Below are 57,671 nucleotides of genomic sequence, written 5' to 3'. Positions count from 1 at the left end.
GCGTCATAAAGCCAATCGCATCTGACACCAGCGCCAACATACCGGCAATGTACAAACTGCGAAAAGCTAAACGTGCAGCAGTGGTACGGTCATGCCCAAAAGAAGCTTCTAAAGCCATTGCATTAATCACTTGTACACCATGTGAAATCGCAATCGCAAACACTAAAAAAGGCACCAGCATAGAGTAGGGATCCAGACCATAACCTAGAAGGTTCAGTAGCCCCAATTGCCAAGTAACGGCAATTACCGAACAAAATAACGAAATTAGCGCACTTTTAACGCACCGTGAATAAAAGTACAAAAGTACAAAAGTAATGAGCAGAGCAATCAGAAAGAAAAACCCAACTTGCGTTGCGCCATCAATTAAATCACCAATTAATTTAGCAAAACCAATGATACGCACTTCAAACTGCTCATCACTAAACTGATCGCGCACTGTTTCTAAAGCTGCAGAAAAAGCTTGGTAATCCAGTGGTTTGCCATCGACTTTATCCAGCAGCGGTGCAACCACAAGGGTTGAGCGAAAATCGTTAGCAATCATAATGCCCACTTGACCCGATTTAAGCAGGTTTTCACGCAGCGCCTCTAAGCTTTCAGGGCTGCCATCGTAGGTATCAGGAATCACCGTGCCGCCTTCAAAACCTTCTTCAGTCACTTGCGTCCAGCGCACCGCAGGATCCCACAAAGACCGAACGGCAGATTGGTCAACGCCTTCTAAATAGCGGACTTCTTCATAAACATCTTGTAAGCGCTGCATATAGTCCGCACTAAAAATATCCGCACCTTGCTTGGCTACTACCACCAAACGCACTGCATTGCCTAAACCGCGCAAATCGTCTTGGCGCTCCATAAAGTTTTCAATGTAGGGGTGCGACAGCGGAATCAGTTTCTCAAAACTGGCTTCAGGCTTTACTTGAATGGCTTGATAACCTAAAAAAACCGTTAGCATTAAAAATAAAGCCAACCAAAATGGACGAAAATTAAAGAAAGCTTTTTCAATAGTCGGGGCTTCAATAACAGCAGTGTGTGGTTTATTAACAGCGATGTGTGGTGTGTTCATAGTGATATCCTTAGCGGTCTGCTGTTGTAGGTAATGGCAGGCTGTGTATACCGCCGCGTCCAACAGCTACCCACTCATTACCTTGGCGAGCGGCAGCTAATAAAGAATAGCGACCTGATAGCGTATGCAAATTAAGCGCTTGCGCTGCGCCAGTTAGGTATTCACCATTTTGACCTAGCAGTAATAACGAATTATTACCTAAGTTATCTAATACTAGACCCGTGTTTAACGTTTGTTCACCGGCGTGTTTAAGTGGCTGCCAAGAATTGCCGGTGTCTAAGCTCATAAATAAATTACCCCGTAAACCAGTGGCAACTAGTTGTCCGGCTGGGGTGCTAAAAACACCAAATAAAGAGCCGTCATAATCCAGTTGCAATGCTTGCCAAGAGTCACCTAAGTCGGTAGAGCGATAAACACTGCCGCGTTCGCCAACAATAAACAAATGCCCCGCTATATCTTGAGTAATGGCATTGTTGTGATAGCCTTCAGGGTTAGGTAGTTTATCGCTTAAATTTTGCCAAGTTTTGCCTGAGTCTTGTGTCTTTAGTAGCAAACCATAGCCGCCGACCGCAAAGCCTGTTTGCGCTGAAATAAAGAAAACATCTAATAACGGTGCTTCTTCTGTGTCATGCTGCACCAACTGCCAACTAACACCAGCATCGCTGCTACGTAAGATGGTTGCCTCGTGTCCTACTGCAAAGCCAAGGTCGGCTGTAGCAAAATCAACCCCGGTTAACTGGCTTATCACCGGTACTTTAGCTTGTTGCCAAATTTGCTTAGTACCCTTATTAAGCGCGTCGCGGTAAATAATATGCCCTCGCTCACCCACAGCAACAAGGCGATCACCTGCAGCGGTAATGTCTAGCAGTAAAGATTGGGTAATTAATTCAGACTTTAAGGCTTGTTTAAGCAGTGCAGAATCAGCAAAAAGGGTGGGCGTAAAAAAGCTTGCACTTAATAAAAGGCAAACAATTTTTAGTCGATAAGGCCAGCAACTAGAAACCATAATAATCTCCATTATTGTTATTTTCTTGGCAAAGTTAACTCTAGCATCAAACCAGTCTTTTAGACAAACGCTCGTTTTAATTCGATGGGCTGTTAAAAAATAAACGTTCTATTTCATCACACCAAATCAAGGTCGTGCTTTGTGTAAAAGGCGTTACAGGAATCACGTCAATTTCCAACATTTTTTACGCCATTTGGGGTTTAGCTTGACCAATGAATAAGATAACATAGGTAGTACTGCTCATCTAAAAGCACCTTTTAAATGCCTTATTTGTTAATTAAACGTATTTTTAATTTAAAAAAACAACCGCTATTGATTGGCGGCTGTTTAGTGTGTCTGTTATTAAGTAGCGGCTGCAGCAGCGTTAATTTTGAAAAGCTATTTATGCCTGTGAATGTAGATAAACTCTCCTTCTATGAAAAAAGTCGCCTAAATTGTTCAATGCAATCCGGTTTACAGTCAGAAACTGATTTTTCCATCATCGCGGCAGGTATTATTAATGTTGGTTTTAGGCTGCCTTCTTTAGCAGATCAAGACGCTAATTATGACCGGCGTTTAGATGACTACAATGACTGCTTACGTATCTCTGGACTTTAGTGTGCCCTACCTTGAATACCTTTTACCTGAACAACTGAGTTTATTAAATAGCTTATTGCTGATTATTTTTGCCGGTATTACGTCTGCCATGACCGCTAGTATTGGCGTGGGTGGTGGTGTTTTGCTGTTAGCAGTGATGGCGTTAATTTTACCCCCAGCCGCTATTATTCCTCTGCATGGCATGGTGCAGTTTGGCTCTAATTTTAACCGTGCTGTTATGACCTTTAAAGGCATTGATTGGAAGCGCCTTGCAGCTTTTACACCCGGTGCAATTTTAGGGGCAGGTTTAGCCAGTTTATTTTTAGTTGAATTACCGATGCAATTTTTACAGCTCACCATTGCTGGTTTTATCTTGTTTTTAACTTGGGGGCCTAAAGTTCCTGCCATAGGTTTAGGGCGCGTAGGCACTTTTTTTGCTGCACTGATAACCACCTTTGTTAGTATGTTTGCTGGCGCAACTGGCCCTTTAGTCGCGGCCTTTGTGAAGCAGCAACATCAGGGTGATCGTTTTCGTACCGTTGCTAACTTTGCGGCAACCATGAGTGTTCAGCATTTACCTAAAGCTGTTGTGTTTGGTGCAGCAGGTTTTGTGTTTGCGGATTGGTTGGGTTTAATGCTGCTGATGGTTTTAAGTGGCGCAGTGGGTACTTGGTTAGGTTTAAAGTTGCTTAATAAATTAAGCAACCAAAAATTTAGCCGGATGATTAATGTTGTTTTAACTTTATTGGCGTTGCGCCTTATTTGGTCGGCTTTGGTTAGCTAGGCTAACTGGCTTAGCGTGCGCGGGTCTTGCTTCCATAGCCATAAGCTAATCCCCAGCGTAACTACAAACACCAATAAAGAACCCAAAATAACCCCTTGCCACTGCATTGCTTGCCAAAATGGATCTAAGTAAAAACCACCAGTACTTGCGCCTACATAATAAAACACCAAATAAAGTGCGCTGGCACTGGCGCGTGCTGTTTGGGCTTGGCGGCTAACCCAGCTAGTAATATTGGAATGGCAAAAGAAAAAACCAAAGCTGTTAATTAATAACCCGCCAACAATTGCCCATACGCTGGGTATTAACATTACTAAACTACCCAACATTAAAAGGCCGACACCCATCGCCATGCCTAATGGTTGCGCTAGTACCAAAGCAATGCGCCCCGACATAGAAGCCGCCCAAGTTCCTGTTAAGTAAGTTAAAAACAACATACCTAAAAAGCTGCTGCTTAATAGCCAAGGATCAGCCGACAATAAATAAGTTACGTAGCTGTATTGATTAATGAAAATAAAAAAATTTAAGCCACCTAAAATATAAACAAACAGCAGCAAAGGGTTTTTAAGGTGGGCGAATAGATCGTTTAGCATTCGAGTTAGGCTGGGTTTTTGGGGTTGGAAGTTTTTAGACTTAGGTAACGCCCACCAAAAAAAACTTAAACAAACGATGGATATAACCGCTGCGCCAATAAAGCTTGCTCGCCAGTTAAATGCATCAGCCAAAAAACCAGAAAATAGCCGTCCGCTAATGCCACCTAACGAGTTGGCGCTAATATAAATACCCACCGCTAATGCCATTGCTTTTTTGCTAAATTCATCCCCCATGTAAGCAATCGCTACCGCAGGTAAACCGCCCAATAAAAAACCTTGTAGGGCGCGTAAAATAAGTAGGCTGGTGTAATTAGGTACCCAAGCCAAAGCAAGTGTAATAAGTAAAGTGCCGCTCATGGTGGCTAGCATAATGACGCGCCGCCCAATAGCATCAGATAAAGGCCCATAGATTAAAAGTGAAATACCCAGCATTAAAGTAGTAACAGCTAAAGAAGCGTTCGCTTCTAAGGTAGAAATATTAAAAGCTGTTTGGAATTCAGGCAGTAATGGCTGAGTCACATAAAGATTACTGAAAATCATGAAGGAACCGCAGCAAAGTGCTAAAGTAGCACGCCAGAAAGCGGGTGTTTTTGCTTCAATCATTGGTTTAGCCTGTAAATGAAAAAAACACACTTTACGCAGACTTGGTTAATAAGCAAAATTCATCTAATGAATCCTCAGAATAAGGTCATGTTATGGATATTCGACCCCTACGTTATTTAGTGACTGTTGCTGATTTAGGTAGCTTTACCCTTGCAGCAGAAAGATTGGGTGTTGCTCAGCCTGCCGTTAGTATGTCGATTCGCAATATGGAAAAGCAGATGGGCTTGTCGCTGCTGGATCGCGGTGAAAAGCGTGTAAAGCCTACCGCAGAAGGGGCTATTTTAATGGTTCATGCGCGGCGCATTTTAGATGAAGTGGAAGCGGCTGAATTGGCGCTTAACGAAGCCCGTGGTTTAACTAAAGGTGAAGTGCGGATTGGTATTCCTAGTATGCTGGGTTCTTACTATTTCCCACCCATTTTAATGGCTTTTAAACACCGCCATCAAAGCTTAAATTTAGCTGTTTTTGAAGACGGTACACGCAGCATTCAAAAGAAAATTCGTGAAGGTGAATTAGACGTTGGGGTTATTGTTGCTGACCGCGTACCCAAAGACCTAGAAGCCATGCCTTTTTTACAAGAAGAAATGGTGGTTTGTGTACCACACGATCACCGTTTTGCGGCGCTAAGCTCGGTGAGTTTTAAAGAGTTCTTTGAAGAAGAGTTGGTGTTGTTTAAAGAAGGCTATTTTCACCGTGAATTCATTGACCGTGTTTGTGAAAAATCAGGCTTAACGCCCAGGGTTGCTTTTGAATCTAACTTGATTCCACTAACCAAATCGATTGTTAGGCAAGGTTTTGGCATTACGGTCTTTTTGAAAATGGTGTTAAAAGACGAGCCAGACTTGGTTGCAATTCCTTTTGAAGAACCTGTTTTCTTAAATATGTCCATTGCATGGAAAAAAGGGGCTTACCAGTCAATTGCCGATCGTGCGTTTGTTGAGTTTTTATTAGAGCACGCTGAAGTCGCTGCAGATTAAATTAAGTATTTAACGTCCGGTTAGTCTTGACTCACATTCTGGCAGGTTCTAGGATTTGTCGCGCTTTGTCATTAAAGCATTGCGCTCCTTCCGACCTGCACTGGAAAAACCATGTCCATTTTAGACTACACCCTCATTGTTCTAGCCTTGCTAGCACTGCTTGGCGTTATCTTTGAAGAATTTACACACATTAATAAAGCAAAAGTAACGCTGTTTTTTGGCACGTTAAGCTGGATGCTGTTATTTGCTTTTAGTCGTAGTCCAGAGCAAACCACCTTGGTTTCTACTGGGTTAGCCGAAAGCATTGCAGAAATAGCCGGTTTATGGCTGTTTTTAGTCGCTGCTATGACGTTTGTCGCGTATTTAAACAAAAAAGGGTTAATTGAAAATTTAATATTTTTAATTATGCCTCGTAAAGTTTCTGAACGGGGATTATTGCTGCTAACGGGGCTGTTCTGTTTTGTTTTTTCTTCTTTAGCCGACAATATTACTGCTACTTTAGTGTCTTGCACGTTAATTTTATCGCTTAATCTTAACCTTAGAAAACGCATAAAATTCATTACGTTAGTGGTCTTTGCCGTTAACTCTGGCGGTGTGGCACTGATTACGGGTGATGTGACTACGTTAATGATTTTTTTGGCGGGAAAGGTTGCCATTTTAAGCTTGCTAATCCTAGCGATTCCCGCTTTGCTGACGGTATTAATATTGGCGGTCTTGTTAGGTAGAGGTTTATCAGGGCAAGTGGTTCTTGAATCTAAAAATACTGTTGTTAGACGTGTAGATATCGTGATAGGTATTTTGTTTTTAAGTACGATTTTTGTGACGATTAGTGGCAATGTGATTTTTAGTATTCCGCCTGTACTGACCTTTTTATTCGGCTTGTCCATTATGTTTTTAGTCTCTCGCTTTATGAGTAGCGATTCTGATTTAGACCCGATACTTGAGTATGTTCGAGCCATTGAGTTTGAAACACTGCTATTTTTCCTTGGTATTTTGTTAATTGTTGGAATGCTCAAAGAAATAGAAGCACTGAATTCAATGGTCGCCATTTATGAAGTGTTACCACCTGTTTTTGCCAATTATTTAATGGGCATTTTCTCAGCCATTATTGACAACGTGCCTTTAACGGCCGCCTTGCTTAAATCAGGCATTAGTATGAGTACGGGTGAGTGGTTGGGTTTAACTTACTCTGTTGGTGTGGGTGGTTCGCTATTAGTGATTGGTTCTGCAGCGGGTATTGTGGCGATGAGCAAAATTCCAGGCTTAACCTTCGTGACTTATTTGCGTTATTTTTTGCAATTATTTTTAGCTTACACACTTGGGTATGCCGGTGTGGTGCTAATGGGGCAGTGGTTTTATTAGTGGTTTTATTCATTAAGCGTAAGGGGGAATGAATGTTATTAGCAGGACTTGCCGTTTTAGCAGGACTCGCTGTGCTGGTGTGGAGCGCTGATCGTTTTGTGGATGGTGCTGCGGCTACCGCGAACTATTTTAGTGTACCGCCATTACTGATTGGTATGGTGGTGGTTGGTTTTGGAACTTCAGCACCAGAAATGGTGGTTTCAGCTATCTCGGCTTCACAAGGTAATCCAGGCTTGGCTTTGGGCAATGCTTATGGCTCGAACATTACTAATATTGCGCTTATTTTAGGTATTACCGCATTAATAAGCCCGGTTATTGTGCATTCAAGCATTATTCGTAAAGAGTTACCCATACTGCTAGGCATTACCTTGTTGGCCGCTTATCAAGTGTGGGATGGTGAAATAACCCGTTTAGATGCTGTTATATTGCTGGGTGTATTTTTTCTTGTGATGGGTTGGACAATTTGGAGTGGCCTAAAAAAAGGTGGCGATGGCCTTGGCGATGACATGGAACAAGAGCTTGCCAGTCAAGACTTAACTTTAAAGTTAGCCGTTATGTGGCTGGTGGTTGGTTTGCTGCTGCTGGTGGCTAGTTCGCGTTTGCTGGTGTGGGGTGCGGTAGAAATTGCTCAAGGATTTGGCATCAGCGATTTAATTATTGGTCTAACCATTGTGGCTATCGGTACTTCTTTACCCGAGTTGGCTTCATCCGTTGCAGCCGCACGTAAAGGTGAACATGACATGGCGCTGGGTAATATTTTAGGTTCAAACCTATTTAATACCTTGGCTGTAGTGGGTATTGCTGGCGCGATCCACCCGTTAAGTTTTGGATCAGAGGTTTTCTCGCGCGATGTTATGGCGATGGTATTTTTAACACTTGCTTTATTTGTGTTGGGTTATGGCTATAAAAAAGCACAAGGGCGTATTAATCGCTTTGAAGGTGCATTTTTAGTGGCTTGTTATGTTGGTTACACGACTTATTTGCTGATGACGGCTTTATAGGTGCTGTAAAGACACCTCGGTGCTATCGACGACTTTCCGCATCACAAAGCTGGAATGCACGCCGGTAACACCGGGGATTTGCGTTAAAGTATTCAGTAAAAACTCTTGGAATTTCTCCATGTCAGGCACGATTACCTTTAACGTGTAGTCCGCAGATTGCCCTGTCACTAGCGAGCATTCCACAACTTCTGGGCAATGATTGACGATACGGTCGAATGCTAAAAAACGGTCAGGTGTGTGGCGATCTAAAGCCACTTGAATATAAGCCGTTAATTTTAATCCTAATTTAGACTGATTAAGCCGTGCCACATAGCCACTAATATAACCTTCGTCTTCTAATTGCTTAACCCGTCGTGAACAAGGCGAGGGCGATAAACCCACCAACTCAGCCAAATCTTGATTGCTGATACTGCTGTTTTTTTGCAGCGCTGCCAAAATGCGTCGGTCAGTACGGTCAAGTTTTACATTGTTGGTTGTTTTCATGGTTTTATTCCACTAAGTATTTATATTCAGCAATAATAAACTTAAAAAACTTATTTTTTAGCAATATTTATGCAGAATATGTTTTTTTAGAAGCATCTTAGCAATTATCTAGCGCTAGCTATCGGTTAAACTACTTACCTTCTATACAAGACCCTTGATTTATTCATTTTTAACTCGCAGTGAGAAATTCGTATGTCAGCCTTTGACCACACTAAATACCGCCCTTTTCCACCGGTGCCATTAAAAGACCGCCAGTGGCCTGACCAAATGATTACTAACGCGCCTATTTGGTGCAGCGTAGATTTACGCGATGGCAACCAAGCACTGGTTGATCCTATGACGGTCGAACAAAAAAAGCGCTTATTTACGCTGCTGGTTAAACTTGGTTTTAAACAAATTGAAGTGGGTTTTCCTGCTGCATCGCAGCCTGATTTTGATTTTGTACGGGCGCTGATTGATGAAAAAATGATTCCTGACGATGTTACTGTGCAGGTATTAACCCAAGCCAGAGAACACTTAATTGACCGCACCATTGAAGCGCTGGCAGGTGCTAAACAAGCCATTGTTCATGTGTATAACTCGACTTCAAAAGTGCAGCGTGAACAAGTCTTTCGTATGAGTCGTCAAGCCATTGTAGACATTGCTGTATCGGGTGTACGCCTTGTAAAAGAACGTGTTGCCAAGCACCCAGAAACTCAGTGGCGTTTAGAGTATTCACCCGAAAGCTTTACCGGCACTGAATTGGATTTTGCCGTCGAGATTTGTGATGCCGTCGTTAAAGAATGGCAGCCAACCCAAGAAAATAAAATCATTCTAAACTTACCTGCCACGGTAGAAATGTCGACCCCCAACATTTTTGCTGACCAAATCGAATGGTTTTGTCGCACTATTCAGCAGCGTTCTTGCATTGAAGTTAGCTTGCACACTCACAATGATCGTGGTTGTGGCGTTGCAGCAGCAGAATTAGGCTTAATGGCTGGCGCTGACCGTGTGGAAGGCACGTTAATGGGTAACGGCGAACGCACGGGCAATATGGATGTGATTACGCTAGCCATGAATTTGTACAGTCAAGGCGTTGACCCAAAGCTTAACCTAGCGGATGTTGAAGAAATTATTGAAGTTGTGGAAGAATGCACCCAAATTGCAGTCAATCCACGCCATCCTTATGTGGGCGAACTGGTTTACACGGCTTTTTCGGGTAGCCATCAAGATGCGATTAAAAAATCGTTAACCTGCCAAACAGAAGAAGCCGGTTGGAATGTGGCTTATTTACCGATTGACCCAAAAGATTTAGGGCGCAGCTATGAAGCGGTGATTCGCATTAACAGCCAGTCAGGTAAAGGTGGCGTGGCTTATGTGCTAGAAAATGATTATGGCTTACAGCTACCGCGTTGGTTACAGGTAGAATTTGCTAAAAAAGTACAAGCGCGTACTGAAGCGGCGGCAAGAGAATTGCAGCGTAACGAAATTTGGGAAACCTTTGAGCAGGCATATTTAAACAATGCTAATTTAGCCGTGTTAGTTAGCTATAAATTAGAAAGAAATGGCAGCGATCAGCTAACCGCTGTCGTTCGCCAACAAGGTAACGAGTGGGCGCTAGAAGCATCGGGCAAGGGTTCTTTGCACGCGTTAAGTCAAGCCTTACAAACACGCCTAGGCAGCCCTGTTCACATTACTGAATACAGCGAACACGCCCTTTCAAGCGGCAGTGAAGCCAAAGCTGCGACTTATTTACAAGTGCAAGTAGGCGAGCAAACCTACGCAGGCGTTGCAATCAGTGAAGACACGGTGAGTGCTAATTTAAATGCTTTATTAGCTGCTGTTAGCCCAGCGCTTTTAGCTAATAATTCAGCAGTTACTTAATACGAATTAGTACTTGCTCTAAACTAAAAAATGCCCTTAGTTAATCGCTAAGGGCGTTTTTTTACTGCTGCTTTTTATTTTTATACGGGCTAAGAATAAAGCGCATTAGATTTTAAAGCGTTCCACCAAGTCACGTAAATGGCGTGATAACTGCTGTGCTGCTTCGCCCGCATTCAGCGTTTCTATGGCTGATTCAGCACTGGTATTGGCTAGTTGGTCAATGGCAACGAGGCGTTGGCTAATCTCTTCAGCAACCGACGATTGCTCTTCAGCTGCGTTGGCAATTTGAATACTCATTTCGTGAATTTGTTGCACCGCAAAGTTAATTTCATTTAAAGCAACGTCGGCAAGGCTGGCTTGCTCAATGGTTGCATCGGCTTTAATTTGGCTAGCTTCCATTGCTTTGACGGCTTTTAATGATTGGGTTAACCACTGGTCAATAATCGCCTGAATTTCTTGAGTACTGGTACGGGTACGTTCAGCTAAAGAGCGCACTTCATCGGCAACCACGGCAAAGCCACGCCCATGTTCACCTGCACGCGCGGCTTCAATGGCTGCATTTAAGGCTAATAAGTTAGTTTGTTCAGCCACCGAGTTAATGACTTCTAACACTTCAGAAACGTGCTGACTGTCATCGTTTAGTTTACGTACCGCTGCTGCACTGTGACCAATTTCTTCAGCCAGTTGATTGATGGTTTCAATCGTATTGGCAACTACTTGCTGACCTTCTTTGGCTGCTACGTCGGCACGATTACCCGCTTCGGCTGCTTCGTTGGCATGAGAAGCCACTTGATGCACTGATGCTGACATTTGGGTCATAGCCGTTGCTACTTGGTCGGTTTCAGCCCGCTGGTTACTAATTTCATTCGATGAGCGTGTTGATGTTTCAGAAACCAACCGCATCTGTTCGCGTACCTTATAACTAGTACTGGTTACATCGCTTATTAGCTGTTGTAAACGGGTCATAAAGGCATTAAATGTTTCGGCTAGTTGACCTACTTCATCGCTACTTTTTACCGGCAAACGGTAGTGTAAATCAGAGTTTTCACTGTCTAGATTTTTCATGGCTGCAACTGTGTTGCGTAAATTCATCACCATGCGCTGGCTAATAATTAGCAATAATAAACCACCAATAATAAGGCTGGTTAAGGCTAAAGCTAAAGCTAGGGTGATGTCGTTTTTACCCTGATCAATGATTTTATTACGCGTTTGAGTAAAACGATCACGCTGAATTTTTACTAAATCTTGTAGCTGGTTACGAATAGCAAACCAACCTGGGTGCTCTACCTTAACTAAATGCACTTCAGCGTCTTGTAATTTGTTTTGTTCAATTAAGGTTAAAACATCCAATTTAGCTTGCTGATTGGTTTGCCAGAGACCACTTAATTGAGTGAGCTGTTGTTGCCATGCAGCATCATCTAAATAAACGTTTTTTAATAAAATAATATTTTCGTTGACCCGCTTTATCGCACTTTCAGTGACGGTACGAGGCTGTTTTAAAGTTGGGTTAAGTAACTTATTACGAATGGATATACCGGCTAACAAACCATCCGCCAACATTGAGTTTAGCTGAGTCATGGCTGCTTCATCACGGTCAAGAAATTTAATAAAGCGTTGTTCAGCGCGGTGCATTTGCAGTAAGGTTAAACTTAAAACTAAAATCAGCAGGAAGGTCGAAACCGACGCTGTAGCAATAAGTTTATTGCGTAGGCTATTGCGAAGCAGCATAAGAGTTAATCTCCAAAATGGATTCAAAAGAGTTTAGATTAAAAAGCTGTTACTGATTTATTTTTCTCTATTAGCTCAAGTTCCATCCTAGATCGAGCAAGGTATTTAGTTTTTTATTTTAGGTCAGTGGCAATAATAAATATACTTTCATTAGCCTAGTAAACAGGGTATAAAAATATTCTTCTTTGATGCTGTATTCTACTAAAAATAATGGGGATCAAATGCATATAGACTTTTGGGGCGCTGCACAGGAAGTTACGGGCTCTTGCCATTTAATAAAAGTTGGCAGACAAACCATTTTGTTAGATTGCGGCATTATGCAAGGCGGTGGCAAGGTAAAAGAGGACGAAGCTAATCGCCAAGACTTTCCTTTTGATCCTAGCAACATTGATGCTGTGGTGCTTAGCCATTCTCACCTAGACCATTGCGGTCGAATTCCTTTACTGATTAAGCAAGGCTTTAAAGGCAAAATCTATACTCAGCGTGCCTGCCAAGAAATGTGCCGCGTTATGTTTATGGATGCTGCACACATTGCCCAGCGCGATGCTTATACGCTTAATCGTAAACGTGAACGCAAAGGTTTACCGGCCCTAGAGCCACTTTTTACAACGCAAGATGCTGAAAAAGCGTTAAAACATTTTCGTGGTATGGACTACGCTCAGTCATTAAAAATTGCTGATGGCATTACGGTTACTTTGTTTGATGCTGGGCATATTTTGGGTTCGTCCATTGTTCAACTGACTTTAGAAGAAAACGGCGCAACACGAAAAGTGGTTTTTTCTGGCGATTTAGGCCATGCCGGTGCGCCGATATTGCGTAACCCTGCTTGTGTCAGAGAAGCCGATGTGGTTCTTTTAGAAAGTACCTATGGTGGGCGTTGTCACCGTAGTTGGGAAGAAAGCTTTATAGAAATGGGTGAGGTGCTTGATAATGCCAGACTGTCGGGCGGCAATCTATTAATTCCTTCTTTTGCTGTGGGTCGTACGCAAGAGTTGCTTTATTTGTTTGCTAAGTATTATCAAGAGTGGAAAATGGGTGATTGGCAAATTTACCTTGATAGCCCTATGGCAATAGAGGCCACTGAAGTTTATTCGCATCATAGCCATTTATATGACGCTGAAAGCCGCGAAATGTGGGCTAAGCATCAACAAAAAGGCAGCTTGCCTAATTTGCACATTACCCGTTCACCTGAAGAATCCATTGCGATTAATGCTATAAAAAGTGGTGCCATTATTATTGCAGGCAGCGGTATGTGTGAAGGTGGACGTATTCGTCATCATCTAAAAAATCATGTCTGGCGTAAAGGCAATCACTTGGTTTTTGTTGGTTTTCAAGCGCGTAATACTTTGGGTCGAAGGATTGTTGATGGTGCTAAAACCATTAAACTTTGGGGTGAAGAAATTAACGTTGAGGCAAAAGTGCATACGATTAATGGTTTTTCTGCCCATGCTGACCAACAAGGTTTAATTGACTGGTACCGTTGCTTTAATGATTCGCCCAAGCTTTATTTGGTTCACGGTGAAACTGAAGCACAAGCGGCTTTAATTGAAGCGATAAAACCTTACACTCATGCCCAAGCGCCTAGTGTAGGACAGCGCTTAGATTTACTTGACCCAACGGGACAATTGCAGGATTTGGTTAAAGAGTAATGAGAATAAAAAAGCTTTTAAAATTACCTAAATGGTTGTTAGTGGTTGTTATGTTGGGCGGTGGTTTTACCTATTGGCAAGAAGTGCAGCAGCGTGAATACCATGCTTATGCAGGTTTACCCATTGCCCAAGATTGGAAAGACTGGCAGCGTTGGCACCATGTATTGCGTAACCCTGGGTTTATGGTGGGCTATTCTGATATTCGTATGAATCCTTTGTGGGTGACTTATCGCCTTGAAGCTAAAGAAGCGGGTGGTAGTGGCGCTCGTCCTTCGGGTTTTGATGAGGATTGGCGCAGCATTATGCGAGTTAAACACGGCGATTATACTGGCAGCGGTTATGACCGAGGCCATTTAGCGCCTAATTATGCGATTGCTAAAGTGCATGGCAGAGAAGCCCAATTAAAAACTTTTTTAATGACTAACATCAGTCCACAAACCCCCAATTTAAACCGTCGCGTGTGGCAAAGAATGGAGCAGTCAGCGATGGATCATTTTGCCGTGCTTAAAAAAGAAGTTTGGGTAATAACGGGGCCTATTTTTGATGATAATATTCAAAGAATACCGGGCAAGTTTATAGAAATACCGGATGCATTTTATAAAATATTTATCGCTCCACCTTCACACAATCGTCCATTAGAAGTGCTGGCTTTTGTTGTGCCGCAAGACGTAAAAGGCTATGAGCCATTGGCACAATTTGTAACTACTGTGCGCGAAGTAGAAACCGCAACAGGGTTAAACTTTTTGCACCGTTTACCGCAAGTAATACAAGATCAAATAGAAACCACTAAAACCCCAAATGCTTGGCAATTAGAAAAAGTAAGTACCACTAAAGGCAGGTTTTAATCAGCAATATGAGCGTATTTATTGTAGCGGGTGTGTTGGTTAGTTTGGTGGGTACACTGATTTTTACACGTTTAAAGCCCTTGTATGCCTTTGCTGGGGCGCTGCTTATTGTTTATTTCAGTGGTTTGCTTCCTAAAGAGCAATTGTTGCTTAACTTTGTTAACGAGTCGGTGATTAGTTTATTGCTGCTGTTACTGACTTCTTTAGCATTAGAAAAAACCCGTTTTGTACAGCAAATGGCTAATTGGTTATTAAAAGGCAAAGAGCGTTTTGTATTGTTTAAGTTAATGACCAGTGCGGGCTTACTTTCTTCGGTTACTAATAATACAGCGGTTGTTGCAACTTTAATGGTGCCTGTGCAAAGCAACCCTAGTATTGCGCCTAGCCGTTTACTGATTCCACTTTCTTATGCCGCAGTATTGGGGGGTGTCTTAACGCTAGTAGGAACGTCAACGAACCTGATTATTGATGGTTTAGCCAGAAAAGAAGGCTTGCCCGGCTTAGGTTTTTTTGATTTTACATTGGTTGGTTTACCTATCTTTTTTATAGGTGTACTGCTGTTGACGATTACCTATAAAACGCTACCTGATAACGGGATTACCAAACCTAAAGTAGCCGAACACTATTTTACTGAGCTTAATCTTTTACCTGATTCGCCGCTGGTAGGACAAACTCTTGAAGAGGCTGGTATTACAAAAGTAGAAGCGTTGTATTTGGTTGAGCTAGTTAGAGCTGGCAAAGTTATTACTCGTTTTAAGTCTTCTGAGCGATTAAAAGAAAATGATCATTTGGTTTTTTCGGGTGATATTAGTCAAGTACACCTGCTAGAAGCGATGCCTGGGTTAGTGCTAGATGAAAACCTCTCAGATTTAGGTGAACGTAATCTAGTTGAAGTTGTATTAAGTCCTACCTCAAGGCTGATTAATCAAAGTATAAAACACCGCAGTTTTCAAAGTCAGTTTGATGCCACTGTAGTGGCTATAAAGCGTGGTAATCAGCACCTTTCTGGTGGGTTAGAAGCCTTATCATTAAGACCTGGTGATGTATTGGTGTTAGCGGTTGGCCCAGAATTTCAAAATCGCCCTAACTTGGGACGAAATTTTGTGGTGGTTAATGGTTTGGTAACGCTCGATCAGTACACAGGCTTTAAAGCCATTTTAATTGCAGTCAGCTTTTTTTCTGCACTGATGAGCGCAGCAACAGGTGTATTGAATCTGCTAGACTCCCTACTGATATTACTCATGATTTATTTGGCAACGGGCGTTTTAACAGCCACTGAACTACGCCGGCGCGCACCTTTTGAATTAATTTTAATCATTGGTTGTGCGCTAGGCATCGCGCAAGTCATGCTTAGTTCTGGACTAGCGGCTACCCTTGCAACACAAATAGTTGCCGTATTTTCTTACTGGGGAATAGGGGGCGCATTAGTCGGTATTTATTTAATTACTTGGTTGATTACTGAACTTATTACTAATAACGCTTCGGCAGCTTTGTCCTTTCCTATCAGTTTAGCGATTGCTCAGTAATTTGGTGTTGACCCTAAACCACTGCTGATTACAACGGCTTTTGCCGCCAGTGCTTCTTTCTTATCGCCCTATGGTTATCAAACCAATTTAATGGTCTATAGCGCAGGTAAATACCGCTATGTCGATTATGTAAAAACGGGTTTACCTTTAGCCATTATTTATGGCGTAAGCGTTTGCGTGTTAGTGCCTTGGGTGTTTCCTTTTTAAGGGTGTATCAACATCATCATTAAAATCTTTGTTAATCATTAGGCAACTAGAATGCTAGACAAACTGAGTTTAACCCTGCTTCTTATTCTTGCCGCTGGATGCAGTAGCAAGCAATCAATGGACTATACGTCAGCTGCTGATAAAGCCTTAACAGCAACAACGCAATGGGATTATAGTCAGGCTAAGGGTGAACAACCCAGTTACCTTAACGACCTTATTCAAGAACCTAAGCTTGATGAATTAATCACGCTGGCTTTAAAAAACAACCCAGGGCTACAGCAAACATCCTTAGCATTAAAAATCGCCTACGCACAAGGCAACATCAGTTCAGCAGCCAGACTACCAACCCTTAACGCTGGGTTTAGTAGTAGTCGTGAACAAGATCAAGATACAGCGTATAAAGCGGATTTAACGGTCAGCTGGGAATTGGATATTTGGCAAAAACTAACCGATCAAGTTAAAGCCTCAGAAATGGAGTTAGCGCATTCAGAAAGTTTTTATACGAGCGCCCGTGCCGTGCTAGCCGCTAATGTAATGCGAAGCTGGTTAACCCTTATTCGTGACAAGCAACTCCTTGCTGTTGAATACCAACGCCTAGCTATTTTGGAAAATAGCGAGCATTTAATTACTCAGCGTTACCTTGCTGGCTTGGGCAGTATTAAAGAGTTAGATGATGCGCGTAGCACTAGCGCCAGCACGCGTGCCAATTTGGTTGAATACCAAGAAAACCTAAAAAGGTCAGAAAGAAGTTTGCGTCAACTTTTAGGGCTACAAGCTTCCCAGCAACCCTTGCCTTCAATTGAAGAATTTCCCGATGTTATGCAAGTGCTTGCTAGTCTTCCTGAACAAAATTTGTCACAAAGGCCAGATTTACAACAAGCCTATTACAACTTAAAAGCCAACCAATATAAAACCCAAATTGCTTATAAAGATATGCTGCCTTCGATTAGTTTATCTGCGGCATTAAGTGATTTTGGCAGCTCGCCCAGTGAAGCACTTTTTACCAGTCCAGTTTGGAGTTTATTAGGTCAATTAACCGCGCCTTTATTTCAAGGCGGCAAGCTACGTGCTCAGGCTGAAATTGCCGAACTAACCACCGAACAAGCTTACTTAGCGTTTCAAGACACGCTATTAACCGCCATTACTGAAGTCAATAATGCCCTTGGCAAAGAGCAATCCCTTGAACGCCAGCAACACCACTTACAAAACGCATTAATCAGCGCAGAACGTAGTGCCAGCCATTACCAAGCTAAATATCGGTTAGGGCTTTTAACTACGCTTGATTTAATTAGCGTGCAACAGAAAACCTTTGATCTGCAAACCCAACTAACGCAACTCACTTACAACCGTTTGGCCAATCGTATTGATCTTGGGCTAGCGCTAGGACTCGGTGTTAAATCATGAATAAAACGCTTAAAACACTCATTATTACCGCCCTTGTTTTGGCTATGATTCCTTTGGCTATTACTTACAATAAGTTTGCCTCAGCTAATCGCAACCTAGTACCTAAAAACACTAAGCCCGCTAAAGTTGTTTACCCTGAAGTAGGAGTTTGGTCTGTTGAGGCAGACAACTATCAAGCCAGTGTTACTGGGTTTGGTGAAGCACAATCTAAATTTCAGCTCACGCTGGTAGCTGAGGTTAGTGGCAAAATAATCCAATTATCCGATCAATTTGCTTCGGGTTTTTCGGTTGAGAATCAAGCCCTGTTAGCCAAAGTAGACGCAACCAATTACCAACAAGCCTTAGCAACCGCCAAGGTCAATTTAGCTGAAGCCAAGCTTGTCCTATTAGAAGAAGAAAATCAGGTTGCCCAAGCAAAACTAGAATGGGGACAATCCGGCTTTGAAGGCACACCCGACTCAGCACTTGTCTTGCGCGAACCTTACCTAATAGCAGCACAAACAAAAGTTGAACAGGCAATAAGCCAAGTGCAGGTTGCACAACAAGATTTAGAAAAAACACAAGTACGCGCACCCTTTGATGCAATCATCGTTAATCGCAATGTCCAGCTGGGTAGCTATGTGCAACAAGGTGCAGAAATTGCCACCCTCTACAGCAAAGACAAACTAGAAATTGCTATTCCTTTATCTGCCAATGAGTGGCGTTTATTACCCAACCTAGAATCACTGAACACTAAACCTTGGTTGGTGACACTTTCTAGCCAAGAAAACAACCAACAGTGGCAAGCAAGGGTAGAACGCACAACCAGCCATATTGATACCAGCAGCCGCCAGCGCTCAATTATTGTGGTGGTGGATAATCCACTTAACCAACCGCAGCCGCTTTACCCCGGTACTTTTGTTAAGGCAAAAATTGAAGGTAAAACACTCACTGGATTATGGAAAGTGCCCGCTTCAGCCATTTCACAAAACAACACCCTTTGGCTGGTTGATAACAAACAAGTATTAAAAGAAGTGCCTGCCAAGGTGCTTTTTAGTGCTAATCAATTTAGTTATGTGCAACCGCCTGAAGGTGAAACTTCTGCTGATGTCGTTATTCGCCCTTTAAATACTTACCTTGTAGGTATGCGAGTGACGGCAATTAAAGAAGGCGCGATTAAAGACGATGCTTCTGCGGAGACAGCGTTATGAGTAGCCAGAATAAACCAACAGAGCCGCTAACGGGCGGTGGAATTATTGGCTGGTTCGCTGCTAACTCAGTTGCTGCCAACCTGCTATTAATTACCGTTATTATTTTAGGTGTTCTATCCTTCAGTAAACTGCGGCAAGAAGGTTTTCCTAGCCTTGAACCTAACACCATTCGTATTTCGGTAATTTATGATGGCGGCACGCCCAGCATGGCAGAAGAAGGCATTGCTTTAAAAATTGAAGAAGCCCTAGAAGCTTTGCCCGGCATTCAGCGCATGACTTCAACGTCTAACAAAAATGGCAGCTCTGTTAGCGTTGAAAAAGAAAGTAATTACGATTTAGACGTGCTGTTTACCGATATTAAAACCGAAATTGATGCGATTAATAATTTCCCATCAGAAGCTGAAAAACCCGTTATTACCAAAGCCCGCCGTCAAGATCATGCCATTTGGGTGCAGCTGTATGGCGATGCTGAATCTGCAACGATGCAGGCATTGGCAGAACGAATTAAAGTCGATTTATTGGCTAAAGATGCTATTAGTGACCTAACCATTAGCGGAAAAGAAGACATTCTACTCAGTGTGGAAGTAGAAGAAGTCACGCTGCAAGCTTATGGCTTAACCATGACTGATATTGCCAACGCCATTAATGCAGAATCTTCATCGCCGCTCAGCACCAGCTTGCGTAACGATCAAAAAGTCATGCGATTATCGGTTGCTAATCAAGCCTATAGCGTGGCTGATTTTGCAAAAATTCCGCTACTGACTACTGCTGATGGTGCCGTGATTCGCTTGGGTCATCTTGCCAGCATTAAAAATACCTTTGATGACGATAGCGCTGTGTTAACGCGCTATAACCAACAAAACAGCCTAGGCATACAAGTGCTGATGGATGAATACGGCGATGTCAGCCGTATTGTTGAGCAAGCGCAACAAGTGGCCGATGAATGGCAAGCCAGTGGCTTATTGCCCGCCAATGTTCATTTAGAAACTTGGTATGACAAAAGCTTGCTTATTAAAGAACGTTTGTCGCTTTTAACATCCAATGCCATGAGCGGTATCGCAATGGTGTTTTTTATTCTGGCGCTCTTTTTAAATATACGGGTGGCTTTTTGGGTTGCGGCAGGCTTGCCATTTATATTTTTTGGCACCTTGTTTTTTATGACCGATAGCTTTACTGGGCTGACTTTAAACCAGATGACCACCTTTGGTTTTATTATGGCGCTAGGGATAGTAGTGGATGATGCCGTGGTGATTGGTGAAAGTGTTTATGAAACCCGCCGAAGGCATGGCGATACACTGGCAAATACCGTAAGAGGCACAACCAAGGTGGCAATTCCAACCCTGTTTGGCGTGTTAACCACCGTTGCAACCTTCACTGCCCTTTCCAACATTGAAGGGCGAATGGGGCAGATTTATGCTCAGTTTGGTACGGTTGTGACTATCTGCCTTTTGCTTTCAGTGGTGGAATCTAAACTCATTCTGCCCGCGCATTTAGCGCACCTTAATACACGCCGTAAAACAGGAACGGGGTGGCGCTTTATTTGGATAAATATTCAGGCAAAAGCCGATAACGCACTGCAAGGTTTTAATCAACATATCTACCGACCAGCGATTAAAAAAGCGCTGGCATTTCGTTATGCGGTGGTGCTGGGCTTTGTTGCCTTAATGATTTTGGTGATGGGTATGCCAATGACGGGTGCTGTGCGTATTTCCTTTTTCCCCAGTATTCCGGGCGATGTTGTATCCGCACGGATTAATATGCAAAAAGATGCCAGTTTTGGGCAAACACACCAAAACCTATTGCAGCTAGAAGCGATGGCATTACAGACAGACCGTGAATTAAGTCAGGGTGCAGATAGCAATATAAAAAGTTTATTACTCTCGTCATCCAATGATTTAAGTGGCAGCATTACTATTCAACTGCACACCGATGGCACTTACACCGCCCCAGAATTTGTTAGGCGTTGGAAAGTGCTAAGTGGGTCACCCGAAGGTGTACGCCAGCTAAGTATTCGCTCCAGCCGAGAAATGGTTGATAACCTAAATGTTGAGCTTAAAGCTTGGGATGATGATTCAGTGGTTGCTGCTGGCTTGGCATTTAAAGCAGCACTAAAGCAAATGCCAGGTGTCAGCGGTATTGATGACAACCTTAGCCCCGGCGAACCGCAATTACGCTTTGAACTAACCGAACAAGGCCGTGCTTTAGGTATGGATACTGCTGCGCTTTCCAAACAAATTTTTCAAGCCTTTGGCGGCAGCAGCGTGCAAAAATTTCAGCGTAATAAAGATGAAGTAACAGTTAAAGTTAGCTACCCAAAAGATCAGCGCCAAACACAAGCAGATATTTTGCAGGCTAAAATACGCACACCTCAAAATACCGTATTGCCAATGAGTGCAGTGGCAAAAATCATTCCAGAATATGCCCAAACAGACATCACCCGAATTGATGGGTTACGTGCTATTTATGTGACTGGAATAGTCGACAAAGAAGTGATTGCCGCTAATGAATTAGTCGACCATTTAAAAGCAACTGTGGTCTCCGATTTATTAAAAATCTACCCAGATTTAACGATTTATTTTGGTGGTGAAGCAGAACAGCAAGCCGAAACAACCAACTCGATGGCACAAATGTTTTTTGTTGCTATGCTTGCTATCTATGCACTACTGGCTATTCCACTGCGCTCTTATATTCAGCCCTTATTAATTATGACTGCTATTCCCTTTGGTATTGTGGGTGCAATTCTTGGACATTGGCTCAATGATTTAACCATTAGCGTGCTTTCACTATTTGGGGTTATCGCTTTAAGTGGTGTGGTTATTAACGACAGTTTATTATTGGTTTCAACCTACAATGATTTACGTAAAACAGGCATGGGCGTAACTGATGCCATTATTGAATCTTGTACTAGCCGATTACGTGCGGTTTTATTAACCTCCATAACCACTTTTGCAGGTTTAGCCCCTTTATTAAGTGAAACATCACGGCAAGCACAATTTTTGATTCCTGCTGCTGCTGCCTTGGGTTACGGTATTTTATTTGCCACCGTTATTACCTTACTACTGACTCCTTCACTTTTAATGATTCAAGAAGAAATTAGACGCTTGTTGATAGCACTGAAAACAAAACTATTCACTAAACAGGACTCAGTGGAAAGGTGTTAAACTCTTAACAAACATTTTTGTAACGACATAAATAGAAGGGTTAATTCCGATGAAAGCCACTTGGCCGCTAGATAAAGATCCCTATGCTGACCGCGAAGCCAGCACTTATGAACACCCTGTGCCTAGTCGTGAATACATTATTGATTGCTTAAAAGAAGCCGGTCGTCCTATGACGCATGAGCAGTTATGTAAAGCTTATGGCATGACTGATGAGACTTCCATTGAAGCATTAAGACGGCGATTAATCGCTATGGAACGATCAAGCCAGTTACTGATTAATCGTCGACGTGCTTATGCTTTGATCGACAAGCTAGATTTAATTAAAGGTCGTGTACAAGCGCACCGCGACGGTTATGGCTTTTTAATCCCTGAAGGTGGTGGTGATGATCTTTATCTACACAACCGCCAACTGGCTAAAGTTTGGGATGGTGACATAATTTTGGTGCGTGAAATGGGTACAGATCAACGTGGTCGCCGTGAAGGTGCCGTTGTTGAAGTGTTAGAGCGTGGCGTGACTCACTTGGTTGGGCGTTTAAAGTTTCAGCCAGGCGGTTTTGCTGTGGTCGTCCCAGAAAATACGTCGTTACACCATGAAGTTTTAATTCCGCCCGACGAGTTAGGCGGAGCGCGTGAAGGTGAGATTGTTCAAGTTGAAATTATTGAGCACCCAGGGCATCGCCGTATGGTCGTTGGTAAAATCACGGAAGTCTTAGGTGATTTTATGGCAGCAGGTATGGAAATTGAGGTGGCGCTGCGTAGTTATAATTTGCCTTTTGAATGGAGTGCAGCGGTACTCGAACAAGCCAATAAATTTGGCAGTCAAGTTAATGAAAAGGATAAGTTGCAGCGGGTCGATTTACGTCATTTACCACTGGTTACTATTGATGGTGAAGATGCTAAAGACTTTGACGATGCGGTCTATTGTGAGAAAACAGCATCGGGTAGTTGGAAGTTATGGGTCGCCATTGCGGATGTTTCACACTACGTTGGCGTGGATTCACCACTTGACCAAGAAGCCATGACGCGTGCAACGTCAGTATATTTCCCCGGTCGTACCATTCCTATGTTGCCAGAAGCCTTATCTAATGGCTTATGTTCACTTAACCCAAATGTTGATCGCTTGTGCATGGTTTGCGAAATGAGCATCAGTAAAGCGGGTGCGTTAACACGCTACAAGTTTTACGAAGGGGTTATGAATTCAAAAGCACGCCTAACCTATACGCAAGTAGGTGCGCTAATTAGCGAGCCAGACAGCATTACGGCAGAACTAATACGTGAACAGTACCCACAGCTAACCAGTCCGTTGCAGCATTTGCACGGTGTGTATCAGACCTTGCGCCAAGCGCGTGAAGCGCGGGGTGCGATTGATTTTGAAACCCGTGAGACACGCATTGTTTTTGGTAGCGATAAAAAGATTGAAAAAATTGTGCCGGTTACGCGCAATGATGCTCACAAAATTATTGAAGAATGTATGCTGTGTGCTAACGTCGCCACGGCACGTTTTCTGGACAAGTATAAGTTAGCTGGTTTGTACCGTGTGCATGAGCGCCCTAAAGCCGAGCGCTTAGAAACGCTGCGGGCATTTTTGTCAGAGCTAGGCATTGTGTTAGAAGGTGGCGATAAACCTACGCCTATGGATTACCAAGGTGTGTTTAGTAAAATCCGTAATCGTCCTGATGCTGAAATTATTCAAACCATGATGCTGCGTTCTATGCGTCAAGCAGTTTACACGCCAGTGAATGAAGGGCACTTCGGTTTGGCTTATACCGCCTATGCTCACTTTACTTCACCGATTCGTCGTTATCCTGACTTGTTAGTTCACCGCGCTATTCGGGGTTTAATTCGCAGCAGTACAGAAACCACCAATGTGCAAAGGGTTGAATACGCGCCGGTTGATAAAGTAGATAAGTGGTCGCCTTATTCACCGCAGCAAATGATCGAGCTTGGTGAGCATTGCTCTATGGCTGAACGCCGTGCCGATGAAGCAGTGCGTGATGTGACCGATTGGTTAAAATGTGAATTTATGCTGACTCATGTTGGCGAAGTTTTTATGGGGCGTATTAGTTCGGTTGTAGGCTTTGGTTTGTTTATTGAGCTGCACGATTATTTCGTGGAAGGCTTGGTGCATATTAGCGCGTTGCCCGGTGATTATTACCGTTTCGAACCAGAAAAGCAGCGCTTAATCGGTGAGCGTGGTGGCAAAAGTTACCGTTTAGGTGATGATGTAGAAATCATTGTTTCGCGCGTTAATTTAGAAGACCGTAAGATAGATTTTGATTTAAGCGATGCCATTGATAACCCAAGCAAACCTACTAAAAAAGCGCGTAAAAAGAAAAAAGTTGACGCATTAATTAGTAACCCTGCGAATCAACCGATTAACAAGGACGTTAAAAAAGACAAGGCTGCAAAAAAAGATAAAGCTAAGAAGAAGAAAAAGAAAAAAAGCGCCAGTCGTCCCGGTAAAAAAGAACGTGAAAAACTGAAGGCTAAAAAAATACTGTGAATAAAAAACCACGTAGACCCAAAATTGAAGTAACTCAAAGCCTTGCTGCTGTATTTGGCTTTCATGCTGTTGAAAGTTTAATTAAATACCGTGTACGTCATATTGCTTACCTTTGGGCGCAGCAAGGGCGTGATGATACAAGGATGCAAGGCTTGCTTGAAACGGCTCATGCTGCAGGTGTGAAAATTGAAATTCAGCCGCGTGAAACCCTTGATAAAGAAGCCGGTGGTGGTGTTCACCAAGGCATTATTGCTTGGGTACAGCCACGACAAGCCGGTGGTGAATCTGATTTAGAACGCCTGCTTGTTGAATCTACAACACCGCCTTTGTTGCTGGTGTTAGATGGTGTGACTGATCCGCATAACCTAGGCGCGTGTATGCGTAGCGCTGAAGCGGCTGGCGCTGCTGCAGTGATCGTACCCAAAGATAAATCAGCAGGGTTAAACGCGACCGTTAGAAAAGTGGCTTGTGGTGCAACTGAAACGCTACCGCTTATTCAAGTGACTAATCTTGCCAGAACTTTGCGTAGCTTGGCAGATTATGGTGTGTGGATCATTGGTACGGCTGGTGAAGCAGAACAGCTCATTTATCAAACCGACTTAACCCGTTCAGTCGCTTTGGTGATGGGTGCAGAAGGCCGTGGAATGCGCCGCTTAACCCGCGAAGTGTGTAACGAGCTGGTTAAATTACCAATGGCTGGTGAAGTTTCTAGCTTGAACGTATCCGTTGCATCGGGTGTTGCTTTATACGAAGCTGTGCGGCAGCGGCTTTAAGCTGTTTTGCAAGCGCTGTTTTTTAAAGGCTTGCGCTTGGTATGGCGAGGGGTTAAAATCTCGCGCTTGTTTAAGTGGTCGGAAATTCACTTAAATGGCAGCGGCTATAGTTTAGCCGCTGGGTATTGAAGTTTCCTCCTTGCTTTTTGTTATTCATTCCCTTAGTAAAATTGGTACAAAAAGCTATTAATCCGTAAGGAGCATTTATGCGTCATTATGAAGTAATTTTTATGGTTCATCCTGACCAAAGCGAACAAGTTCCCGCTATGGTTGAGCGCTACACTACTTTGATTACTGAAGCTCAAGGTGCTGTACATCGCATGGAAGATTGGGGTCGTCGTCACCTTGCTTACCCAATTAACAAGGTTACTAAAGCACACTATGTTCTAATGAACATTGAGTGCCCTGAATCTGTTATGAACGAATTAGAAGACGTGTTCCGTTACAACGATGCTGTGATCCGTAACCTGGTTATTCGCACCAATGAAGCGGTAACTGAACCTTCGCCTATGAAGGCTTCTGAGTCCCGTGAAGATCGACGTCGTGGTGATGACCGTCACGAGAGCAATGACGATGATCACAATGATTCGTCTGATGACGATTCTGAAGATAACGAATAAACCACTTAATCAGGAGAATCACCATGGCTCGTTTTTTCCGTCGCCGTAAGTTTTGCCGTTTCACTGCTGAAGGCATTAAGCAAATCGACTACAAAGATATTGACCTTCTAAAAGGTTATGTCACTGAAACTGGTAAAATTGTACCTAGCCGTATTACAGGTACTAAAGCTAAGTATCAGCGTCAGCTTTCTTCAGCAATCAAGCGTGCACGTTTTCTCGCTTTGCTACCTTACTCTGACAGCCACGAATAATAATTTGGGCTGAACTGTGGCCTAAAATTTATGCGTTTTTTAGCTGAGTTTGTTATGAAAAATCCCAGTCGTGCCATTGGCGCGGCTGCGGTAACTGCCTTGATCCCCGTTCTTTCTTTATTTAGCAGTGCTATCGTTGCGCTAGTTTGGTTGCGGATGGGGCCTGCTCAAGGTGCAAAAGTTTTATTGGCCGCAGCAATACCCGGTGTTTATTACTGGTTATCTGCTTCTAGTCCTGATGTGCTTTTGGCTGTTATTGGCGCAGCAGTACTTGCTGAAATTTTGCGTAATAATCAAGGTTGGGGTCGTGCATTACTGGTGGGTACTTTAGCTGCTGCATTAGTGGCTATTACGGTTAAATGGCTTGACGATGATTTGCAAACACAAATTATTGGCGTGCTGTTGGATCAAGTCGACTTAGTTGAACGTTATGATTTAAATACTTTCGATCAGCAGCAATTAGCGATTACTTTAGGTTGGCTATTCAACGGTGTTATTACTGCTGTGCAGTTGCTTATGCTGATTGCCAGTTTGTTGTTAGCGCGTTGGTGGCAGTCAGTGCTGTATAATCCTGGTGGTTTTCAGTTTGAATTCCATGCCATACGCCTGCCTCTTTGGTCATCTGTTTGTTTGCCCTTAGTATTAATACTGGTTGCTAGCGGTCAAACATGGCTTTTATCGGCAGTACCTGTGCTATTGGTGCCGCATTTAATTGCTGGTATTGCTTTAGTGCATGGCGTGTTTGCGATTAAAAAGTACAACAGCTTTTGGTTGGGCCTGTTGTATGTGTTGTTGTTTCTTGCTCAGCCATACATGAGCTTATTGCTCGTTCTTATTGCCCTGGCGGACAGTTTGATAGACATTCGTCATCGACTGGCTCCTCCACCATCGACTCCTCCTTCGTTAAAAAAGGACGATGATGATGGCGAGGCCTAACGTCTTGAGGATATTGAAATGCAAGTTATTTTATTAGAAAAAATTAACAAACTAGGTGCACTAGGCGAAGAAGTAACGGTTAAAAGTGGTTATGGTCGTAACTTTTTAATTCCACAAGGCAAAGCAGTTCCTGCAACGGTTGCTAACCGTGAAGTTTTTCAAGAGCGCCTAGCTGAATTAGAAGCTGCTGCTGCCGAGCGTCTAGCTACTGCACAAGCTGTTGCTGCTAAGCTTGAAGGTTTAGAGCGTGTAGTTATCGCTTCTAAAGCGGGCGATGAAGGTAAGTTATTTGGTTCTATCGGTGGTCGTGATCTTGCTGAAGCAGCAACGGCTGCTGGTGTTGAGTTAAGCAAGAGCCAAGTGCGTTTACCCGAAGGTCCACTACGCAACGTGGGCGAATTTGACATTGTTGTTCACCTGCACGCTGAAGTTGAAAGCTTGTTACGTGTGACTATCGTTGCTGAATAAGCCGTGATTGCAGAATAAAAGATTCTGAGTACACTAACCGATCCAGTTAATTGGCTGATTCGGGTTTAAGAAAAAGGCATTGGGCCATAAACCCTGTGCCTTTTTTTATTTAGAACTTTCTCATTTAAGGCTTTTTTTATTTAAGGTGAGTTGAACAATGGACAATGCACGTTATAACGATGATAAAGAAGCCGCAGAGATCAAGCTGCCACCTTATTCGATAGAAGCTGAGCAATCAGTGCTAGGTGGTTTAATGATTGATAATGCTGCGATGGATGCTGTGACAGAGCAGTTGGCGGATATTGATTTTTATCGTGGTGAGCATCGGCATATTTTTATTGTGATGCAAGATTTAACGCGGCGTAACTCACCTTTTGACCCGCTTATTTTGTCGGCTGAATTAAAAACGCGTAACCAGCTTGAAGCCGCCGGGGGCGATACTTATTTAATTGAGTTAGCACGTAATACGCCATCAACCAGCAATATTTTAGCCTATGCCCAAATTGTGCGTGAACGCTCGGTGCGCCGTAAATTAATTCAAGCAGCTAGACGCATTGCAGATTCGGCTTATAACCCTGAAGGACGTACTTCTGACGAGCTGCTGAACGAGGCCGAACGGGAAGTGTTTACCATTGCTGAAGAGCGCCCTAAATTTGGTGGTCCAAGGTTGATTACTGACGTGGCTGGTGCGCTGTTAGAAAAACTGGAATCCTTGGATTTAAGTCAAAATGGAATTACTGGTTTAACGACAGGCTTTAAAGACCTTGATAAAATGACTCAAGGTTTACAACCTTCTGACTTGGTAATTATTGCGGGCCGTCCTTCGATGGGTAAAACGACTTTTGCGATGAATTTGGTTGAAAATGCCATTTTGCATTCCGATAAAGCAGCCGTCGTTTTTTCAATGGAAATGCCTGCTGAGCAGTTATTAATGCGAGTATTTTCTTCGTTGGGTCGTATTGATCAAACCAAAGTGCGTACAGGGCAATTACTCGATCAAGATTGGGACAGAATCAGTTCAACGTTGGCTATTCTAAAAGAAAAAAAACTGTACATTGATGATACACCAGGTCTTTCACCCAATGATTTACGTACTCGAACGCGCCGTATTGCACGTGATGAAGGTGGGATTTCAGTGATTATGGTCGACTATTTACAGCTAATGCGTGTAGCAGGTAACAGTGAAAACCGTACGGCTGAAATTTCTGAAATTTCGCGTTCGTTAAAAGCGTTGGCAAAAGAATTTAATTGCCCAGTTGTTGCGCTTTCTCAGCTTAACCGTGGTTTGGAGCAACGTACTAATAAACGCCCGATCATGTCAGATTTACGTGAATCGGGCGCGATTGAGCAGGATGCTGACTTAATCGCTTTTGTTTACCGTGATGAAGTATATAACCCCGATAAAGAAGGCAATAAAGGGTTAGCAGAAATTATTATCGGTAAGCAACGTAATGGCCCAATTGGTAGTATTCACCTCTTGTTTACTGGTCGTTATACGCGCTTTGATGACCTTGCCCCAGAAAGCTTGGCGCAGTACCGAAGTGCTGGACTTATTTATGAAGAATAGTGCTTAGCACTAAAAGCTAATGTTGTTTAGCAAATTAAGCAGCGGTTACGGCGACGGTCGTAATGCTGCTCGATAATAGCAAATGCCTCATGTTCACTGAATACCCCCATCCATTCGTGGCGTAAATCAGCAGCATAAATGACCTCAACTTGGTTGTTGTTTTCTTCTAAAGGTTTTACACCATAACCACTCCAATGACTGCCTAGCTGACCAATAAAACGTGGCGCTGGGTGTTGGGTGGGTGCTGCTAGCCAAGCATGAAAAACTGCTGTGCTAAGTGGCATCATCACAGTAATTTTTCTGTCTTCTAAAAAGCGCACCTGTTGCACTGCTAAATGACCAAGGTTATTAAACGCGCCTAGATGAAGCACTTCATCACCTTGTTCTGCGTATAAATACCAACCATCTGCTGTGGCTACTTTCCAAAAAGCCCAAAGTGTTTCGACTTTACTGGCAAGTAATTCAGGTAAGTTAGTTGTGGTTTGTTGTAAGTCAGTCATTGAGTACCTCTTTTTATTCTTTTCTAGGCTGTTAGCAATATAAGTTTATGCTTATATTGTACATTAGATACTTTTTTTCTGCTATCCAGCCCATTGATAAGAAAGCTGCTGCTAATGGTGTTTTGCGGCGTGACATCTATGAGTTAGAGTAGTAGTGTTATTTTCTTTAATTTTAATCAAGATCAAGGCGTTAGCAAAGATGACACCAACCAATGAAAACTCAAAAAAACTCCCCAGTGCTCATATGCTTCCCAATGCTGAAGGTTATTTTGGCCCTTATGGCGGTCAATTAGTGCCACCTCACCTTAAAGTAGTTATGGATGAAATAGCCGCTGCTTACTTACAAATTCGTGAAACAGTTGATTATCAAAATGAATTAAAAGACCTTTATCAGCATTATGTGGGTCGCCCAAGCCCCATTTATTTCGCTAAGCGCTTAACCGCTGCTTGCGGTGGTGCCAATATTTATTTTAAACGTGAAGACCTTAATCATACTGGTGCTCATAAAATTAACCATGCGTTGGGTGAAGCTTTATTGGCTAAACACATGGGTAAAACTAAAATTATTGCTGAAACGGGTGCTGGTCAGCATGGTGTTGCTATGGCGACTGCTTGTGCTCTAATCGGTTTGCCTTGTGAGATTCATATGGGTGCTGTTGATATTGTTAAAGAGCACCCTAATGTCACCAAAATGAAAATTTTAGGTGCTAAACTGGTTGCGGTTCAGTCTGGCACTAAAACGTTAAAAGATGCTGTAGACAGTGCTTTTGACGAATACCTTAAAGACCCTGATAATTTCTTTTATGCCATAGGTTCAGTCGTTGGCCCACATCCTTTTCCTATGATGGTGCGTGATTTTCAATCCATTGTCGGAAAAGAAGCACGGGAGCAGTTCCCAGCAATGACCGGCAAACTACCCGATTACGTAGTGGCTTGTGTCGGGGGTGGTTCTAATGCGATGGGAATTTTTTCTGGGTTTATGGATGACACGACCGTTAAGTTAGTTGGCATTGAGCCTTGTGGTCGGGGTTTGGGTAAAGGTGAACACGCTGCAACCTTAACTTATGGCACACCGGGTACGATGCATGGCTTTCATTCATATATGCTACAAGATGCTGAGGGGCAGCCTGATCCGGTTTACTCAATTGCTTCTGGTTTAGATTATCCAGCGGTTGGTCCACACCATAGCTATTTAAAAGACTTAGGTCGTGCGGAGTATTATGCGATTGATGATACGGCTTGCTTAGATGCTTTTATGCAGCTATCACGTTTAGAAGGCATTATTCCTGCGTTAGAGTCTGCACACGCCATTGCTTGGGTGATGCGTGAAGCTAAAAACTTAGGCACCGGCACTAACGTACTCATTAATCTTTCTGGGCGTGGCGATAAAGACGCTGATTTTGTAGCGAATCAATTAAATTTATAATTAAGTCAATTTTTAAAGCATTATACTAAGCCAAGGTTAGCTGTTTAAAATTTGGGTATTTAAATAGCTAACCTTAGTTTTATACAAGGATTCTCAATTTGCCATAAGGGATTATGCAGCCTTTATGTTGCGTCTGGTGTAAGCCAAGATTGCTGGAGAACCAAATGAATAAATGGTTTGCTAATACATCCATTCAAACCAAGGTCAATACCGTATTGTTGGCGGTATTATTGGTGATTATGGTGGCTTCTATGTTGTTCACTATTCGCAGCGAACGCGCCATGGTGGAGGAAGCCATGCTGCAAAATATTAAAGATGCAACGGATAGTTACCTAGATACTTTAAACATTATGATGCTAACGGGTACTTTAGCGCAGTTTCGTGAAGTTCATCGTGAAAAGGTATTAAGTCAGCGTGGTATTACCGAAGCCAAGGTGTTGCGTGCTCAGCCAGTATTAGATTTATTTGGTCCTGGTGCTGATGTAGACCAACCCACTGATGCGCTCGATCAGCGTGCTTTGCAGGGCGAAGCGATTAATATTATTCGTAATACAGCTAATGGACGTGTGTTAACTGTTTTACGTCCTGTTATGAGTGAAACCAACTATCGTGGTACTGACTGTACTAGCTGCCATGTTGGTTCAGAAGGTCAGCAACTGGGGGCAATTCGCCTTAGTTATTCATTGGATGAATTAGATCAGCAAATCAATATGAATTTGCTAAAGCTGGGTGGTGTGCAAGCGCTGCTATTTGTGGGTGGTTTATTGTTAATTTCTTTTGTGTTGTATCGTATTATTCTGCGTCCATTACGCTACTTGCGTAGTGCAATACAAAAAGCCGAAAATGAATCTGACTTAACCATTCGTGTACACACCGTGCGTTCCTCTGATGAAATTGGTGAATTATCTAAAGCATTTAATAAAATGTTGGCACGCTTTGCTGACAGTCTTGGTCAAGTGGCTAGCACCACACGTACTTTGAAATTGTCAGCACACACCATAGCTACAGTGGCTGATGAAACGGTACACGCGGTTAATTTACAGCACGCAGAAGTCGAGCAAATGGCCAGTTCTATGGAACAAATGCAAGCCAGTGCCCATGTTTCTCGTGAACACGCCCAGCGTACCGCACAGGCTTCAATGAATGCGGATCGTGAAGCCGTTTCTAGCCATGAGTTAACCTCCGAAAGCATCCGCAGTATTCATCAATTAACTCAGCATTTAAAAGAAGCATCCAAAGTCATTCAAGCTTTAGATGAATACAGTGATGATGTGGAGCAGGTATTAGAAATTATTACTGCCATCGCTGAACAAACCAACTTGCTAGCATTGAATGCAGCCATTGAAGCGGCTAGAGCAGGTGAACGTGGTCGAGGTTTTGCTGTTGTCGCCGATGAAGTGCGCTCTTTAGCTAATCGTACCCATGATGCGACTCAAGAAGTGCGCCGTACCATTGATCGTTTGCAAGAAGAAGCCAAAGGCGCTGTTACCATGATGGAGACCGCTAGATTAGGTTCGCAAAAAAGCGTTGCCGATGTTGAGTTGGTGGGTGAATCGTTAAGCCATATTGCCGATTCAATAACGCATATCAATCAATTAAACTATGAAATGGCTAATGCTTCAGAAGAGCAGCAAGTGGTTGCTGCCAGAGTTAATGCACAGGTGACTCACGTTGGTAACATTGCGCAGCAAACGTCTTCCAACGCAGTTAGATCTTCAGAAGTCAGTGTTGATTTAGTTAAACTAGCAAACCACCTAGAAGCCTTGGTAAGCGGCTTTAAATTGGGTTAAGTACAGGCTCTTTTTAGCGTAATTTGATGTTATCATACGCCTTAACTCTATTTAATAGTCAATCTGATATTGTGCTCTTCAACTTGGAAAAAGGAAATGCTAGAAAAAGATGTAGTTCTAGTGGTTGACGATTCATCAACGGCTCGGTCGGCAATCATTAATGTACTGCGCGACCACCTTTATTGTAAAGACATTGTTGAGGCATCTGATGGGCAGGATGCTTTACGTAAATTAAGGCAGCGTCCTGATGTTGATTGGATTTTCTGTGATTGGGAAATGCCCAATATGGCTGGTGATGAGCTGCTTGTAGAAATAAGAAATAATCCTGATACAGCGCATTTACCTTTTATTATGATTACCTCCAAAGGCGATCGTGATTCTTTGGTAACGGCGGTGCAGCTGGGGGTTACTTCCTTTATTGTTAAACCTTTTACGGCTAAAAAGTTGGTCGAGAAAGTTTTTCTAGCACAAGGTCGTATGGAGCGCCGTAATGCCGAACGTACTCGGGCCGCGACAGAACAAAAAACTTGGCTTACTATTGGTTCTTTACAGGAAGTTGAAGCTGATTTAGTTGATATTTCTTTATCGGGGTTACTTATGCTAGTGCAGCATGAGTTGATTAGAACTACGACAGTTTTTGATGCTTTCCAAGCAAAAATTGACTTACCAAGTAGTAATGAGTCCTTTGTACTGCCTTGCCAAATTATTCGTTTAGAAGCTGACCCTTTGCACCCATCAAGAACTGATATAGTGCGTTTAGCGGCTAGGTTTCAGCCAATGAATGAGCAAGCCCGCAAAAGTCTTGTAAACTACATTGAAGCTGCTGCACGTCAAGCTAGAGCAGCAGCACAGAAACTTCAAGGATAGTTTTTTTTATTTCTAATCAGCTCACAAAAGCCCGCTCAATCACATAATCTGCGGGTTCGCCTACTTTTGGAGACACATTAAAACCTAGCTCATCCAGCATTTTGCTAACATCTTTTAGCATTTCTTGGCTGCCACAAATCATAGCGCGGTCAGTGGCTGGGTTAAGTGGTGGCAAGCCAATAGTTTTAGACATTTCGCCATTAACAGCTAAGTCAGTGATACGCCCTTTATTGATAAAATCATCACGAGAAACCGCAGGGTAGTAAATTAATTGCTGCTTAATCTGCTCACCAAGGTATTCATGTGTTAATAAATCCTGAGTAATAAACTCACGATAAGCTAAGTCTTTTTCCCAGCGCACACCGTGCAGCAGAATCACCTTTTCAAAACGCTCATAAGTTTCTGGATCTTGAATAACACTAATAAAAGGTGCTAAACCTGTGCCAGTGCTGAATAAGTATAAGTTTTTACCCGGCAATAAATCATCTAACACCAGCGTACCTGTTGGCTTTTTACTAATCATTAGTTTATCGCCTACTTTTAAATGCTGGAGGCGTGAAGTTAATGGGCCATCTTGTACTTTAATGCTAAAAAACCCTAACTCTTCATCGTGATTAGGGCTAGCAATGCTGTAGGCACGCATTAATGGGCGACCATCCACTTCTAAACCAATCATCACAAATTGCCCATTTTTAAAGCGCAAACCATCGTTTCTAGTCGTTGTAAAACTGAATAAATGATCTGTCCAGTGGTGAACCGTAGTTACATCTTCAAGGTAGAATTTGCTCATTATAATGTCCTTAATACCCGTTTATTACCCAGTAAAATTATCAGTTATTTTAACGATAAAAAGTATCTACTGATAAATAGTTTATATCTATAACCTTAGAGCTATTTTAGGTCGTTAGGTTATTTCTTTTAGTTCTAAGTAGTTTTTTAAACTTAAACTTTCTCAGCTATTAAAATAGCTCGCAGCGGTGCAGGATAGCCTTCGCGGGTTAGGTTGCTGTCATTGGGGTCTAAAAAGTCACTTAACGACATAAAGGTCATCCAGTTGGTTGCCCGTTGTTCTTTTACGCTGGTTTGGTTTAAGTCTACGCAGCGAATATTAGTAAAGCCACAACGCTTTAACCATAGCTCTAGCTGTGTTACCGAGGGCAAAAACCATACGTTACTCATGGCGGCATAGCGGTCTTCAGGTATTAAGCAGGCTGTTGCATCGCCTTCTATGACCAGCGTTTCTAATACCAGTTCACCGCCTGAACGCAGGCAATCTTTTAATTCGTATAAATGGTCAATCGGTGAACGGCGATGGTACAAAACTCCCATCGACAGCACTGTATCAAACGCTTCTATGCCTACAGGTACAGCTTCAATACCTAGCGGTAGGTGATACACTGTTGCCCGGTTTTTAGGCCCCATTAGTTTACGCACCGCTTCAAACTGGGCAAAATAACGTGGCGAAGGGTCGATACAGAGTGTGAATTCTGCGCCTGCACCAGCAATGCGCCAAGCGTGATAACCTGAACCGCCGCCGACATCTAGCACTTTGCGCCCGCGTAAATTACTTAAATGTGGCGCTAACCTGTCCCATTTAAAGTCGGAACGCCATTCGGTATCTATGTAAGTACCTTGTAACTGATATGGCCCTTTACGCCAAGGTTTTAAGTCTTGCAGCAGACCAGCAATCATCCGTTTTTGGCTGTCGCTTAAAGGTTGATTATCTGCCAAGTATGCATTTTCAGCAGTCACTGCTGAGGCATTAATATCAAGGTCTGCGCTGACCACTTCTGGTAGCTTTTCAATGCGCTTCCACCAGCCTACAAATTCGGGAAAGCGTTTCGCATCTAACCCTTCAGCCAGTTGTTCGGGTAATTTTGCCAGCCAAGTGTGTAAGCCAGCGCGTTCACGACCATGCAGTGCTAGTTGTTGAAAAACATCAGAAAAATCAGGTTCACGCATTAAGAATCACCTTTAATGGCTAGAAAAGAGGCAAAGTTAAGGTACTGAAACCATTGGCTAGTGAAGCTAAAGCCTGTATCTAATAGCCGCTGTTGATGTGTTTCAGGTGTATCGGTCAGCATCACGTCTTCTAAAGCGGTGCGCTTTTGACTAATTTCTATATCGGAATAACCATTGGCGCGTTTAAAGTCGTGGTGCAGTTCATACAGTAGCTGGGCTTGGCGTGGATCTTGAAAGTGAACTTTTTCACTCATCACTAAAGCACCACCGGCTCGCAAAGCTTGAAAGAGTTTATCTAGCAAGGGCTGGCGGTCTTGGGGCGGTAAAAATTGTAAAGTAAAGTTTAGTAAAATCAAATCACACGGCTGATATTCAAGGCTACGAATATCACCGCACAAGTTAGTAATCGACCGCTGCGGTAAGTTCTCTGCCAAAATAGCGGCACAGCGTTCCGTCATTGCTGCTGAAGTATCAACGGTAATAAACGCTACATCATTTAAGTGCTTTAGCTGCTGCGCTACACTGAGTGTGGTTGCTCCTAACGAAGCACCCAAATCATAAATGCGCCCACCTTCAGGCACATAACGTTTTGCCATAACGCCAGTCATGCCAAGAATGTGTGAATAACCTGGAATCGAGCGTTTAATCATATCGGGGAAAACACTGGCAACCTGTTCGTCAAACGAAAAACTTGCCAGTTTATCTAAAGGCGTTGCAAAAATCGCATCACGGGAAATTGCGCTCTGGTTAGACGCATTATGCTGGCTCATGGTTAACCTCTAATCGCCTTGTAAACACGGAATTTTCCGGTTTCTGCTACTAATGTAACGTTGTGAAATGCCTGTTGTAGGAAGTCTGCATAAGGTAAAAAGCGATTAGCAACAATCCAAATTTCGCCACCTTTACGTAAAAACTGAGGTGCTTGGCTAATTAAGCGGCTAGCAAGTTCGTAGTCAGTGGCTTTGCCGGTATGAAAAGGTGGATTACTGATAATTAAATCAAAACCTTGCGCTGGGGCGTGTTCTGCTAGCCCTGTAAAAATATCGGCTGCAACGGCTTTACCGTTTAGCTGGTTAATGCCTAGGGTGGCACGGGTGGCATTCAGTGCAAAACCGCTAACATCTGCTGCGGTTAATTGTAAACTGGGGTATTTTTTAATCAGCCAAGCACCTAATAAACCACAACCACACCCAATGTCTAATAGCTGCCCCGTTTTAATGTGCGGTTGTTGCGTTAAGGTTTTAATAAAAAATGCTGATCCTTCATCAACCCGACCATGACTAAACACCCCAGGCTGGCTAATTAAAGTTAAGTCTTCTGGGCCGCTCCACTGGGTTTGTACGCCCTGACCTGTTTGTGTTTGCTGAGGTACTTGTGTTTGCTGAGGCGCATTGTCAGTAATTAATTGGCTGGCGGGTGCTAATGAATCTAACGCATACAAGGCGCAGCGTCTTGCTGTGTCTAGCTTGCCGACAGCAACGCCTGTATTTTTTAGCTGTTTAGCTAGGGCATTAATGCCCCCGTTACTTTCGCCTGCTAATAATACGTCTTGATGCGGCAAAGTAGCCAACTGTTGCAACCACCAATAGCCCTCTTCTTTGGCTTTGGGCCAAAACATTAAGCTACGGCCAGCTAGGTTAGTCGGTGCTTGGCCGGCAGTAAAAAAGCTGCTGATACCAGCAGTTTGGGCGGCATTAAAACTACGCCAATCATTCGTCCAAACTTGTAAAGGTTGCTTGGCATTGGCAAAAGTAATGGCAAGTTCTTGCCAATTAAGGTCGGCGGGTGCAGCAATTAAGTTTAATGGTTGGTCTAGCCAGTTATTAAGCTGGCGGAATACAAATTGATTCAAAGGCGATGTTGCTGAAAGTGCAGAGGTGCTAGGTATGGTATTGGGCATAGTATTGAGTTTCTGTTCAATCAAAAATAGAAAAGGCGCTCTATTAAGAGCGCCTCGTAAAGTTGTTTAATGATGTTGACTTAACAACTACTTGGCTCGGTAAATTATACCGGGTCTACACTGCACCATTTCATATAATTCGGGCATATTAGACAAGGCTTCAGACGCGCCTAAGAACAAGTAACCGCCTGGTTTAAGGGTGGCATGAATGCGTCTTAGAATGTCTTTTTTTAAGTCAGCCGAGAAGTAAATCAGTACGTTACGGCAAAAGACAATATCAAACTTACCTAGCATGGTGTAGCTATGCAGTAGGTTAATCATTCTGAACTCAGCACGGCGTTGAATGTTAGGGTTCACCTTCCAGCGACCCTCACCTGTTTGGGTAAAGTGTTTGGTTAGACGGTCTTTTGATAAGCCACGCCCAATTGCCAGCATTTCGTAAGTACCTGACTTTGCTGTTGCTAAAGCGGAAGCAGAAATGTCGGTGCCAATAATTTTTTCGCCACCACGCAACAGCGAGGGATTCTTTCTACGAAATTCTTCAATTACCATAGAAATTGAGTAAGCTTCTTGCCCTGTAGAACTGGCAGATGACCAAATTTTTAATTGCTGTGCACCTAATTTAGGCGCTATTTCTGGCAACACTTTATTTTCTAGAATGTTAAATGGGTGTACATCACGAAACCATAACGTTTCGTTGGTTGTCATTGCATCAACAACAGCTTCTTTTAGGCCTGAGCGAGGGTTCCGCTGCATCTCTCGCATTAAGTCGGTAAGACTTTCCATTTTTTGTTGCGCTATTATTTTTCCCAAACGGCTAGTGACTAAGTATTGCTTGTTGTCACCTAACAGAATACCGCAAGCATCTTGTAAAAAGTTGCGGAACGCTTCAAACTCTTGGGGACCTAACGTCTTGCTGATTGACATTCATCACCACCATCTAGCAGGTAACATTACAAAGAATAAAATATAATAACGAGCTAACTTACACTAAAGGGGGTTGTTAAGTCACCCTTTAAGTCCTGCAGCCTTAGTTATTTCACCAATAACGACTCTAGCAAGTTCATCGGCATCATATTTTGCTAAAAAGAAGTTAGCCCCTACTTTTTTAACCATTGCTTCGTTAAAAATACCGCTTAAAGAAGAATGCAAAAGTACAGTTAAATTTGATAGGCGAGGATCTTGTTTGATTCGATTCGTTAGCGTATAGCCATCCATCTCCGGCATTTCGATGTCTGAAATAATCATTAAAAATTGATCGCAGATATTAATGCCTTCATCTGCCAAGTTATTTAGGTAATCTAACGCTTCTTTACCATTAGTTAGGCTAGTGAATTGTACGCCGGTCTCTGAAAGATTACGCTCTACTTGATTACGCGCTACACTAGAGTCATCGACTAATAAAATGTGGAATTTGCTGGCCGCCGCTTTAATTTCTTCGGTTAAAATACCGCTAGAAACACTGTGAGCAAAAGGGTCAACGCTGGCAATGATTTTTTCAACATCAATGATTTCTATCAGTTGATTATCCATTTGCGTAATGGCCGTTAAAAAACTATTTTTACCGCTACCTTTGGGCGGTGGATGTACTTCTTCCCAGTCAATATTGACAATCCGATCAACTTCACGCACTAAAAAACCTTGAGTGCGACGGTTATATTCAGTCACGATAACAAAGCTTTCACGTGGGTTTTGCATCGGTGGTTGACGAATTGCCATGCCTAAATCGACGATAGAAATGGTTCCTTCACGGACGTGCGCCACACCTCTAACTTCTGCTGTATGATGCGGCAAGCTAGTGAGTCGTGGGCAAGGAATTATTTCCTTAACTTTAAAAACATTAATACCGTAAAGCTGTCTGCCTTTTAATCGAAACAGCAAAAGCTCCATACGATTACCACCGGCAATTTTATTGCGTGCGGCTAACTTGCCTGCAGAATTTGTCATAAAATAATCTTCTAGTTCCACCAGTCGTGATATTTAACTAAAGGTTGAGTATAAACTGCTAAGCAAAAGATTTCTAAATTTCCTTGTTAGAGTTGTGAGTTATGTTGAGTAAATATAGGTTTAGGTTGATTTTAACTGCGCTAATGTTTGTTATTAGTCATTTAGTCTCAGCACAAGCATTGCAAGATATTAGTCAGTTAGAAGCAGAGGCATATCGCTGGGTAGATCAGCAACTGAGCCAACAACCAGGTCGCTATGAAGCCAAACTATCCAATTTGAATTCTCGTCTGCGTTTAGCTGCTTGTGCCAGCCCTTTGGTGGTTGAAGTGCAGGGTAATAATGCGTTGCGGGGGCGAGTTAACTTAAAAGTGAGCTGTTTAGATAAAGACTGGTTTATTTACCTGAGTGCAGACATCGCCCATTACTTAAAAGTAGTTGTAGCACGAACTGATTTACCACGCAAAGCTAACTTAACAGACTCGATGTTAAGCTTTGCTGAAGTTGATGTAGCGAACGTGCGAGGTGATTATTTTACTAACTTTACAAAATTGCAAGGTGTAATGCTACGTAGCCGTGTACGCGTTGGTGAGGTTATTACTAGTAATGATGTGTTAATAAAAGATGCGGTTAACCGTGGCGAACAAATTACTATTGTTTCAACTAATGGCACGTTAAGCGTGCGTATGAATGGTGAGGCTTTAGACAATGGCAAGGTTGGCGATCAAGTTAGGGTACGTAATTTACAGTCTAATCGGGTGATTCGTGCTTTAGTTGTTGCGCGTGGTCGCGTGGAAGTTCGCTACTAAATAGATGCGCCTTTTTTATAAAAAAACCTAAAGTTTTTGCTTGTTTGGTCGAAAACCTTATAAGAGCAGTAGGTTTAATTTGATTTAACAAAACGAGTATCCAGTCATGGCTATTGATTTTAACAGTGTTGGCAGCAGCCTTACCCCTAGGGTTAGGGGTTCTGACCAGTCTTCTCCAGCTAAAGGTGTTAGTGCAACAACCGAAGCTGCAGTGACTAGTTCTGTGGCTGATCGTGTTCAATTAAGTGCCCAAGCGCAAAGCTTATTTAAAAATGATGATCTAGGTTCTTTTGACTCAGAACGCGTTGATGCTTTAAAAAAGCAAATTGCCGATGGTAGTTATCAGATCGATTATAGTAAGCTTGCTGGCAAGCTTATGGGCCTTGAAGCTAAGGTTTAGATTATAAATAACTGAGCTAGAGTTAGTGCATAACCTATTAAAGCCTACCTTGATTTACCTAGGTGGGCTTTTTTTATTGTGGAGTTTGTTTTAAATGCCTGAACCTAAATTAAGTATGCAGACTTTCAAAAAATTACTTTTACAATCCATTAAGAATTTTCAGGTGCTTAGTAAGCTATTAGAAGAAGAAAAAGCACTGCTGCAGAAACCTAGTGCTACGCCCGATACTTTAGAAGTTTTAACTGAGCGTAAAAATGCACTGTTAAAGTTGATTCAGCAAGATATTGACCAACGTAAAGCATTTTTAGAAGCCGAAGGTTTTACTGCCGATATTGAAGGTGTCGAAGGTTTTTTAACCCATTTACCCCCAGATATGGAAAAATCGATGCGCCAAGGTTGGAAGCAGTTAGTTAATGAATTGGAACAGGTTCAAAAAGCTAATTCAGTGAATGGGCGTTTAATTAACCGCGCGACACAACACTTTGATTTATTGTTAAGCAGTTTTAAAACTAGTCAAAATAAAGTTAAAGTTTATAATCCAGCCGGTAGTTCAGGCAATCTTAATACGCTTGGAAGTTTAGGTAAGGCTTAATTTATGACTCATGATGCTGAGCACATTATTAATCGTCCTGCAGAAGTTGCCAGTGTGCTTAGTTCACTGCAACGGCAGCATTTGCCAGTAACGGTAAGTTTTAAGGGTGTTGAACAAAAGTATTTAAGTTTAGTGTTGGCCGTTGACCGTAAAGAACAGGTTTTTTATTTAGATGAACTTAATCAAACCAGTGGTCATAAGCGTATTTTAGCCAATGAAACGTTTTCAGTACGGGGTACTGACCAGGGCATTACGGTTTTTTTTACTAAATGCCAAGCTATAAAAATATTAGATGAGAATGATGGTGTAGTTTATCGTATTCCTTTTCCCCATGAGTTAATTCATAACCAAAAGCGTGATGCTTTTCGTGCAGCCGTTATGCTGGGTAATAATTTACCCGTTACTTTGTTGTCTTTTACTCGTAAAGAACCACTACAGCCTTTAGTTGCTAGACTGATGGATATGTCAAGCACCGGCTGTAAATTAGAGTTTGACAGCTTAATTGAACCACATTTCAAAGATTTAGAACTGTTTGAGCAAATGACGATTAATTTAAAAGCATTTGAGAAAAAGCTCATTGTTCAGGTTGAAGCGCGTCATGTGGTTTATGATGAAAAAAATAATCGCACCACTTGCGGGTTTCGTTTTGTGGATACTGAACCCAGTATGCAGGCAGAAATAGACCGCTTTGTGATTTTTCTACAGCGCGAAGCTAGGCGTGTAGACGTACCTAAATAGCCTGCGTATAATTTGCGCCTGCATTTAACTTAGAAAATAGTTATGCGTTCGTAGCTCAGCTGGATAGAGCAATCCCCTCCTAAGGGATAGGTCGTGAGTTCGAATCTCACCGAGCGCACCAGTTTTATCAAAATTGCGTAAGACCTCGTACTTTGAGTGCCTTGTCGAGTTGGTACTAACAAGGCGAGCAAATTTTACTACTGGCAAAGAACCGGCCTACTTTTAGAATATTTTTGCCATACCAGCTAGTTTTGTAAGTTAGCAGGGTTATAAGCTGACCCCAGCTAACATCGCTGATGGATTTGGCAAGTTTGCGGTTCTTTACCATGTTCTTTATAGCTAAATCTTCCAACGCATAGCCGGTCGCTTGGTTTTCACGAATCAGGCTATGGGTGATTTTATGCTGCAAATCAAGGCGGCTGTTGCGTACTTTTTCGTGAATACGGGCAACAACTCGCTTTTTTTTGGTAACTTTTACTGGTGGCTTACGCACGATTAGTTAAATCAATTTCTTTTTTTTTCTGCGCTGCTAGTAGTAAACCACCTAAGGTGTTGCCTAGTGTTGCTGGTTTGGCAGATCGCTGGTTATGCGTGCTGGCTTGTTGGCTGGCTCTTGCGCTGTTGCTGTTGTTTGTATCGCTAGGCTGGTCACTCATGCGACAGCTTAGAGCGATGCGACGGCGTTCTATGTCAATTTCCATGACTTTAACCTTGATAATATCACCGGCTTTTACTAGGTCTCGCGGGTCTTTTATAAAAGTGTCAGCTAGGGCTGAAATGTGAACTAGGCCATCTTGGTGTACACCGATATCCACAAAAGCACCAAAATTAGCGACGTTAGTTACTACGCCTTCTAATACCATGCCTAGTTTTAGGTCTTTTATATCTTCCACGCCTTCTAAAAATTCGGCGGCTTTAAATTCAGGTCGCGGGTCTCTGCCAGGTTTGTCTAACTCTTTAAGAATGTCGGTTACGGTAGGCAAGCCAAAGCGTTCATCCGTGTAATCAGCGGCATTAAGGCTTCTTAGAAAACTGCTGTCACCGATTAAGCTAGCTAAATCACGCTGGTGAGCTTTGGCGATTTTTTCTACTAAAGGGTAAGCTTCTGGGTGAACCGCTGAGGCATCTAATGGGTTTTTAGCGTTGCGAATGCGTAAGAAACCGGCGCATTGTTCATAAGCTTTGGGGCCAAGGCGTTTTACGTCTAACAACTGGCGGCGTGACGTGAATGCCCCTTGTTCATCACGTAGTGCCACTATGTTTTCTGCCAAGCTGGTGCTTAGCCCAGACGTTCGCGCTAACAAGGGTGCGGATGCCATGTTTAAATCAACGCCCACACCGTTTACACAGTCTTCGACGACCGCATCTAACGAGCGTGCTAGCTGCATTTGGGAAACGTCATGTTGATATTGCCCCACGCCTATGGATTTAGGCTCTAGTTTAACCAGTTCAGCCAAGGGGTCTTGCAGGCGGCGAGCAATAGAAACTGCACCACGAATGGTGACGTCTAAATCAGGAAACTCACGCGCCGCAAATTCAGAGGCAGAATAAATAGACGCACCAGCCTCGTTTACCATCACCTTACGGGCTTGTATTGCTTGACTGGCAAGCAATTCACCTACCAGCTTGTCAGTTTCGCGGCTGGCGGTGCCGTTGCCAATCGCAATCAGTTCTACACCATGCTTTTTACACAGGGCATCTAACACAGCTAACGATTCACGCCACTGGTTTTTGGGTTGGTGGGGGTAAATGGTGGTGTAATCTAACAATTTTCCGGTGGCATCCACCACGGCTACTTTACAGCCAGTACGAATGCCTGGGTCAAGGGCTAGGGTCGTTTTAGCACCGGCTGGGGCGGCTAGCAGCACATCTTTTAGGTTATCGGCGAAGACTTGGATGGCAGCTTCTTCGGCCAGTTCACGCAAACGGGTAAGCAGCTCGGTTTCTAAGCGAGTGTAAAGTTTAACTTTCCATGTCCAGCGCACCACTTCGTTTAGCCACTTATCCGCAGCACGGCCAGTGTCTTTAATACCAAAATGCTCTGCTATCACTGCTTCACTTGGGTGAGATTTCATTGCATCTTCACCCACAAGCTTAATGCTAAGCGATAAAAAACCTTCGTTACGCCCACGGAACATGGCTAAAGCACGGTGTGAAGGGGTTTTGGCAAGGTTCTCATCGTGTTCAAAGTAATCACGAAACTTAGCACCGGCATTTTCTTGCCCAGCAATTACTCGGCTGCTTAATAAGCCATCTTGCCATAGTGAATCCCGCAGACGGCCTGAAAGTTCGGGGTCTTCAGAAAAGCGTTCCATCAGCAATTGCTTAGCGCCATCTAACACGGCTTTTTCATCGGCAAAGCCTGCTTCAATGTGAATATAAGCGGTGGCTTGAGTTTCAGGGGTTAGGTTGGGGTTTAAAAGCAGGGCATCGGCAAGGGGTTCAATACCGGCTTCGCGGGCAATTTGCGCTTTGGTACGACGTTTGGGTTTGTAAGGCAGGTATAAATCTTCAAGGCGCTGTTTAGTGTCGGCTTGCAGCAGTTGTGTTTTCAGTGCATCGCTTAGCGTGCCTTGCTCTTCAACCGAAGCCACTACAGCAGTGCGGCGTTCTTCTAATTCGCGCAAATAACGCAGGCGTTCGTCAAGGTTACGCAGCTGAGTGTCGTCTAAACCGCCCGTTGCTTCTTTACGGTAACGTGAAATAAACGGCACGCTAGCCCCTTCGTCTAGCAAAGCAACCGTAGCGGCTACTTGGGCTTCTCTAACGTTTAATTCAGTGGCAAGGCGTTGGGCAATGGAAGGCAGCAGGGCAGATAACATAGGTGAAGATTCCTGTTTAATGTAAAAATTTATCGTAAAAAAAAGATAAAAAATAACAGGAACTATAGCAGAAAATTAGCGCAAAAATTGCCCTTTGGCTTTGCCATAGGCACTGATGGCTTTGCGGCCTTGTTGATTGTCGGTGCGTAATTGGTGGAGGTTGGTGCGTAGGGTTTTGGCAAGTTTTTGCAGTTGTTTGTCTAACGTGTCTAGTTTTGCAAAGTCGGCAGCTTGTTGTGCAACTTGTGCCTCGCTCCAAAGCTCGCTAAATACTTGGTGGATCAATTGGTCGCGCAGGGTTTGTAGTTTTTCGATTTTGGATAGCGTGGTTTCGAGTTCGTCGGCTGTGTTGTTATTTTTGTTCAGCTCGACTAGCAGCAGTTCGCTGGCTTTAACTGCCCGTTGCAAGGCTTGGTTTGGGGTTAGTTCTGCAATAGGCTTGGCGGTACTCATGGTTTAAGGGGTGTCCTTTTTAGCAGCGGCATCAGCGATGATTTGTTGTTGTTTTTCGTGTAAGTCAATACGAAAAGCACGGGCTTCTTCAGCTGTTGCATCCCAAGCTTCTTTAATTGGTTTTAGCAATTTATAGCATTCTGCGACTAGGGCAATGGCTTCTTTATTGCCGATAGGCGTTAGGGGTTTTAGTTTGGCTTTTACAACAAGCTGTTCGGCGTATTCGTAAAGGCTAAACATCACTGCTGCAAATTCTGGGCTAATGTCGTGGCGTAACGAGGCACGCGCTTCGCTGATACAGGCTTGTGCTTTGCTTAACCATTTAGTTTTAGAAACACCATCGCCACGCGCTAAACCACGGCCTGCGTTGTCTAGGTGGCTTATCAGTGCTGCATACAGCATTTGAATCAATTTATGACCGTCGGCTTCGTTGACTTCTTGTTCTAAATGGCGGTTGTTGTTGACTTGTGAAGCCCAAGCAGCTGCAGATTTTTGCATTTGGTAAGGCGTTTGGCGACGTTTCATCATTGATTTGATTCTCTTTTTTAACGCTTGCTTTGATTCTTAGTGGTTCGTTTGTTGCTTGAATTAACGCATTTGTTGCTTGAGCTTATTAAATAGAACGGGCAGCGTGTGGCTGCCCGTTGCTAGTTAGTGCTTAGTTTAACCTAACCTCTAAGCTTAACCTAGTAGGCTAAGGATTGCCTGTGAAGAGGCGTTGGCTTGGCTAAGTGAAGCAACACCGGCTTGCTGTAATACTTGTTGCTTAGCAAGGTTGGCGGTTTCTGTTGCAAAGTCAGCATCTTGAATACGGCTGCGTGCTGCGGATAAGTTTTCGCCATAGGTTTGGTTGCCCGAAATAACCGCTTCAAAACGGTTCATCACCGCACCAAAGGTAGCGCGAATTTCTGAAATAATATCAATGGATTCACGGGTAAAATCAATGGCTTTGCGTGCTGATTCAGGGTTGCTAATATCAATGACTTTTGTGCCTGATAAATCACCATCCAACAAGGTCGACATATTGTTAAGCTTAGTAGATGCTTCGCCAAATAGCTCTTTAGACTGAATTGTTGTCATCCCAAGAGTAGTAGGTGCTGTAGCTTTTATACCTGGTATTTCAGTATCCGTAGAAAAAATACCTGGCATTTTTATGGTATTGGCTTTATAGGTAATGTTTAAATCAGAAGCACTGGTACCGGAACCACGGGCGTAGGTAATGCCATCTAATTCAACTTTTTCACCTGCTAGCAATGCCTCTAACTTAGGTGCTATTTTCATATTATTAATGTCAATAGCTGCAAAGACTGTAGTGCCAGCAGCACCAAAAAACTCAGCGGCAAGGGGTTGGTTTTCACTGTTTGGTTTGCTTCCAGGAGCAGTAGCAGCAACTGCACCACCAAATAAGTCTGTCATATTTTCAGATGAAATTTTTGCAGTTGGAGTATATTTACCATCTGATGCATCCCATGCTGCATTAACAGTAGTAGTTTTACCGTCAAAACTAATTTCTAGTTCGGTACCCACTTTATCGAGTGGGTTACTCGCTTGGCGGGTAAAAGTCATGCCATCAACAGTAACGGACTGGCCATTACCTAGTTGCTGCAATTCTTCTTTAATTTTGTCACCTGTATTACCAGTTAAGGTACCAAGGGTTATATCAGTTGCATAGGTAGCACCAGTAGAAGAATCTAAAACTGTATTAGGGTGTACATCGTCTTTTAGTAAATTTTGTGCTAGGGCAAGGTAGCCCGCAGCATTAGCTTGCCCTTGGGTTGCAAAGTTTTTGCCCGCGCCTTCAAAAGTAAAAATATTGGTATCGCCTTGTGCGACTAAACCACCTTCTAGGCCGGTTTCAATGCGCGAACCTAGGTCATCACGAAAGCCAATTTGTAGCGTGGTTGCTGTGGCTTCTGGGCTAAGTAGTTTTTTGCCGTTAAATTCGGTGGTTTCTACAATGCGGTTAATTTCTTGAGTTAACTGATCGACTTCTTTTTGTAGACCTTCACGTGCAGCGTCGTTGTAAGTACCGTTCGCTGATTGAATGGCTAGTTCGTTAATACGCTGTAGGTTTTGACCCACTTGGTCTAACGCGCCTTCAGCGGTTTGTGCCATTGAAATGCCGTCGCTGGCATTACGCGTTGCCATATTCAAACCGCGAATGTCTTTGGTTTGGCTTTGGGCTAAGTAAAGACCTGCAGCATCATCTTTTGCGGAGTTAATACGCAAGCCAGTAGACAAGCGTTGGAAAGTGGTTGCTTGCTGCGCTTGTGTTGTAGACAAGTTGCGCTGGGCGTTCATTGAAGCGATGTTGGTATTAAGTACCATTGCCATCTTAAAATCTCCTTGGTTCTTTAATGCGGCAAGCCTTTAAAATAGGGCAAGGGCTTTCCGGTTTTTTCAGCAAGACCGGCAAGTGTTTGCCGATCAATTTGCTAGGTTAGCTTTACTTCTTACTTGGTATTAGTAACAGCAAAAACCGTGCCATTATTCTTGACCGAGTGCATCCCACGCTTCTTTAATGGGACGAAACGCTGCAATTACTTCTTGAACGGCTTTAGCATCGTTGCCTGCTCGCGCTTCTGAAAGGTGACGACCCATAAAATCATAGACTGAATCTAGGGTTGTCATGGCTTCACCACCTTTTTCAAAGTCAATGCAAGTCCGTAGCTCAATAATAATCGCTTGGGCGCGGGTTAAAGCTTGCGTTGCTGCCGGTGTGTCTTTGCGTTCTAAAGCGCCTTTGCCTGCTGCCAAATAACCGGTTAACGACTCCATCAATATTTGAATTAAGCGGTGCGGTGAAGCATTGTTTACTTCTGCTTCTCTGTCGCTGCCTTTGGCATATTGAAAAACACCGCGTAATGATTTTTTATAACTCATGGTTCAACTCTCTACTTATTTGCGTGTGTAGCCGGGTAAATTATCCATTTGTTGGGTAAGGTAACTGGCAGTTGAATTAAATTGCGCTGATATAATATCGGCTGCGTTAAATTGTTTGTAAAGGCGTGCTTCTAATAGCTCAAGGCGTAAATTGGTTGATTCCATGCGGTCATCAATGCGACCAATCAGAGAACTTAAACCCGTTTTACGCGTTGAAATTAAGCCTTTAGAAATTTCACCATCAACTACAGTGTCGGCTGTTAGTCGGCGAGCGGCCTGTTCAAAGCGTGCAGCATACCCTGTTTCTTCGTTGCCGAAAATAAAAGCAACTTTTTCAAAGTCTTCACTGAGCATTTGGTTTAGCTTGGTGCGGTCTATTTCTAGTGTACCGTTGCGCGAGCTTGAGTCTTCACCAGGCTCCCAACCTTTTTCTACAAAGCTAGTAATACCAATAGAGGCAAGGGTGTTTTGTAAATCATTGCTGTCACCCGTTGGTGTAAAAAGCGTGTCTCTTAAAATGTTTTCAACTGAACGAATCACACCTTCAGATGCTAATGGACCTTTCTTAGCTTCGTTTAGGTGAATAACAACATCATTATAAGCTTTAATAAATTGGTCGATATTATCGGAAATCGAGGCATCATCACGCGCAATGTTCAGTGTGCCTTTGTTACCTACTTCAGCATCTGCACCTAAAGTAATGTCGACACCCGAAACCACGTTTTTAAAGCTATTGGTGCTGCTGGTGGCTTCAATACCGTCAATAGTGATTTTGGCATCTAAAGACTTGTAATCAGGATGGGTGTTGTTGTTTTGTGTTGTTTTAGTCGCATCAGTAGCAACGGCTTGTTCAGCAAACACCACGTCTTCAAGTGCCATTTTAAAGTTACTAATACCCGTGGTAGAGCGCACTTCTAAGCGATCTTTGCCACCTTCATTAACGATAAAAGCTTCTAGTTTGCCTGTTAATGTAGAAGCACCAATTTCAGTATTGATTTTGGCAGCAGCATCGGTAAGGTTTAAACCTGCAATATCAACCGTTAAATCAGATAAAGTACCTGAACCACTAAAATTAGAAAGCTTAATGCTGCCAGATTCAACTAATTCAGTTGGTGAATAAAAGCCAGAAGAATGCACTTGTGTGTAATCAACACCACCAATCAATGCATTTTTTTGGCTAAATGAATCGTCTACATTCAGTTTGTTTTGTTGTTTAAGACCAGCAAGATCAATCTCTAAACGCCCTTCATCACCTGAAGTTTTAGAATTTAAGACTAAACGTGCTTGTCCATTACCTTCGTTAACGATATTGGCAGAAACTTTGTCTTTTAAATCGACGTTATCATTGATAGCTTGGCGCAGTTCATCTAAAGACCAAGGTGTTTTTTCACCCGTTGGAACGCCACCTGCATCAAGTACAGGCGTACCCAATTCAAGTGTTACGCCGTCAATGTCAATAGTGCCACTAAAGGCTTGCTTGTCATCTAATGATTCAGAAACCCAGCGGTAACTTTCAGCTTTATTTAAAACTTCAATGCTGTAGTTACCCGCAACAGCGCCTAAGCGGTGATCTGCCGTTGCAGTAAAGGCTGATTCATTGCTACTTTTGGACGCAACAGTTTCAAATTTTTCTTCACCTTTAAGGTCTTTCATGGCAGAAGCTAGTGCATCTAAACGGCTGGTTAAGCTGCCGTAAGCACTAATTTGTTCTTTAGCGGTAGTTTTTTCTGCTTCCATACGCTTCAACGGAACAGATTCCGCTTTCATGGTTGCTTCAATAATTTCTTTGATAGGTAGGCCAGAGCCTAAACCATTAAAACTAATACTTGACATAAAATATACCCCTTAATTAATTCGACTGAGACAGTTTAGTCGACTTGTACTGAAAACTCCGTCATTTCGCCTTCTAATAATTGCTCTTTTCTTTTAAGCACTTCTTCAGAAGGGTATTGGCGGATTACTTGGTCGGTATCGGTATTAATAACCCGAACAACGAGGTCTTCAGTTTTATCATTCACTTCGAATTTTAATGATTTATTCATTGAATACATGGTTTTATTTATTTCGTCTAACACTACACCTAGTTCTTTAAATGAAATGTTTTCTTCTTTGTTTTCTTCTTTGCTTTCTTCTGTTTGTGTAAGTGTTAGATTGTTAACACGCAAGGGCTTTTCTAAAGCTTCATTTTTAGGGTAATGACTAATTTCTTCTAACGCTTTTGGCTTATTTGTTGGGTATTGTGCAGGAATGGCAGCAGATGTGCTAAGTGTGTGGCTGTTAATACCAGGTGATTCAGTAACCATGATATAACCCCGTATATAGTAATAGTAAGTAGATAGCTAAATATCGGCAGCCTAAGCAAAATCTTTAGCTAGGCTACAAAGCTACACACTTCTAAAAACAGTTAAACAGGCATTAAAAAAAGTAGTTATTAAAAGACAGAAAAAAACCCCCAGCCAAGGCTGAGGGTTTTTGCACTTAGTATTTAAAACCAAGTTACTAAAAGTTAGCGATTAAGCTAAAGCTTATAGTAGACCTAGAACAGACTGAGTAGAAGCGTTAGCCTGACCTAGAATTGAAGTACCTGCTTGCTGTAGAACTTGTAGCTTAGCAAGGTTAGCAGTTTCTGCTGCAAAGTCGGCATCTTGTACACGGCTACGTGCAGCAGATAAGTTTTCAGTGTAAGTGTTGTTACCTGAAATTACGGCTTCAAAACGGTTTTGAACAGCACCAAAAGTTGCGCGTAGTTCAGAAACTAAGTCAATTGAATCACGAGTGAAGTCAATTGCATTTTTAGCGCTAGCTTGGCTGCTAATATCAATGGTTTTAGTTGCAGACAAGTCACCGTTTAGCAAATCACCCATGACACCGCGTTCTTGAACTGCCTGGTCTGCATTTGCGAATACGTCTTTTAATACAGCACCGCCCATATTCATATCAGACATTGAAGTTGGTGCTTTACCATCTACGCTGCTAAAAGCACCAGTAAGGGTTGTTGAACCATAGTCGCTGCTAATAGTTAAGTCGCCAGCGCCAGTAGTTGCTGTATCTGAACCACTACGTGCGTAGGTAATGCCATCAATTTCAAGGCTTTCACCACCTTTCAAACCAGCTAAAGCACCGTCTCTAAAAACTTGCAAGTCGCTAGTTTTTAAATCTGCTGCTGCTGCTGGTGTGTTTGTTATAGCAGCGGCACCAAAGTAATCATCAGCTAGTGGTGCTAAATCAGATTCTCTTGCATCACCAAATAGATCAGTCATGCCAGTAGCGCTAATGGTAGTTGCTGGTGTGAAAGCACCAGCAGCAGACCAAGCACCGTCAACGGTAGTTTCGTTGCCGTTGAATTCAATTTTTAACTGTTGACCAGCAGTGTCACCAAATGCTTGTTCTTGACGAGAGAAAGTCATGCCATCAACAGTAAAAGACTCACCTTTACCTAAAGCAGAAAGACCATCACCAATTTCTTTAGCTGTAGTGCCTTCATCAGAGCCTGTTAAGGTACTGATAGCTACAGATGTAAATACTTGACCTGAAGCATTCAGTTTTGCTGGGTCAACGTCATCAGCTAATAGTTGTTTGGCTAAGAAATCTTTAGCAACAAAACTTGCTTGGTCTTTATTATGGAAGCTAATGCCTTCTAAGCCTTCAACACCAAATTTACGCACATCGCCTTGAACCGCTAAACCACCTTCTAAACCGGTTTTAATGCTTGAACCTTCATCATTTTTAAAGCCGATTTGTAGGTCAGTTTGTGTTGCATCTTTGCTTAGTAATTTCTGACCGTTAAATTCAGTTGTTTCAACGATACGGTTAATTTCTTGGGTTAATTCGTCAACTTCTTTTTGTAGACCGCCACGCGCTGCATCGTTGTATGAACCGTTAGCAGACTGAATAGCTAATTCGTTTACACGTTGTAAGTTTTTACCGATTTGGTCTAGTGCGCCTTCAGCAGTTTGCGCCATAGAAATACCGTCACCAGCATTACGTGTAGCCATGTTCAAACCACGAATGTCTTTAGTTTGAGCTTCAGCTAGGTATAAACCACCCGCATCATCTTTAGCAGAGTTAATACGTAGACCAGTAGATAAACGCTGGAATGTAGTAGCTTGGTTAGCTTGGGTGTTAGAAAGGTTCTTCTGTGCTTGCAGAGAAGCGATGTTGCTATTAATGACTAAAGCCATGGTATTTCTCCTTCGGTTATGAACTAGACTTAAACCTTGTTTTTGCTAGGTTCAGTCCGCTTACAATTAGGTTTTCGGCTGGGTTTTAGAAAACTTTAGAGTAAAGTTGAGTTTTTTATAGTTGTAGGCTGCGAATAAAAGCGGCAGGTTGATTTTGTCCTTTGCCAACTAGCTCTAAAAGCAAGCGTTTAAGCTGGTCAGAGCTGCTTAGGTTGCGGCCAAAGCGGTAAATACAATAGGTAGCTGTGTCTAAATTTAAGCCTTTATTGGCAGTAGCGTTACCAATTAGTAGTGTGCGAAGTAGTAGGTAGCGCGTGGTTAGGTTTAGCCAGCCATCAGCAAGTTTAACGCTGTTAATTGGAAAAATTGATTGCAGTAACCAGTTTACAAAAATATTTTCTAGGGCGTGAGGGTGTTTGTCTTCAAAAGGTGTAAGCCATTCTAAGCGTAGGCTAGCTAGTTTTGTTACCGTGTTTTCATTAATTTCTGTGCTGCTACTTACCCCTAAACTAAGCAATGTTTTAGCAAGCAGCTTAGCAAATGCGTTTTTTTGGTTTTTTTCTTGCATTAAGTCTTTTAAAATCACTAAATCTAATGCGCTAGGTTCTTTGCTGGCTAGTTGTTTGGCTTGAGTTGCAAAATAGCCTTCATCTAAAAGCGTATAAAAGTGCTGTAACAGCTGCTGCACAGTTTGTTTTGGGTTAGCTGGTTCTGGGTTAGCTGATTCTGAGTTAACTTGTTCTAGCAGTTGATCGGCACGGGGAATAAGCAGGCTGCAAACAAAAAGTCGCATTTCAAAGCTTAATTGACGGTATTGCAAAATACTTAACAGCCCTTGCAATAGCTGGTAGCGTTCTTGATAGTCGGTATTAAATTCAGTTTCATCACTTAAAATCATTCTGTCCCAAACGTTCACTTCACCAAACTCTAGTTGCATTGCGTTAGGGTCGTTTAACAAAGCCCTTGTTACTTCTGGGCAAGAATCAGCCATGCTTAATAATTGATCTGTACCTAGTGGCTTATAAGTACGTGGATAAACGGCACAAGTGCCACTTAATGCACCTTCACCAAACTGTTTATGAATACTGCAAAGGCCACTAGCAAGTTGCATAGGGCAGCCACCAACTTTAGGTAATGGCTTTATTGTGGCTGGGTTGATGGCTTGAGTTGTGCTGTCTTTGTTAGGCTGTAAATATGGCATAACAAGGGCGCTTAGCTTAGGGTCGGTTTGGTAAAGGCGGTAAGTGGCTGCATCAATCGTAACTGTCCAGTTTTCTGCACAGCAATCTTCTGGGCATTTAGGACCAGTACAAACAAATTCACGCGCATATTTGGGTGCAAGTAGTTTTTTTTTCACAATTTTAATTCCTGTTGTATACGTTCTTTAATAGCGATTAATCAGGAATACGGAACGACTCTACCGGAAGGCCAGCACACCAACGTTGCCAAGCCATGCGTAAACCTTTATTCCAGTTTAGGTAGCTAGGGTTTTCGTCTTCATTGGCAATGAGTTCTGGACGATTAATTAAATCTAGGCGTATTGTTTGCAGTTCTTCAAGCTGCTCAGCCCAAGCAACAGCTGCACTAATATAGTCTGTAACATTGTCAGCAAGAAAATTATCAAGATTTAGTGAGTAATGAATAGTATGTGTTAATACTTGAACTGGATGGTTTCCTTTTAAAGAAAGCACTGGTACACCCATTGATAGAGCATCACTGGTTGTTGTGCCGCCACCATAGGGCCAAGTATCTAACATTAAGTCTATTTGATTAAATAGCGCCATATATCCGATAAGAGTTAACCTGGGTTTTAGAATTAAACGGTCTGCTGGAATCTTATTTTTCACAAAAAAATCAATAATTTCTTGTTCTTTATCTTTTTCAACGTTGCCTAATAGCATTTTTGATGTTGGGTTTTTCTGTAAAATAATAACCCAAGTATTTAAACTGGCTTCATTTATCTTACTAAAGCGATTTAAACTTGCATAGGTAAAGTAACCATTCGTGTAGGCTGGTAGTTGCTCCGTTACTTTGGAAGCTTCTTTTCTTCTTTGGGGTCTTAGGTTAAGTGCTTTTTGTGGAAAAATTATAAATTTCTCCGTCCAGTATTTTTGGAATTCTTCAATTTTATTAACTAGGCTACTCATAAAAACATAATCCATAGCATTAAGCCCTGTTGTATAGGGATAGCCTATGGCTGTAATTTGAATAGGCGCTGGTTTATAGGCAAAAGTAGGTAAGCGGTTATGTCCAGTATGACCTGATAAATCAACTAAAATATCAATTTCTTGGTTTTTTATAAATTCTGCTAACTCATAGTTACCCATTTCAGCAACATCAAACCATTGATTGACTGCATTTTTTAATTTTTGTGTTGTGCTATCTTCACGTGCAAAAGTATTAAATACGCTTAATTCAAATTGATTGTTATCTAGTATTTCAAAAACATACATTGCAAAATAAGCTACAGCATGAGCACACATATCACCTGAGACAAAACCTATTTTTAACTTTCTATCAGGCTCAGGTTTATTGGTATATTCTGAAAAAGGTTTGATCGGCTTTTCAAAAAAACTTGAAAACTTTTTATGTTCTTTAAATAACTCTTCAATATTTAATTTATTCGAATGAATGCTAGCAAAAAAATAGTTGCTTATATTGCTTGGGTTATAAGGTTTTTTATTAATTGTTTTTTTAGAGATTTTTATAGACTCATCAATCTCACCTATTCTATAAAGTGCTTGTGATAATAGCCCAATAAAATCTGTATTGTTAGGTTGTTTTATTAATTCTTTTTTTATTATTTTAATCGCCTTGGTTGGCTGTTCGTTAAACATAAGTGATATTGAATAATTAGTGATTAATGAGTTATCAGTTTGGTAATTTTTTTCAGCTTGCATTGACATACTTTCTTCAAAAGCTTGAATAGCTTTATCATGATCACCAATAAGGTTTTTATAGTGACCTATCATTTTAAAGGCTGCAGCATCAGGATCCAGCACTATAAGCTTCTCTAAATAGCCTATAATTTCTTTATTCTTTTTGTTATTGTAAAGAAGTATACAAAGCTGGCGTAATATTTCTACATTGTTAGGGATTCTTTGCTCTGCTTTTTTTAGAATCTCAATGGCTGCTTCTGGATCATTTTTACTTATAATAACCGTTAATGCTATGACTAGCTTAGGTTCGTTAGGTGTAAGTTTAATGGCTTGTTGGAAAAGAGCTAATGCTTTTTTCATATGGCCATTTTTAAAAGCAAATATACCTTTTAAATAAGGTATAAATTTATTGTTTTGATTTAACTCAATTAGCTGATTAAAAGCTAGTAAACCTTCTTTTGTAAAGTCTGAATCTATCCATTGATGTGCTAATTCAGCCCATTCTTGCTCATCTTTAGGGGGCAGTTTTTGCATTTTTACTAAAGTATTTCTAAATTCTTTAGTAAGTTTTTCTTTTTTATAGGTTTTTGCTAGGTTTGAATAAGCATCAAAAAAATTAATATCATGCTTAATCGCTTCCTGAAAGCACTCAACTGCTAATTTAGGTTGCTTGTCTTCTAAATAAACTAAACCAAGGTTATTCCAATAAATTGAATTTTCAGGTTCTTGGCTAGTTAAATACTTTAAATAACCAATGGCTTGACTATAGTTTTTTTCTAATAATAAAATATCAGCTAAATCTTTAAATATATCAAGGTCTTTTGGTAATAACATTGAAGCTTTACGCAATGCTTTTAAAGCTTCGGTGTTGTCGCCTATTTCTTTAAGTGCCAAGCCTAAAGTTTTCCAACTTTCGCCACATCTTGGATTTGTTTCAGTATTAGCCTTGGCTTCGTTAATATGTTGCTGTGTTGCTGAGTTCATATCTTGCATATTAATTTAACCGCCTTGATAAAATTAGAAACGTAAGGAATGAGCCATGCTTGAAATATTGTTAAGATTGCGGCTGGCTAAGTTTATTTCTAGTTCTTGTAACATATTAGATAAATTAATACTTCTAGAAAAACGGTAGGTAATACGAGTTACATCGCTTTTTTGTAACCTGCCTTGATGCAAACCTGTACCGCTAAGTAGTGTTTTAAATAATAAATAACGTAACATTATACTGAACCAACCTTGTGTAAGGCTTGGGTTTCTTAGCGGGAATAAGTTAGTTAATAACCAGTTAGTTAAAATGTTTTCTAACATTGCTGGGTTTTTATCAATTAAAGGCAGTAAAAAAACTAATTCTGCTTGATTTAAACGTGCTAAATGGACTTCATCAAAAGGGGCTAATTCATTAACTTCAAGGCAGTAAAGTACATTTCTAACATCTTCATATAAGCTGCCTTTTACGCCTTGTTCTCGTAATATATTAAGTAGTACTAAACCTAAAGCGTGCTTATCTTGATTCTGCATTTTTTTAGCTTGTTCTTCAAAATAACCTTGGCCAATTAAAGTAAAAAATAGTTCAGTTAATTTTGGTAATGCTTCAGCATCGGGTTCTGGGTTATTTATAATGGCATCGGCACGTTCAGTATATAATCCAATAATAAATAGACGTAATTCTAAAGGCTGTTCTTGATGTTTAAGAATAGTTAACACTGTTTGTAAATAATGGTAGCGATCATTACTAATAACAGTATCTGGTTTTTCTGGCAGGTTCATTAGCTCGGGCAAATTAAATGCCCCAAAACCTAATTCCATAGCATCTTCACTTTCAACTAAAAGCCGTGCTGCTTCAGGGCAAGATTCGCTTAAAGTGATAAATAAATCGTCACCCAGCCAGTTAGCAATTCTTGGGTAGCTAATGCAAATTTGCGCCAAAGCATCTTCACCAAAGTCGCGGCGCATAATACAAAGGCCATCGTCTGCATCTAATAAAGGGCAAGTGCCTGTTGCTGGGTCTTTGCCTAAAATGACTAGCCCTTGATTTTTAACTTCACCATCTGTGCCTATTAGATGTTCTTGAACCAAAGGAATAAGGGCAGGGTGCGATGAATAAAGGTCTAGTGTGTTTTTATCTAAAAAAACATTTAGGTTACTGCAACAGCTTTCAGGGCAGTCGCCTTTAGTGCATTGAAACTGACTGGCAAAACTTGGTGTTAGTGCATCTATTTTCATAATAAACCTTATAATTTTTTTATTGAATAGTAAGCGCCCCTAAATCAGCACCCTTGCAGAACGGCTACTTAGCTTAATCCAGCTCTACATTCCATGGCAGCAGGGCTTCGAGTTTTTCTAATGTGTCAGCGACAGCTATGCGGTCAAGAATGTGCTTGATGTAGGCTTG

At 42.2% G+C, this 57,671-nt stretch carries 51 protein-coding genes and 1 tRNA gene (1 of these 52 running past the window's edge); 27 read left to right on the top strand and 25 right to left on the bottom strand.

The window, feature by feature from the left end:
• Both VJY63_RS09270 and VJY63_RS09265 read right to left on the bottom strand, forming a co-directional pair.
• Nucleotides 1–1,060, bottom strand: partial view of an efflux RND transporter permease subunit gene (locus VJY63_RS09270; protein WP_324050199.1) — the start only. 1,289 nt of this gene lie to the left of the window's left edge; 1,060 of the gene's 2,349 nt are visible here — the first part of the coding sequence; the start codon lies at nucleotides 1,058–1,060; its stop codon lies off the left edge, out of view.
• 10 nt (nucleotides 1,061–1,070) lie between these two features.
• Nucleotides 1,071–2,066 (bottom strand): WD40/YVTN/BNR-like repeat-containing protein, encoded by a 996-nt coding sequence (locus VJY63_RS09265; protein ID WP_324050197.1) that lies wholly within the window; start codon nucleotides 2,064–2,066, stop codon nucleotides 1,071–1,073.
• Nucleotides 2,067–2,327: 261 nt separating this feature from the next.
• Here VJY63_RS09265 and VJY63_RS09260 point away from each other — a divergent pair, with 261 nt between their 5' ends.
• Both VJY63_RS09260 and VJY63_RS09255 read left to right on the top strand, forming a co-directional pair.
• Nucleotides 2,328–2,663 (top strand): hypothetical protein, encoded by a 336-nt coding sequence (locus tag VJY63_RS09260; protein WP_324050195.1) that lies wholly within the window; start codon nucleotides 2,328–2,330, stop codon nucleotides 2,661–2,663.
• Nucleotides 2,635–3,426, top strand: coding sequence for a sulfite exporter TauE/SafE family protein (locus VJY63_RS09255; protein ID WP_324050193.1), 792 nt, complete (start codon nucleotides 2,635–2,637; stop codon nucleotides 3,424–3,426). Before VJY63_RS09260 ends, VJY63_RS09255 begins: the two co-directional genes overlap by 29 nt.
• Here VJY63_RS09255 and VJY63_RS09250 read toward each other — a convergent pair.
• The gene (locus VJY63_RS09250; RefSeq protein ID WP_324050192.1) at nucleotides 3,423–4,619 is read right to left on the bottom strand and encodes an MFS transporter; all 1,197 of its coding nucleotides are present in this window, start codon (nucleotides 4,617–4,619) and stop codon (nucleotides 3,423–3,425) included. The two genes, VJY63_RS09255 and VJY63_RS09250, sit on opposite strands and share 4 nt — an antisense overlap.
• A 92-nt stretch (nucleotides 4,620–4,711) precedes the next feature.
• Between VJY63_RS09250 and VJY63_RS09245 the strand changes: the two genes are divergently transcribed.
• The 3 genes from VJY63_RS09245 (at nucleotide 4,712) to VJY63_RS09235 (ending at nucleotide 7,959) form a co-directional block, all read left to right on the top strand.
• Nucleotides 4,712–5,596 (top strand): LysR family transcriptional regulator, encoded by an 885-nt coding sequence (locus tag VJY63_RS09245; protein WP_324050190.1) that lies wholly within the window; start codon nucleotides 4,712–4,714, stop codon nucleotides 5,594–5,596.
• Nucleotides 5,597–5,707: 111 nt separating this feature from the next.
• The gene (gene nhaD, locus VJY63_RS09240) at nucleotides 5,708–6,958 is read left to right on the top strand and encodes a sodium:proton antiporter NhaD (protein WP_324050188.1); all 1,251 of its coding nucleotides are present in this window, start codon (nucleotides 5,708–5,710) and stop codon (nucleotides 6,956–6,958) included.
• A 32-nt stretch (nucleotides 6,959–6,990) separates the two neighbouring features.
• The gene (locus tag VJY63_RS09235) at nucleotides 6,991–7,959 is read left to right on the top strand and encodes a calcium/sodium antiporter (protein WP_324050186.1); all 969 of its coding nucleotides are present in this window, start codon (nucleotides 6,991–6,993) and stop codon (nucleotides 7,957–7,959) included.
• Here VJY63_RS09235 and VJY63_RS09230 read toward each other — a convergent pair.
• Nucleotides 7,954–8,442, bottom strand: a complete 489-nt coding sequence (locus VJY63_RS09230) for an Lrp/AsnC family transcriptional regulator (protein ID WP_324050184.1) — start codon at nucleotides 8,440–8,442, stop codon at nucleotides 7,954–7,956. The genes VJY63_RS09235 and VJY63_RS09230 overlap by 6 nt on opposite strands.
• 192 nt (nucleotides 8,443–8,634) lie before the next feature.
• Between VJY63_RS09230 and leuA the strand changes: the two genes are divergently transcribed.
• A complete protein-coding gene (gene leuA / locus VJY63_RS09225) occupies nucleotides 8,635–10,305 on the top strand; it encodes a 2-isopropylmalate synthase (protein ID WP_324050183.1) in 1,671 nt (556 codons plus the stop codon).
• Nucleotides 10,306–10,410: 105 nt separating this feature from the next.
• Here the strand turns inward: leuA and VJY63_RS09220 are convergent, their stop codons facing one another.
• Complete coding sequence (locus VJY63_RS09220) at nucleotides 10,411–12,033, bottom strand: HAMP domain-containing methyl-accepting chemotaxis protein (protein ID WP_324050181.1); 1,623 nt, start codon at nucleotides 12,031–12,033, stop codon at nucleotides 10,411–10,413.
• Nucleotides 12,034–12,254: 221 nt separating this feature from the next.
• Between VJY63_RS09220 and VJY63_RS09215 the strand changes: the two genes are divergently transcribed.
• The 13 genes from VJY63_RS09215 (at nucleotide 12,255) to dnaB (ending at nucleotide 29,133) form a co-directional block, all read left to right on the top strand.
• Nucleotides 12,255–13,682: an MBL fold metallo-hydrolase gene (locus tag VJY63_RS09215; protein WP_324050179.1), complete on the top strand. Its 1,428-nt coding sequence runs from the start codon at nucleotides 12,255–12,257 to the stop codon at nucleotides 13,680–13,682.
• Nucleotides 13,682–14,527, top strand: a complete 846-nt coding sequence (locus tag VJY63_RS09210; RefSeq protein ID WP_324050177.1) for a DNA/RNA non-specific endonuclease — start codon at nucleotides 13,682–13,684, stop codon at nucleotides 14,525–14,527. The genes VJY63_RS09215 and VJY63_RS09210 overlap by 1 nt, the downstream gene beginning before the upstream one ends.
• A gap of 8 nt (nucleotides 14,528–14,535) precedes the next feature.
• Nucleotides 14,536–16,053: an SLC13 family permease gene (locus tag VJY63_RS09205; protein ID WP_324050175.1), complete on the top strand. Its 1,518-nt coding sequence runs from the start codon at nucleotides 14,536–14,538 to the stop codon at nucleotides 16,051–16,053.
• A 258-nt stretch (nucleotides 16,054–16,311) separates the two neighbouring features.
• Complete coding sequence (locus VJY63_RS09200; protein ID WP_324050173.1) at nucleotides 16,312–17,664, top strand: TolC family protein; 1,353 nt, start codon at nucleotides 16,312–16,314, stop codon at nucleotides 17,662–17,664.
• Nucleotides 17,661–18,854 (top strand): efflux RND transporter periplasmic adaptor subunit, encoded by a 1,194-nt coding sequence (locus VJY63_RS09195; RefSeq protein ID WP_324050171.1) that lies wholly within the window; start codon nucleotides 17,661–17,663, stop codon nucleotides 18,852–18,854. The genes VJY63_RS09200 and VJY63_RS09195 overlap by 4 nt, the downstream gene beginning before the upstream one ends.
• Nucleotides 18,851–22,015 carry an efflux RND transporter permease subunit gene (locus tag VJY63_RS09190; RefSeq protein WP_324050170.1) on the top strand — a complete coding sequence of 1,055 codons (3,165 nt, stop codon included), beginning with the start codon at nucleotides 18,851–18,853 and terminating at the stop codon, nucleotides 22,013–22,015. The genes VJY63_RS09195 and VJY63_RS09190 overlap by 4 nt, the downstream gene beginning before the upstream one ends.
• A 49-nt stretch (nucleotides 22,016–22,064) precedes the next feature.
• Nucleotides 22,065–24,518 carry a ribonuclease R gene (gene rnr / locus VJY63_RS09185; protein ID WP_324050168.1) on the top strand — a complete coding sequence of 818 codons (2,454 nt, stop codon included), beginning with the start codon at nucleotides 22,065–22,067 and terminating at the stop codon, nucleotides 24,516–24,518.
• Nucleotides 24,515–25,291 carry a 23S rRNA (guanosine(2251)-2'-O)-methyltransferase RlmB gene (rlmB, locus tag VJY63_RS09180; protein ID WP_324050166.1) on the top strand — a complete coding sequence of 259 codons (777 nt, stop codon included), beginning with the start codon at nucleotides 24,515–24,517 and terminating at the stop codon, nucleotides 25,289–25,291. The genes rnr and rlmB overlap by 4 nt, the downstream gene beginning before the upstream one ends.
• Nucleotides 25,292–25,497: 206 nt before the next feature.
• Nucleotides 25,498–25,911: a 30S ribosomal protein S6 gene (gene rpsF / locus VJY63_RS09175; RefSeq protein ID WP_324050164.1), complete on the top strand. Its 414-nt coding sequence runs from the start codon at nucleotides 25,498–25,500 to the stop codon at nucleotides 25,909–25,911.
• 23 nt (nucleotides 25,912–25,934) lie between these two features.
• A complete protein-coding gene (rpsR, locus tag VJY63_RS09170) occupies nucleotides 25,935–26,162 on the top strand; it encodes a 30S ribosomal protein S18 (protein ID WP_324050162.1) in 228 nt (75 codons plus the stop codon).
• A gap of 54 nt (nucleotides 26,163–26,216) precedes the next feature.
• Nucleotides 26,217–27,098: a hypothetical protein gene (locus VJY63_RS09165; protein ID WP_324050160.1), complete on the top strand. Its 882-nt coding sequence runs from the start codon at nucleotides 26,217–26,219 to the stop codon at nucleotides 27,096–27,098.
• A gap of 18 nt (nucleotides 27,099–27,116) precedes the next feature.
• Nucleotides 27,117–27,566: a 50S ribosomal protein L9 gene (gene rplI, locus VJY63_RS09160; RefSeq protein WP_324050158.1), complete on the top strand. Its 450-nt coding sequence runs from the start codon at nucleotides 27,117–27,119 to the stop codon at nucleotides 27,564–27,566.
• Nucleotides 27,567–27,723: 157 nt separating this feature from the next.
• Complete coding sequence (dnaB, locus tag VJY63_RS09155) at nucleotides 27,724–29,133, top strand: replicative DNA helicase (RefSeq protein WP_324050157.1); 1,410 nt, start codon at nucleotides 27,724–27,726, stop codon at nucleotides 29,131–29,133.
• A gap of 26 nt (nucleotides 29,134–29,159) precedes the next feature.
• Here the strand turns inward: dnaB and VJY63_RS09150 are convergent, their stop codons facing one another.
• The gene (locus tag VJY63_RS09150) at nucleotides 29,160–29,633 is read right to left on the bottom strand and encodes a hypothetical protein (protein WP_324050155.1); all 474 of its coding nucleotides are present in this window, start codon (nucleotides 29,631–29,633) and stop codon (nucleotides 29,160–29,162) included.
• Between the two features lie 199 nt (nucleotides 29,634–29,832).
• Here VJY63_RS09150 and trpB point away from each other — a divergent pair, with 199 nt between their 5' ends.
• From trpB to VJY63_RS09135, 3 genes are all read left to right on the top strand, one after another.
• Nucleotides 29,833–31,059 carry a tryptophan synthase subunit beta gene (trpB, locus tag VJY63_RS09145; RefSeq protein WP_324050153.1) on the top strand — a complete coding sequence of 409 codons (1,227 nt, stop codon included), beginning with the start codon at nucleotides 29,833–29,835 and terminating at the stop codon, nucleotides 31,057–31,059.
• A gap of 164 nt (nucleotides 31,060–31,223) precedes the next feature.
• On the top strand, nucleotides 31,224–32,849 hold the full coding sequence (locus tag VJY63_RS09140; RefSeq protein WP_324050151.1) for a methyl-accepting chemotaxis protein: 1,626 nt from the start codon (nucleotides 31,224–31,226) through the stop codon (nucleotides 32,847–32,849).
• Nucleotides 32,850–32,945: 96 nt separating this feature from the next.
• Nucleotides 32,946–33,716, top strand: a complete 771-nt coding sequence (locus VJY63_RS09135; RefSeq protein WP_324050149.1) for a response regulator — start codon at nucleotides 32,946–32,948, stop codon at nucleotides 33,714–33,716.
• Nucleotides 33,717–33,732: 16 nt separating this feature from the next.
• Here VJY63_RS09135 and VJY63_RS09130 read toward each other — a convergent pair whose 3' ends face one another.
• The 6 genes from VJY63_RS09130 to VJY63_RS09105 all read right to left on the bottom strand — a co-directional run bounded on the left by VJY63_RS09130 (nucleotide 33,733) and on the right by VJY63_RS09105 (nucleotide 39,525).
• Entirely contained in the window at nucleotides 33,733–34,506 is a 774-nt protein-coding gene (locus tag VJY63_RS09130; RefSeq protein WP_324050147.1) for a ferredoxin--NADP reductase, read from the bottom strand.
• A 152-nt stretch (nucleotides 34,507–34,658) separates the two neighbouring features.
• Nucleotides 34,659–35,678: a tRNA 5-methoxyuridine(34)/uridine 5-oxyacetic acid(34) synthase CmoB gene (cmoB, locus tag VJY63_RS09125; protein ID WP_324050145.1), complete on the bottom strand. Its 1,020-nt coding sequence runs from the start codon at nucleotides 35,676–35,678 to the stop codon at nucleotides 34,659–34,661.
• Nucleotides 35,678–36,448: a carboxy-S-adenosyl-L-methionine synthase CmoA gene (gene cmoA / locus VJY63_RS09120; protein WP_324050143.1), complete on the bottom strand. Its 771-nt coding sequence runs from the start codon at nucleotides 36,446–36,448 to the stop codon at nucleotides 35,678–35,680. Before cmoA ends, cmoB begins: the two co-directional genes overlap by 1 nt.
• A gap of 2 nt (nucleotides 36,449–36,450) precedes the next feature.
• The gene (locus VJY63_RS09115) at nucleotides 36,451–37,578 is read right to left on the bottom strand and encodes a class I SAM-dependent methyltransferase (protein ID WP_324050142.1); all 1,128 of its coding nucleotides are present in this window, start codon (nucleotides 37,576–37,578) and stop codon (nucleotides 36,451–36,453) included.
• Nucleotides 37,579–37,665: 87 nt separating this feature from the next.
• Complete coding sequence (locus tag VJY63_RS09110) at nucleotides 37,666–38,505, bottom strand: protein-glutamate O-methyltransferase CheR (RefSeq protein ID WP_324050140.1); 840 nt, start codon at nucleotides 38,503–38,505, stop codon at nucleotides 37,666–37,668.
• 81 nt (nucleotides 38,506–38,586) lie between these two features.
• A complete protein-coding gene (locus VJY63_RS09105; protein ID WP_324050138.1) occupies nucleotides 38,587–39,525 on the bottom strand; it encodes a chemotaxis protein CheV in 939 nt (312 codons plus the stop codon).
• A 101-nt stretch (nucleotides 39,526–39,626) separates the two neighbouring features.
• Between VJY63_RS09105 and flgA the strand changes: the two genes are divergently transcribed.
• The 5 genes from flgA (at nucleotide 39,627) to VJY63_RS09080 (ending at nucleotide 42,182) form a co-directional block, all read left to right on the top strand.
• Nucleotides 39,627–40,331, top strand: coding sequence for a flagellar basal body P-ring formation chaperone FlgA (gene flgA, locus VJY63_RS09100; RefSeq protein WP_324050136.1), 705 nt, complete (start codon nucleotides 39,627–39,629; stop codon nucleotides 40,329–40,331).
• Nucleotides 40,332–40,437: 106 nt separating this feature from the next.
• Nucleotides 40,438–40,731, top strand: coding sequence for a flagellar biosynthesis anti-sigma factor FlgM (gene flgM, locus VJY63_RS09095; RefSeq protein WP_324050134.1), 294 nt, complete (start codon nucleotides 40,438–40,440; stop codon nucleotides 40,729–40,731).
• 94 nt (nucleotides 40,732–40,825) lie between these two features.
• Nucleotides 40,826–41,323: a flagellar protein FlgN gene (locus VJY63_RS09090; protein WP_324050132.1), complete on the top strand. Its 498-nt coding sequence runs from the start codon at nucleotides 40,826–40,828 to the stop codon at nucleotides 41,321–41,323.
• A gap of 3 nt (nucleotides 41,324–41,326) precedes the next feature.
• Complete coding sequence (locus VJY63_RS09085) at nucleotides 41,327–42,061, top strand: flagellar brake protein (protein ID WP_324050130.1); 735 nt, start codon at nucleotides 41,327–41,329, stop codon at nucleotides 42,059–42,061.
• Between the two features lie 44 nt (nucleotides 42,062–42,105).
• A tRNA-Arg gene (locus VJY63_RS09080) sits at nucleotides 42,106–42,182 on the top strand.
• Nucleotides 42,183–42,236: 54 nt separating this feature from the next.
• Here the strand turns inward: VJY63_RS09080 and VJY63_RS09075 are convergent.
• The 13 genes from VJY63_RS09075 to VJY63_RS09015 all read right to left on the bottom strand — a co-directional run.
• A complete protein-coding gene (locus VJY63_RS09075) occupies nucleotides 42,237–42,554 on the bottom strand; it encodes an RNA-guided endonuclease TnpB family protein (protein ID WP_324050128.1) in 318 nt (105 codons plus the stop codon).
• Entirely contained in the window at nucleotides 42,547–44,883 is a 2,337-nt protein-coding gene (locus VJY63_RS09070; RefSeq protein ID WP_324050126.1) for a Tex family protein, read from the bottom strand. The genes VJY63_RS09075 and VJY63_RS09070 overlap by 8 nt, the downstream gene beginning before the upstream one ends.
• Before the next feature lie 75 nt (nucleotides 44,884–44,958).
• A complete protein-coding gene (locus VJY63_RS09065; protein WP_324050124.1) occupies nucleotides 44,959–45,336 on the bottom strand; it encodes a hypothetical protein in 378 nt (125 codons plus the stop codon).
• A gap of 3 nt (nucleotides 45,337–45,339) precedes the next feature.
• Nucleotides 45,340–45,864 (bottom strand): flagellar export chaperone FliS, encoded by a 525-nt coding sequence (locus tag VJY63_RS09060; RefSeq protein WP_324050122.1) that lies wholly within the window; start codon nucleotides 45,862–45,864, stop codon nucleotides 45,340–45,342.
• Between the two features lie 153 nt (nucleotides 45,865–46,017).
• Nucleotides 46,018–47,670: a flagellin gene (locus VJY63_RS09055; protein WP_324050120.1), complete on the bottom strand. Its 1,653-nt coding sequence runs from the start codon at nucleotides 47,668–47,670 to the stop codon at nucleotides 46,018–46,020.
• Between the two features lie 153 nt (nucleotides 47,671–47,823).
• Nucleotides 47,824–48,219, bottom strand: a complete 396-nt coding sequence (gene fliS / locus VJY63_RS09050) for a flagellar export chaperone FliS (protein WP_324050118.1) — start codon at nucleotides 48,217–48,219, stop codon at nucleotides 47,824–47,826.
• Nucleotides 48,220–48,234: 15 nt separating this feature from the next.
• Nucleotides 48,235–50,052, bottom strand: coding sequence for a flagellar filament capping protein FliD (fliD, locus tag VJY63_RS09045; protein WP_324050116.1), 1,818 nt, complete (start codon nucleotides 50,050–50,052; stop codon nucleotides 48,235–48,237).
• Between the two features lie 35 nt (nucleotides 50,053–50,087).
• Complete coding sequence (locus VJY63_RS09040; protein ID WP_324050114.1) at nucleotides 50,088–50,522, bottom strand: flagellar protein FlaG; 435 nt, start codon at nucleotides 50,520–50,522, stop codon at nucleotides 50,088–50,090.
• A gap of 222 nt (nucleotides 50,523–50,744) precedes the next feature.
• The gene (locus VJY63_RS09035) at nucleotides 50,745–52,400 is read right to left on the bottom strand and encodes a flagellin (RefSeq protein ID WP_324050112.1); all 1,656 of its coding nucleotides are present in this window, start codon (nucleotides 52,398–52,400) and stop codon (nucleotides 50,745–50,747) included.
• 115 nt (nucleotides 52,401–52,515) lie between these two features.
• Nucleotides 52,516–53,757, bottom strand: a complete 1,242-nt coding sequence (gene fliB, locus VJY63_RS09030; protein ID WP_324050110.1) for a flagellin lysine-N-methylase — start codon at nucleotides 53,755–53,757, stop codon at nucleotides 52,516–52,518.
• 37 nt (nucleotides 53,758–53,794) lie between these two features.
• Nucleotides 53,795–56,272: a tetratricopeptide repeat protein gene (locus VJY63_RS09025; RefSeq protein ID WP_324050108.1), complete on the bottom strand. Its 2,478-nt coding sequence runs from the start codon at nucleotides 56,270–56,272 to the stop codon at nucleotides 53,795–53,797.
• Nucleotides 56,273–56,296: 24 nt separating this feature from the next.
• Entirely contained in the window at nucleotides 56,297–57,502 is a 1,206-nt protein-coding gene (gene fliB / locus VJY63_RS09020; protein WP_324050107.1) for a flagellin lysine-N-methylase, read from the bottom strand.
• Nucleotides 57,503–57,575: 73 nt separating this feature from the next.
• Nucleotides 57,576–57,671: transposase domain-containing protein (locus VJY63_RS09015; protein WP_324049338.1), on the bottom strand; the 96-nt coding region annotated here is incomplete at its 5' end.

Origin of the sequence: Marinospirillum sp. (genome assembly GCF_035271045.1) — a bacterium.
In the GTDB taxonomy this organism is placed as follows: domain Bacteria; phylum Pseudomonadota; class Gammaproteobacteria; order Pseudomonadales; family Halomonadaceae; genus Marinospirillum.
Note: the sequence above shows the minus strand (reverse complement) of the source record. Positions and strands in the feature narration are given on the sequence as shown.

Bases quoted from the DNA above. Each gene is read 5' to 3' on its own strand.
- VJY63_RS09265 (WP_324050197.1), bottom strand. From the start codon at position 2,066: ATGGTTTCTAGTTGCTGGCCTTATCGACTAAAAATTGTTTGCCTTTTA.
- VJY63_RS09260 (WP_324050195.1), top strand. From the start codon at position 2,328: ATGCCTTATTTGTTAATTAAACGTATTTTTAATTTAAAAAAACAACCG.
- VJY63_RS09255 (WP_324050193.1), top strand. From the start codon at position 2,635: ATGACTGCTTACGTATCTCTGGACTTTAGTGTGCCCTACCTTGAATAC.
- VJY63_RS09250 (WP_324050192.1), bottom strand. From the start codon at position 4,619: ATGATTGAAGCAAAAACACCCGCTTTCTGGCGTGCTACTTTAGCACTT.
- VJY63_RS09245 (WP_324050190.1), top strand. From the start codon at position 4,712: ATGGATATTCGACCCCTACGTTATTTAGTGACTGTTGCTGATTTAGGT.
- nhaD (WP_324050188.1), top strand. From the start codon at position 5,708: ATGTCCATTTTAGACTACACCCTCATTGTTCTAGCCTTGCTAGCACTG.
- VJY63_RS09235 (WP_324050186.1), top strand. From the start codon at position 6,991: ATGTTATTAGCAGGACTTGCCGTTTTAGCAGGACTCGCTGTGCTGGTG.
- VJY63_RS09230 (WP_324050184.1), bottom strand. From the start codon at position 8,442: ATGAAAACAACCAACAATGTAAAACTTGACCGTACTGACCGACGCATT.
- leuA (WP_324050183.1), top strand. From the start codon at position 8,635: ATGTCAGCCTTTGACCACACTAAATACCGCCCTTTTCCACCGGTGCCA.
- VJY63_RS09220 (WP_324050181.1), bottom strand. From the start codon at position 12,033: ATGCTGCTTCGCAATAGCCTACGCAATAAACTTATTGCTACAGCGTCG.
- VJY63_RS09215 (WP_324050179.1), top strand. From the start codon at position 12,255: ATGCATATAGACTTTTGGGGCGCTGCACAGGAAGTTACGGGCTCTTGC.
- VJY63_RS09210 (WP_324050177.1), top strand. From the start codon at position 13,682: ATGAGAATAAAAAAGCTTTTAAAATTACCTAAATGGTTGTTAGTGGTT.
- VJY63_RS09205 (WP_324050175.1), top strand. From the start codon at position 14,536: ATGAGCGTATTTATTGTAGCGGGTGTGTTGGTTAGTTTGGTGGGTACA.
- VJY63_RS09200 (WP_324050173.1), top strand. From the start codon at position 16,312: ATGCTAGACAAACTGAGTTTAACCCTGCTTCTTATTCTTGCCGCTGGA.
- VJY63_RS09195 (WP_324050171.1), top strand. From the start codon at position 17,661: ATGAATAAAACGCTTAAAACACTCATTATTACCGCCCTTGTTTTGGCT.
- VJY63_RS09190 (WP_324050170.1), top strand. From the start codon at position 18,851: ATGAGTAGCCAGAATAAACCAACAGAGCCGCTAACGGGCGGTGGAATT.
- rnr (WP_324050168.1), top strand. From the start codon at position 22,065: ATGAAAGCCACTTGGCCGCTAGATAAAGATCCCTATGCTGACCGCGAA.
- rpsF (WP_324050164.1), top strand. From the start codon at position 25,498: ATGCGTCATTATGAAGTAATTTTTATGGTTCATCCTGACCAAAGCGAA.
- rpsR (WP_324050162.1), top strand. From the start codon at position 25,935: ATGGCTCGTTTTTTCCGTCGCCGTAAGTTTTGCCGTTTCACTGCTGAA.
- VJY63_RS09165 (WP_324050160.1), top strand. From the start codon at position 26,217: ATGAAAAATCCCAGTCGTGCCATTGGCGCGGCTGCGGTAACTGCCTTG.
- rplI (WP_324050158.1), top strand. From the start codon at position 27,117: ATGCAAGTTATTTTATTAGAAAAAATTAACAAACTAGGTGCACTAGGC.
- dnaB (WP_324050157.1), top strand. From the start codon at position 27,724: ATGGACAATGCACGTTATAACGATGATAAAGAAGCCGCAGAGATCAAG.
- VJY63_RS09150 (WP_324050155.1), bottom strand. From the start codon at position 29,633: ATGACTGACTTACAACAAACCACAACTAACTTACCTGAATTACTTGCC.
- trpB (WP_324050153.1), top strand. From the start codon at position 29,833: ATGACACCAACCAATGAAAACTCAAAAAAACTCCCCAGTGCTCATATG.
- VJY63_RS09140 (WP_324050151.1), top strand. From the start codon at position 31,224: ATGAATAAATGGTTTGCTAATACATCCATTCAAACCAAGGTCAATACC.
- VJY63_RS09135 (WP_324050149.1), top strand. From the start codon at position 32,946: ATGCTAGAAAAAGATGTAGTTCTAGTGGTTGACGATTCATCAACGGCT.
- VJY63_RS09130 (WP_324050147.1), bottom strand. From the start codon at position 34,506: ATGAGCAAATTCTACCTTGAAGATGTAACTACGGTTCACCACTGGACA.
- cmoB (WP_324050145.1), bottom strand. From the start codon at position 35,678: ATGCGTGAACCTGATTTTTCTGATGTTTTTCAACAACTAGCACTGCAT.
- cmoA (WP_324050143.1), bottom strand. From the start codon at position 36,448: ATGAGCCAGCATAATGCGTCTAACCAGAGCGCAATTTCCCGTGATGCG.
- VJY63_RS09115 (WP_324050142.1), bottom strand. From the start codon at position 37,578: ATGCCCAATACCATACCTAGCACCTCTGCACTTTCAGCAACATCGCCT.
- VJY63_RS09110 (WP_324050140.1), bottom strand. From the start codon at position 38,505: ATGTCAATCAGCAAGACGTTAGGTCCCCAAGAGTTTGAAGCGTTCCGC.
- VJY63_RS09105 (WP_324050138.1), bottom strand. From the start codon at position 39,525: ATGACAAATTCTGCAGGCAAGTTAGCCGCACGCAATAAAATTGCCGGT.
- flgA (WP_324050136.1), top strand. From the start codon at position 39,627: ATGTTGAGTAAATATAGGTTTAGGTTGATTTTAACTGCGCTAATGTTT.
- flgM (WP_324050134.1), top strand. From the start codon at position 40,438: ATGGCTATTGATTTTAACAGTGTTGGCAGCAGCCTTACCCCTAGGGTT.
- VJY63_RS09090 (WP_324050132.1), top strand. From the start codon at position 40,826: ATGCCTGAACCTAAATTAAGTATGCAGACTTTCAAAAAATTACTTTTA.
- VJY63_RS09085 (WP_324050130.1), top strand. From the start codon at position 41,327: ATGACTCATGATGCTGAGCACATTATTAATCGTCCTGCAGAAGTTGCC.
- VJY63_RS09070 (WP_324050126.1), bottom strand. From the start codon at position 44,883: ATGTTATCTGCCCTGCTGCCTTCCATTGCCCAACGCCTTGCCACTGAA.
- VJY63_RS09065 (WP_324050124.1), bottom strand. From the start codon at position 45,336: ATGAGTACCGCCAAGCCTATTGCAGAACTAACCCCAAACCAAGCCTTG.
- VJY63_RS09060 (WP_324050122.1), bottom strand. From the start codon at position 45,864: ATGATGAAACGTCGCCAAACGCCTTACCAAATGCAAAAATCTGCAGCT.
- VJY63_RS09055 (WP_324050120.1), bottom strand. From the start codon at position 47,670: ATGGCAATGGTACTTAATACCAACATCGCTTCAATGAACGCCCAGCGC.
- fliS (WP_324050118.1), bottom strand. From the start codon at position 48,219: ATGAGTTATAAAAAATCATTACGCGGTGTTTTTCAATATGCCAAAGGC.
- fliD (WP_324050116.1), bottom strand. From the start codon at position 50,052: ATGTCAAGTATTAGTTTTAATGGTTTAGGCTCTGGCCTACCTATCAAA.
- VJY63_RS09040 (WP_324050114.1), bottom strand. From the start codon at position 50,522: ATGGTTACTGAATCACCTGGTATTAACAGCCACACACTTAGCACATCT.
- VJY63_RS09035 (WP_324050112.1), bottom strand. From the start codon at position 52,400: ATGGCTTTAGTCATTAATAGCAACATCGCTTCTCTGCAAGCACAGAAG.
- VJY63_RS09025 (WP_324050108.1), bottom strand. From the start codon at position 56,272: ATGCAAGATATGAACTCAGCAACACAGCAACATATTAACGAAGCCAAG.
- fliB (WP_324050107.1), bottom strand. From the start codon at position 57,502: ATGAAAATAGATGCACTAACACCAAGTTTTGCCAGTCAGTTTCAATGC.